General features: G+C 61.1%; 50 protein-coding genes (1 of these 50 running past the window's edge). 39 read left to right on the forward strand and 11 right to left on the reverse strand.

Annotated features, from left to right (window positions below):
• The 15 genes from VGB22_01180 to VGB22_01250 all read left to right on the forward strand — a co-directional run.
• Nucleotides 1-110: IS3 family transposase (locus VGB22_01180; protein ID HEX9749889.1), on the forward strand; the 110-nt coding region annotated here is incomplete at its 5' end.
• 797 nt (nucleotides 111-907) lie between these two features.
• Nucleotides 908-1,489, forward strand: a complete 582-nt coding sequence (locus tag VGB22_01185; protein HEX9749890.1) for a hypothetical protein — start codon at nucleotides 908-910, stop codon at nucleotides 1,487-1,489.
• A 325-nt stretch (nucleotides 1,490-1,814) separates the two neighbouring features.
• The gene (gene ndhC / locus VGB22_01190; protein ID HEX9749891.1) at nucleotides 1,815-2,168 is read left to right on the forward strand and encodes an NADH-quinone oxidoreductase subunit A; all 354 of its coding nucleotides are present in this window, start codon (nucleotides 1,815-1,817) and stop codon (nucleotides 2,166-2,168) included.
• 20 nt (nucleotides 2,169-2,188) lie between these two features.
• A complete protein-coding gene (gene nuoH, locus VGB22_01195) occupies nucleotides 2,189-3,226 on the forward strand; it encodes an NADH-quinone oxidoreductase subunit NuoH (protein ID HEX9749892.1) in 1,038 nt (345 codons plus the stop codon).
• 7 nt (nucleotides 3,227-3,233) lie between these two features.
• Nucleotides 3,234-3,776, forward strand: a complete 543-nt coding sequence (locus VGB22_01200) for an NADH-quinone oxidoreductase subunit J (GenBank protein ID HEX9749893.1) — start codon at nucleotides 3,234-3,236, stop codon at nucleotides 3,774-3,776.
• Between the two features lie 8 nt (nucleotides 3,777-3,784).
• Complete coding sequence (nuoK, locus tag VGB22_01205; protein HEX9749894.1) at nucleotides 3,785-4,102, forward strand: NADH-quinone oxidoreductase subunit NuoK; 318 nt, start codon at nucleotides 3,785-3,787, stop codon at nucleotides 4,100-4,102.
• A gap of 66 nt (nucleotides 4,103-4,168) precedes the next feature.
• Nucleotides 4,169-6,085: an NADH-quinone oxidoreductase subunit L gene (gene nuoL / locus VGB22_01210; protein HEX9749895.1), complete on the forward strand. Its 1,917-nt coding sequence runs from the start codon at nucleotides 4,169-4,171 to the stop codon at nucleotides 6,083-6,085.
• A 31-nt stretch (nucleotides 6,086-6,116) separates the two neighbouring features.
• The gene (locus tag VGB22_01215; protein HEX9749896.1) at nucleotides 6,117-7,586 is read left to right on the forward strand and encodes an NADH-quinone oxidoreductase subunit M; all 1,470 of its coding nucleotides are present in this window, start codon (nucleotides 6,117-6,119) and stop codon (nucleotides 7,584-7,586) included.
• A 222-nt stretch (nucleotides 7,587-7,808) separates the two neighbouring features.
• On the forward strand, nucleotides 7,809-9,281 hold the full coding sequence (locus tag VGB22_01220) for an NADH-quinone oxidoreductase subunit N (protein HEX9749897.1): 1,473 nt from the start codon (nucleotides 7,809-7,811) through the stop codon (nucleotides 9,279-9,281).
• A 1,365-nt stretch (nucleotides 9,282-10,646) separates the two neighbouring features.
• On the forward strand, nucleotides 10,647-10,988 hold the full coding sequence (locus tag VGB22_01225) for a hypothetical protein (protein ID HEX9749898.1): 342 nt from the start codon (nucleotides 10,647-10,649) through the stop codon (nucleotides 10,986-10,988).
• Nucleotides 10,989-11,132: 144 nt separating this feature from the next.
• Nucleotides 11,133-11,531 carry an iron-sulfur cluster assembly scaffold protein gene (locus VGB22_01230; GenBank protein HEX9749899.1) on the forward strand — a complete coding sequence of 133 codons (399 nt, stop codon included), beginning with the start codon at nucleotides 11,133-11,135 and terminating at the stop codon, nucleotides 11,529-11,531.
• A 462-nt stretch (nucleotides 11,532-11,993) separates the two neighbouring features.
• The gene (gene nadA / locus VGB22_01235; protein ID HEX9749900.1) at nucleotides 11,994-13,115 is read left to right on the forward strand and encodes a quinolinate synthase NadA; all 1,122 of its coding nucleotides are present in this window, start codon (nucleotides 11,994-11,996) and stop codon (nucleotides 13,113-13,115) included.
• 146 nt (nucleotides 13,116-13,261) lie between these two features.
• Nucleotides 13,262-15,520, forward strand: coding sequence for a protein kinase (locus VGB22_01240; protein HEX9749901.1), 2,259 nt, complete (start codon nucleotides 13,262-13,264; stop codon nucleotides 15,518-15,520).
• Nucleotides 15,517-18,279 (forward strand): protein kinase, encoded by a 2,763-nt coding sequence (locus VGB22_01245; GenBank protein ID HEX9749902.1) that lies wholly within the window; start codon nucleotides 15,517-15,519, stop codon nucleotides 18,277-18,279. Before VGB22_01240 ends, VGB22_01245 begins: the two co-directional genes overlap by 4 nt.
• A 24-nt stretch (nucleotides 18,280-18,303) precedes the next feature.
• Nucleotides 18,304-20,892, forward strand: a complete 2,589-nt coding sequence (locus VGB22_01250; protein ID HEX9749903.1) for a protein kinase — start codon at nucleotides 18,304-18,306, stop codon at nucleotides 20,890-20,892.
• Here VGB22_01250 and VGB22_01255 read toward each other — a convergent pair.
• Nucleotides 20,889-22,112: a YihY/virulence factor BrkB family protein gene (locus tag VGB22_01255; GenBank protein HEX9749904.1), complete on the reverse strand. Its 1,224-nt coding sequence runs from the start codon at nucleotides 22,110-22,112 to the stop codon at nucleotides 20,889-20,891. The genes VGB22_01250 and VGB22_01255 overlap by 4 nt on opposite strands.
• Before the next feature lie 669 nt (nucleotides 22,113-22,781).
• Between VGB22_01255 and dnaA the strand changes: the two genes are divergently transcribed.
• The 7 genes from dnaA (at nucleotide 22,782) to VGB22_01290 (ending at nucleotide 30,454) form a co-directional block, all read left to right on the forward strand.
• A complete protein-coding gene (gene dnaA / locus VGB22_01260) occupies nucleotides 22,782-24,212 on the forward strand; it encodes a chromosomal replication initiator protein DnaA (GenBank protein ID HEX9749905.1) in 1,431 nt (476 codons plus the stop codon).
• 279 nt (nucleotides 24,213-24,491) lie between these two features.
• Complete coding sequence (dnaN, locus tag VGB22_01265) at nucleotides 24,492-25,607, forward strand: DNA polymerase III subunit beta (protein HEX9749906.1); 1,116 nt, start codon at nucleotides 24,492-24,494, stop codon at nucleotides 25,605-25,607.
• 198 nt (nucleotides 25,608-25,805) lie between these two features.
• Complete coding sequence (locus tag VGB22_01270) at nucleotides 25,806-26,135, forward strand: DUF721 domain-containing protein (GenBank protein ID HEX9749907.1); 330 nt, start codon at nucleotides 25,806-25,808, stop codon at nucleotides 26,133-26,135.
• 68 nt (nucleotides 26,136-26,203) lie between these two features.
• On the forward strand, nucleotides 26,204-28,171 hold the full coding sequence (gene gyrB / locus VGB22_01275) for a DNA topoisomerase (ATP-hydrolyzing) subunit B (protein ID HEX9749908.1): 1,968 nt from the start codon (nucleotides 26,204-26,206) through the stop codon (nucleotides 28,169-28,171).
• A 149-nt stretch (nucleotides 28,172-28,320) separates the two neighbouring features.
• Nucleotides 28,321-28,497: a hypothetical protein gene (locus VGB22_01280; GenBank protein ID HEX9749909.1), complete on the forward strand. Its 177-nt coding sequence runs from the start codon at nucleotides 28,321-28,323 to the stop codon at nucleotides 28,495-28,497.
• Nucleotides 28,498-28,548: 51 nt separating this feature from the next.
• Nucleotides 28,549-29,325, forward strand: a complete 777-nt coding sequence (locus VGB22_01285) for a hypothetical protein (protein ID HEX9749910.1) — start codon at nucleotides 28,549-28,551, stop codon at nucleotides 29,323-29,325.
• Nucleotides 29,326-29,332: 7 nt separating this feature from the next.
• The gene (locus VGB22_01290; protein HEX9749911.1) at nucleotides 29,333-30,454 is read left to right on the forward strand and encodes a hypothetical protein; all 1,122 of its coding nucleotides are present in this window, start codon (nucleotides 29,333-29,335) and stop codon (nucleotides 30,452-30,454) included.
• Nucleotides 30,455-30,512: 58 nt separating this feature from the next.
• Here VGB22_01290 and VGB22_01295 read toward each other — a convergent pair whose 3' ends face one another.
• Nucleotides 30,513-30,977, reverse strand: coding sequence for a hypothetical protein (locus tag VGB22_01295; protein ID HEX9749912.1), 465 nt, complete (start codon nucleotides 30,975-30,977; stop codon nucleotides 30,513-30,515).
• A gap of 147 nt (nucleotides 30,978-31,124) precedes the next feature.
• On the opposite strand from VGB22_01295, the gene htpX reads away from it, so the two are divergent.
• The 5 genes from htpX (at nucleotide 31,125) to VGB22_01320 (ending at nucleotide 35,734) form a co-directional block, all read left to right on the forward strand.
• Nucleotides 31,125-31,976 (forward strand): zinc metalloprotease HtpX, encoded by an 852-nt coding sequence (gene htpX / locus VGB22_01300; GenBank protein ID HEX9749913.1) that lies wholly within the window; start codon nucleotides 31,125-31,127, stop codon nucleotides 31,974-31,976.
• 170 nt (nucleotides 31,977-32,146) lie between these two features.
• Nucleotides 32,147-33,448: a hemolysin family protein gene (locus VGB22_01305; GenBank protein ID HEX9749914.1), complete on the forward strand. Its 1,302-nt coding sequence runs from the start codon at nucleotides 32,147-32,149 to the stop codon at nucleotides 33,446-33,448.
• A gap of 126 nt (nucleotides 33,449-33,574) precedes the next feature.
• The gene (locus tag VGB22_01310) at nucleotides 33,575-34,591 is read left to right on the forward strand and encodes a SpoIIE family protein phosphatase (protein ID HEX9749915.1); all 1,017 of its coding nucleotides are present in this window, start codon (nucleotides 33,575-33,577) and stop codon (nucleotides 34,589-34,591) included.
• Nucleotides 34,592-35,035: 444 nt separating this feature from the next.
• Nucleotides 35,036-35,164 (forward strand): hypothetical protein, encoded by a 129-nt coding sequence (locus VGB22_01315; protein ID HEX9749916.1) that lies wholly within the window; start codon nucleotides 35,036-35,038, stop codon nucleotides 35,162-35,164.
• A 318-nt stretch (nucleotides 35,165-35,482) separates the two neighbouring features.
• A complete protein-coding gene (locus tag VGB22_01320) occupies nucleotides 35,483-35,734 on the forward strand; it encodes a zinc ribbon domain-containing protein (GenBank protein HEX9749917.1) in 252 nt (83 codons plus the stop codon).
• Between the two features lie 222 nt (nucleotides 35,735-35,956).
• Here the strand turns inward: VGB22_01320 and VGB22_01325 are convergent, their stop codons facing one another.
• Together VGB22_01325 and VGB22_01330 are read right to left on the reverse strand one after the other, a co-directional pair.
• The gene (locus VGB22_01325; protein ID HEX9749918.1) at nucleotides 35,957-36,625 is read right to left on the reverse strand and encodes a DNA alkylation repair protein; all 669 of its coding nucleotides are present in this window, start codon (nucleotides 36,623-36,625) and stop codon (nucleotides 35,957-35,959) included.
• A gap of 67 nt (nucleotides 36,626-36,692) precedes the next feature.
• Nucleotides 36,693-37,448, reverse strand: coding sequence for an SDR family NAD(P)-dependent oxidoreductase (locus tag VGB22_01330; protein ID HEX9749919.1), 756 nt, complete (start codon nucleotides 37,446-37,448; stop codon nucleotides 36,693-36,695).
• 289 nt (nucleotides 37,449-37,737) lie between these two features.
• Between VGB22_01330 and amrB the strand changes: the two genes are divergently transcribed.
• From amrB to VGB22_01345, 3 genes are read left to right on the forward strand one after another with little or no spacing between them, the layout of a single operon-like run.
• A complete protein-coding gene (amrB, locus tag VGB22_01335) occupies nucleotides 37,738-39,246 on the forward strand; it encodes an AmmeMemoRadiSam system protein B (GenBank protein ID HEX9749920.1) in 1,509 nt (502 codons plus the stop codon).
• Nucleotides 39,247-39,279: 33 nt separating this feature from the next.
• Nucleotides 39,280-39,969, forward strand: coding sequence for a hypothetical protein (locus VGB22_01340; protein HEX9749921.1), 690 nt, complete (start codon nucleotides 39,280-39,282; stop codon nucleotides 39,967-39,969).
• Nucleotides 39,969-40,853, forward strand: a complete 885-nt coding sequence (locus VGB22_01345) for a DNA-processing protein DprA (GenBank protein ID HEX9749922.1) — start codon at nucleotides 39,969-39,971, stop codon at nucleotides 40,851-40,853. Before VGB22_01340 ends, VGB22_01345 begins: the two co-directional genes overlap by 1 nt.
• A gap of 318 nt (nucleotides 40,854-41,171) precedes the next feature.
• Here the strand turns inward: VGB22_01345 and VGB22_01350 are convergent, their stop codons facing one another.
• A complete protein-coding gene (locus VGB22_01350) occupies nucleotides 41,172-41,963 on the reverse strand; it encodes an SDR family oxidoreductase (protein ID HEX9749923.1) in 792 nt (263 codons plus the stop codon).
• Nucleotides 41,964-42,428: 465 nt separating this feature from the next.
• On the opposite strand from VGB22_01350, the gene VGB22_01355 reads away from it, so the two are divergent.
• From VGB22_01355 to VGB22_01375, 5 genes are all read left to right on the forward strand, one after another.
• Complete coding sequence (locus tag VGB22_01355; protein HEX9749924.1) at nucleotides 42,429-43,022, forward strand: hypothetical protein; 594 nt, start codon at nucleotides 42,429-42,431, stop codon at nucleotides 43,020-43,022.
• A gap of 186 nt (nucleotides 43,023-43,208) precedes the next feature.
• The gene (locus tag VGB22_01360) at nucleotides 43,209-44,273 is read left to right on the forward strand and encodes a L,D-transpeptidase (GenBank protein HEX9749925.1); all 1,065 of its coding nucleotides are present in this window, start codon (nucleotides 43,209-43,211) and stop codon (nucleotides 44,271-44,273) included.
• A complete protein-coding gene (locus VGB22_01365) occupies nucleotides 44,270-44,908 on the forward strand; it encodes a L,D-transpeptidase (GenBank protein ID HEX9749926.1) in 639 nt (212 codons plus the stop codon). Before VGB22_01360 ends, VGB22_01365 begins: the two co-directional genes overlap by 4 nt.
• On the forward strand, nucleotides 44,908-45,510 hold the full coding sequence (locus tag VGB22_01370; GenBank protein HEX9749927.1) for a hypothetical protein: 603 nt from the start codon (nucleotides 44,908-44,910) through the stop codon (nucleotides 45,508-45,510). Before VGB22_01365 ends, VGB22_01370 begins: the two co-directional genes overlap by 1 nt.
• A gap of 124 nt (nucleotides 45,511-45,634) precedes the next feature.
• Nucleotides 45,635-47,536, forward strand: coding sequence for a hypothetical protein (locus VGB22_01375; GenBank protein ID HEX9749928.1), 1,902 nt, complete (start codon nucleotides 45,635-45,637; stop codon nucleotides 47,534-47,536).
• A gap of 97 nt (nucleotides 47,537-47,633) precedes the next feature.
• On the opposite strand, the gene lon is transcribed toward VGB22_01375, so the two are convergent.
• The 5 genes from lon to VGB22_01400 form a co-directional block, all read right to left on the reverse strand.
• On the reverse strand, nucleotides 47,634-50,045 hold the full coding sequence (gene lon / locus VGB22_01380; GenBank protein HEX9749929.1) for an endopeptidase La: 2,412 nt from the start codon (nucleotides 50,043-50,045) through the stop codon (nucleotides 47,634-47,636).
• Nucleotides 50,046-50,049: 4 nt separating this feature from the next.
• The gene (locus tag VGB22_01385) at nucleotides 50,050-50,502 is read right to left on the reverse strand and encodes an Hsp20/alpha crystallin family protein (protein HEX9749930.1); all 453 of its coding nucleotides are present in this window, start codon (nucleotides 50,500-50,502) and stop codon (nucleotides 50,050-50,052) included.
• A gap of 94 nt (nucleotides 50,503-50,596) precedes the next feature.
• Entirely contained in the window at nucleotides 50,597-52,672 is a 2,076-nt protein-coding gene (locus tag VGB22_01390; GenBank protein HEX9749931.1) for a tetratricopeptide repeat protein, read from the reverse strand.
• 27 nt (nucleotides 52,673-52,699) lie between these two features.
• Entirely contained in the window at nucleotides 52,700-53,749 is a 1,050-nt protein-coding gene (locus tag VGB22_01395) for a DUF933 domain-containing protein (protein ID HEX9749932.1), read from the reverse strand.
• 21 nt (nucleotides 53,750-53,770) lie between these two features.
• On the reverse strand, nucleotides 53,771-54,181 hold the full coding sequence (locus tag VGB22_01400) for a hypothetical protein (protein ID HEX9749933.1): 411 nt from the start codon (nucleotides 54,179-54,181) through the stop codon (nucleotides 53,771-53,773).
• Nucleotides 54,182-54,322: 141 nt separating this feature from the next.
• On the opposite strand from VGB22_01400, the gene VGB22_01405 reads away from it, so the two are divergent.
• From VGB22_01405 to VGB22_01420, 4 genes are read left to right on the forward strand one after another with little or no spacing between them, the layout of a single operon-like run.
• Nucleotides 54,323-55,231 (forward strand): TIGR01777 family oxidoreductase, encoded by a 909-nt coding sequence (locus VGB22_01405; GenBank protein ID HEX9749934.1) that lies wholly within the window; start codon nucleotides 54,323-54,325, stop codon nucleotides 55,229-55,231.
• An 11-nt stretch (nucleotides 55,232-55,242) separates the two neighbouring features.
• Nucleotides 55,243-55,629: a hypothetical protein gene (locus tag VGB22_01410; GenBank protein HEX9749935.1), complete on the forward strand. Its 387-nt coding sequence runs from the start codon at nucleotides 55,243-55,245 to the stop codon at nucleotides 55,627-55,629.
• Complete coding sequence (locus VGB22_01415) at nucleotides 55,622-56,485, forward strand: class I SAM-dependent methyltransferase (protein HEX9749936.1); 864 nt, start codon at nucleotides 55,622-55,624, stop codon at nucleotides 56,483-56,485. The genes VGB22_01410 and VGB22_01415 overlap by 8 nt, the downstream gene beginning before the upstream one ends.
• Nucleotides 56,473-57,531 (forward strand): 3-oxoacyl-[acyl-carrier-protein] synthase III C-terminal domain-containing protein, encoded by a 1,059-nt coding sequence (locus tag VGB22_01420; protein ID HEX9749937.1) that lies wholly within the window; start codon nucleotides 56,473-56,475, stop codon nucleotides 57,529-57,531. The genes VGB22_01415 and VGB22_01420 overlap by 13 nt, the downstream gene beginning before the upstream one ends.
• Nucleotides 57,532-57,539: 8 nt before the next feature.
• Here the strand turns inward: VGB22_01420 and VGB22_01425 are convergent, their stop codons facing one another.
• Nucleotides 57,540-57,671: the 3' portion of a CPXCG motif-containing cysteine-rich protein gene (locus tag VGB22_01425; protein ID HEX9749938.1), read on the reverse strand. The gene runs 72 nt beyond the window's last position; only the last 132 of its 204 coding nucleotides appear in the window; its start codon lies off the right edge, out of view — the gene reads right to left on this strand; the stop codon is at nucleotides 57,540-57,542.

Raw genomic sequence — 57,671 nt, forward strand, 5'->3', positions numbered from 1 at the left:
CCATCGTGCAGTGGATCGAGGGCTGGTACAACCGCGAACGCATGCACACCAGCCTGGACGATCTCAGTCCGGTTGAATTTGAGGAACGCTTGTTGCTGGAATCTATCTAAACGAGTGTCAACGAAAACGGGGGATCATCAGATGCTTTCTGTACAGCACAAAGTACACCCAAGATGAGGAGGTGGTGAAGGACAAGTTGCTAGGGCGGTTTCTGTGGGATGAGCAGTGCACAGTATACGAAATCGTCCCTGAGTACACGATAAACTTGCCAAATACCAATACTCCAGCGATTGCATACTTTTATCCTTGGACTTCCCACGGTACGTCCGGTTTGGAGACTGACTTTCTCGTTTGCGACTGCCCCAACTTGGGCGACCCGGCCATGAATGGCCCCATCGTGAACGTCTTCGACATAGTACAGGCGGTCAACGTGGCTTTTAGAGCTGGCTCGCCGACGCACGATCTTCAATGTTTTGCCCGAACGGATGTTGACTGCAGTGGCATAACGAACGTGTTCGACGTCTATCGTTTTGTGGAAGTCGCTTTTAGAGGTGGGAACAAGGATCTTCTGTTTTGTAGCCCCTGCGAGTGACCCAAGACAGGTCAGCATCACAGGGAGGGAGGGAGCATGAGACAATCTATGCTACTGGTCCTGCTAAGTGTTTGGTTAGCCAAGGCGGGCACGACTGCGGCAGGAGACGCGATTATCTGCGACTCAAGGCAAATTCCACTTGGAGCCAGTACCGCGGAGATTGGAGTCTGGGTAGAGAACGACATTGCACTTAATGCAATCATCATTCCTCTGGAATTCCGCAGTCTTGGAACGGAAGCTTACGTTGCGGATACGCTCTTTGTCGCAGTCCAAGGCAGGCTGACGAATTGGGGTGAAGAGGGCTCCGGGATAGTCGTGATCCAATACTTTCAAGATCGTGGGTATTTTGATTTCATGCACACCTGCGGCGAAGATGACGGCGTTTGGGAACCGGTTGCCGTCATCACCGAATTCGAGAGTCCCGATGCGGTAACCATCGTTGCACTTGGGATCGAACCCGCCACGCTCAGTCCCGGAGCGGACACAATGCCTTCGATCAGTATCAAGTTTGGAATCTTGAATGAAGTTGGAGCATTCCAGATTGACACAACCTGCACGCCGCCGGACAATCACTTGCTGTTTTATCAGTTCGCAGGAGGAGATGATAACGCCGTCACTCCTGCATTCAGCAAAGGAGAGATCGAAATCTGCTGCTCCTGCGACTGCCATGCCGATCCGTATTGCGACACGGTGTACAACGTCTTCGACGTCGTCAAGATCAGTCAGGTCGTCAACCAGGGCTACCCTGAGCCGGACGATCCGAATCCGTGCTGTCCGTATCACACGACAGATGTTGACTGCGACGATGACACCGACCAGACGGATTTGGACAAGATGGCGGCCGTCTGCTTTTACGCCGCCGACCCGGACACGACATTCTGCCATCCGTGTCAGTAATGGGCTGCGCGTTATTTGTCAGTTGACTCTTGGGCTCCCGAAATTTCTTGTCTTGTAGAGGTAGGTGCCGCGATCGGTGATGAGCCGGAATGCCCCTTGACGCCGCGTTGGGCTTGGGCGGAAGGCGGCGATGACCCATCACTCCACCATTCGATTATCTGCCAAGTGTCATGGGAGCTGCCGCGCATTCCAACAACTCGCGCTCAGACAAGCCCTTACCGGCGAAATCGCTTGACAGGGCGCTTTCAAAGTCGATAATGTCCGCCGCGCCCGGTCGCCTCTTCCCGACGACCGGGCGGATTGTCATTTCGGGACATTCTGCGACATGTCCGAATTTGCCGCCATCGCCGTTTTCCTGGTCCTCGGGGTCGGGTTTGTCCTGTTTAACTTCCTGCTGTCGAAGCTGATCCGTCCCAAAAACCCCAATCCGATCAAGCAGTCGACCTACGAATGCGGTGAGACGCCGGTCGGGCCGGCGTGGATTCAGTTCAATGTGCGGTTCTACATCTTCTGCCTGATCTTCGTGATTTTCGATGTCGAGATCGTCTTTCTGTTCCCGTGGGCACTCGTCTTCCAGTCGCTAGGGCTCTTTGCATTTGTCGAAATGGTGATCTTTGTCGGCATCCTGATGTTCGGCCTGCTCTACGCGTGGAAAAAGGGCCTGCTGCGCTGGTACTAAACGCGGACTGATCGGGACCCATGCTGGAACTCGACAAGTTGATCGGATTCGTCGGCGCGCAGATCGCTGCACTGGTGACAGCGCTCGGACTGGGACCGGATTGGGTGACGCTCGTGCAGTTGGTGGTCGCGGCGCTGACCCTGATCGGCTTCGCCTCAGTGATGGTGTTGGGGCTGGTGTACGCGGAACGCAAAGTCTCCGCGCACATCCAGATGCGCGTGGGGCCGATGCGCGTTGGCTGGCACGGGATCCTGCAGACATTGGCCGATGCCGTCAAGTTGCTCCAGAAAGAAGACATCACACCGTCGAATGTCGACCGCGCCATTTATTTTTGGGCGCCGATTGTGACGTTTGTAGCCGCCTTTGCGGTCTACGCGGTCATCCCCTTCGGCCGGGGACTGGTCGTCACCGATTTGAACATCGGCATACTCTATATCCTGGCGATCACAACATTCGGCGTCATCGGATTGCTGATGGCGGGATGGTCGTCGAACAACAAGTATTCACTGTTGGGCGGGTTCCGCTCGGCCGCGCAGGTGGTCTCCTACGAAGTGCCGATGGCGCTGGCGGTGATCGGCGTAGTGATGCTGACCCAGACGCTCTCGATGGTGCAGATCGTCGGGCAACAGGAGAAATTCTATCAGTGGTATGTGTGGCGTCAGCCGATCGGCTTTCTCATTTACTTTGTCGCCGCCACCGCCGAAGTCAATCGGACGCCGTTCGATCTGCCCGAGGCCGATTCGGAGTTGGTCGCCGGATTTGTCACCGAGTATTCCGGGATGAAGTTCGCGATGTTCTTCCTCGCGGAGTTTCTCAACATGTTCACGGTCGCGGCGATCGGCACGACGCTGTTCTTCGGCGGCTGGAACGGCCCCGTGTTGCCGTCGTGGATGTGGTTTCTGATCAAAACCCTCGCCGGGGTGTTCGTTTTGATGTGGATGCGCTGGACTTATCCGCGTCTGCGGGTCGACCAACTCATGGGATTCGCCTGGAAGTTTTTGCTGCCGCTGGCGATCCTCAACATTCTGATCACCGGGCTGTTCGTCGTGCTCTTTTAATCGGCCGATGGATACGATCACACTGGTCTTCTTCGCGCTGGCGCTGTTGATCATCACGAGCGCGCTGTTTGTGGTGACGTCGAAGAACATCTTCCACTCGGCGATCTTTCTGATTATGGCGCTCTTCGGCGCGGCGGGTATGTTCGTCATGCTGGAAGCGCCGTTTTTGGCGGCCGCGCAGGTGCTGATCTATGTCGGCGCCATTGCGATCCTGATGATCTTCGCGGTGATGCTGACTGCGCGCATCGCCGACGAATCGATCATTCACACCAATGAACAGGTGCCCGCCGGACTGGCGATTGCGCTGGGACTGCTGGCGGTCATCCTCTATGGACTGTGGAACACGCCGTTGACGATCCACGGCGGCACACCGCCGTCCGGCGGCGGTCACAAGTTGGGCGAGTTGTTCCTGACAACCTTCGTGCTGCCCTTTGAAGTCGTATCGGTGTTGCTGCTGGCGGCGCTGGTCGGCGCGTTGATCATCGCGCGGCGCGATCCCGGCGCGACACCGCGTCCGAACGATCAATCAGCGGAGCAGACCGGCGCATAGGACCGATCATGCATGTCGAAATCGGACTGAGTCACTACCTCGCGCTCTCGGCGATCGTCTTTTGCATCGGCGTGTTTGGAATGCTGACGCGCCGCAACGGAATCGGTGTGCTCATGTCGATTGAATTGATGTTCAATGCGGTCAATATCACGCTGGTCGCGTTCGCGCGGTATGTCACACCGGTGGAAATCACCGGGCAGGTGATCGCGGCGTTTACCATCGCGGTCGCCGCCGCCGAAGCGACCGTCGCGCTGGCGATCGTGCTGCTGATCTACCAGCACCATCGCGGAATCGATGTGGACCGGATCAACATCATGAAGTGGTAGGGATCGCCCCCCCTCTCCCTGTGGAAGAGGGCCGGGGTGAGGGAAACATAAAACAGACATAACATCATGCTCTCCCACGCCTGGATCATACCGCTTCTGCCGCTTTTGGCGATGGTGCTGATCATGTTCGTGACGCACCGAAACCGCACGATCTCCTCGGCGCTGTCGATCGCCGCGGTCGGCATCGGCTTTGTCTATTCGTGGATCATCGCCGTCGACATCTGGACATTCCCGGCGGTCCACCGCTTCAGTATCGAATGGCTCAATCTCGGGCCGTCGATGAACATCCCCCTGGGGATTCAGATCGATGGGCTGACGGCGATGATGCTGATCGTGGTGACGACCGTCTCGCTGATGGTCCAGATTTATTCGCTGGGTTACATGCACGGCGATCCGCGTTTCTCGCGATTCTACGCGTTCCTGTCGCTGTTTACGATGGCGATGACCACACTGGTACTGGCCGACAATTTTTTTCTGATGTTCGTCAGTTGGGAACTGGTCGGTCTGGCCTCATATCTGCTCATCGGCTATTACTTCGAAAAACAGTCCGCCGCCGACGCCGGAAAGAAGGCGTTCATCACGACCCGTCTGGGCGATCTGGGATTCATAGTCGGCCTGTTGATGCTGTACACCGCGTGCGGCACGCTGGCGTTCGACGGCGTCTTCGGAGCGGTGGAATCGGGCACACTCGGCGGTGGGTACCTGGCCGCGGCCGCGGTGTTTCTGTTCATGGGCGCAATCGGCAAGTCGGCCCAGGTGCCGTTGCATGTTTGGCTTCCGGATGCGATGGAGGGCCCGACCCCGGTCTCGGCGCTGATCCATGCCGCGACGATGGTGGTCGCCGGTGTTTATCTGGTCGCGCGTTCGATGACCATTTTCATGGCGGCCGAATCGGCGGCGATGCTGGTCGCCTGGATCGGCATCATCACCTCGGTCATGGCCGCCGGCATCGGTCTGGTGCAAAACGACATCAAGCGCGTGCTCGCCTATTCGACCGTGTCGCAACTCGGTTACATGATCATGGCGCTGGGATTGGGCGGCTTTACGGCGGGGACATTCCACCTGATGACGCACGCCTTCTTCAAGGCGCTGCTGTTTCTCGCCGCCGGTTCGGTCATCCACGCGGTGCACACCAATGACATTCGCGAGATGGGCGGACTCTTCCCCAAAATGAAAACGACGGCGACTACGTTTTTTATCGCCGCGTTTGCGATCGCGGGCATCTTCCCGCTCTCGGGTTTCTGGTCAAAGGATGAAATCGTCGCCGCAACGCTGGGCCATCCGATCTTCACCGCCCTGACGCTGTTGGTGGCATTCATGACCGCCTTTTACATGTTCCGTCTCTGCTTCCTTGTGTTTACCGGCAAGCCGCGCGACCAGCACAAGTTCGATCACGCGCACGAATCTCCCCGGTCGATGACGATGCCGCTGGTCTTCCTCGCGGTGCTATCGGTCATCTCGGGATGGATCGGACTGCCGTGGCTCACGCACGGTTTCTCATCGGTCGTCTATCACGGGCATCCGCACCACGCCGAGTTTCATCTGAACCTGGCGCTGATCGCCACCACGGCGGGGTTGGCCGGAATCGGACTGGCGTACCTGATGTATTACAGGCGTTCGCTCTCGCCGGAACGCATCGGCGCGGCGCTGCCGGGCGTGTATCGGACTCTGTTGAACAAATACTACGTCGATGAGGCATACGACGTCCTGTTCATCCGCCCCTACTACGCGATGTGCCGCGGATGGTTTTGGTTCGATCAGAACATCGTCGATGGTCTGGTCAATGGCACGGGAGCGTTCGCGCTGGGCTGGGGCCGTTTCCAACGGTGGTTCGACGAGACGTTTGTCGACGGCGCGGTTAACGGCATCGGACGCGTCACGCGCGGCTTCGGACTGGTGGTGCGTCATGTGCAGACCGGTCAGATGCAAAACTATGCCTTCATCATTTTTGCGGCGCTCGTGGTGATGTGGCTGCTGCGGTGAGTGAGCGACTGTTACGACGGGAGACCAAGCAATGTCCGGCATTCTATCGTGGATGATCTTCCTTCCCATCGCGGGCAGCGTCGCTGTCCTGCTGCTGCCGAAGGACAACCACAAGGCAATCCGGTGGACATCGGTCCTGTTCACTGCGATTCCGCTGCTGCTGTCGCTGATGCTGCTGTCGGCCTACGACAGCACGACCGCCGCCTTTCAGTTTCAGGAACAGGCGGCGTGGATCCCGGCGCTGAATGTCAACTATCACCTCGGAGTCGACGGGCTGGCGGTGCCGATGCTGTTTCTGACGGCGCTGCTGTCGTTTCTGTCGATCTTCATCTCGTTTAACATCGACAAACGCGTCAAAGAGTACTTCGCCTTCTTCATGCTGTTGGAGGCCGGTATGATGGGCGTCTTCTGCGCGCTCGATTTCTTCCTGTTCTATGTGTTCTGGGAAGTGATGCTGGTGCCGATGTATTTCCTGATCGGCATCTGGGGCGGACCGCGCAAAGAATACGCCGCCATCAAGTTTTTCCTCTACACGCTCTTCGGTTCGGTCTTCATGCTGGTGGCGATCCTGGCTTTGTATTTCACCTCGATGCCGCATTCGCTGTCGATCCTCGAACACATTCAGCGCGCGCCGCAGTTGGGACATGGATTCCAATTGTTTGCCTTCGTCTTTTTCTTCATCGCCTTTGCGATCAAGATCCCGACGCTGCCGTTTCATACCTGGCTCCCCGATGCGCATGTCGAGGCGCCGACCGCGGTCTCAGTCATTCTGGCCGGTGTGCTGCTGAAGATGGGAACGTACGCGCTGTTGCGCATCTCGTTTCCGATGTTCCCCCATGCGACCAGGTACTTCGCCTTCCCCATGGCCGTGCTCGGTGTCGCCGGCATCATCTATGGCGCCTTCGTCTGCATGGCGCAGAAGGATCTGAAGAAACTGGTCGCGTACTCATCGGTCTCGCACATGGGATACTGCCTGCTGGGCATGGCCGCGGTCGGCTCGGTCGCCGGGATTTCCGGGTGCATGTTCCAGATGGTCTCGCACGGACTGATCACCGGGGCGCTGTTTATGCTGGTCGGCGTGATCTACGACCGCACACACAACCGTGAGATCGACGCTTACGGCGGCATGTGGCTGAAGGTGCCCGTGTACACCGGCGTGATGATTCTCTTCGTGCTCGGATCGCTCGGACTGCCGGGACTGTCGGGGTTTGTCAGTGAGTTCATGGTATTCCTGGGCGCGTTCCCGTATTTCAGGACAACGGTCGCCATCGGCGTGATCGGCGTGCTGTTGACGGCGGTGTACTTCCTGCGCATGATCCAGAAGATGTTTTTGGGACCGATCGCCGGGCACAGCGAACAGTTGACCGAAATCAACGGACGCGAGCTCTTTGCGGTGATTCCGTTAGGCGTGTTGATGATCGCCATCGGCGTTTACCCGTCGCTGCTGAGCGATTACATCAAGGCCACGATCGAAAACCTGGTGCGGCTGATCGGGGCCTGAGAACAGTTTGTTCGAAACGCACATGAACAACGACGAAAGAGTCAGTGCTGTCCTTCTGAGGAGTTCCGTTCCGCCGAACGCGGGACGGGACGACGAAGAATCTGCTGTTGTCCCCCCATGCGGAAAGAAACAGATGCTGCGCTTCCCTCGGCTGCGCTCGGCACAAGTCGCCCGGGATGGCACAGTGGCCATGTGTGATTTCAGAGGGTAACGCGACCAGCCATGAGCTTCGACATCGCCGCCTTCTACGCCGACTGGGACATCATCCTCCCGGAGTCGTTCCTGTTGCTATGGGGCATGGCGATCATTTTTGCCGCCGTCTTGAAGAAGGGCGGCGACAACAATTCCGGCGCGTTCGCGGTCTGGACGATCATCGGCGTGCTGATCACCGCCGCCTGGGTGGCGTACACCGGCGACGGCGCCGCGTTCGGCGGCTCGCTGGTCTTCGACCGGCTCGCTGTGGTGTTCAAGGAAGTCGTGCTGCTGGCGTTGGTGTTGACCGTGGTGTCGTCGATCGACACGGTCGGACGCTTCCCCGCGCACCGCGGCGAATACTACGGCATGCTGCTGTTCTCGGCGGTCGGGATGATGTTGATGGTCTCGGCGACCGAACTCCTGCTGTTGTATCTCGCCATCGAGCTGTCGAGCATTTCGCTGATGGTCCTGGCGGCGTATCGCAAGACCAGCAGGCGCTCGGCCGAGGCGGGCCTGAAATATGTCATCTTAGGCGGCATTTCATCGGCGATTCTCTTATACGGTGTTGCTCTCCTCTATGGACTGACCGGCACGACCGAACTGGCCGCGATCAAGACATCGCTGGAGGACATCTACACACAGAATGCCGGCTTCCCCCCCGGCGTCTTTCTGGCGCTGATCTTTCTGTTGGCCGGATTCGGATTCAAACTGGCGCTGGCGCCGTTTCACATGTGGGCGCCCGATGTGTACGAGGGCGCGCCGACTCCGATCACGGCGTTTATCTCGGTGGCATCCAAAGCCGCGGCGGTGGCCGCGTTCATTCGCGTGTTCTTCGTTGGATTGGAGTACTCGCAGTCGCTCTGGCTGCATGCGATTGCGGTGATGGCGGCGCTGGCAATGATCATCGGCAATGTCACCGCCATCGTGCAAAGCAACATCAAACGCATGCTGGCGTACTCGTCGGTCGCGCAGATCGGATACATCCTGGTCGGAGCGGTCGCGCTCGACAGTTGGGGGACCGCGTCGATGGCGTTTTACTCGCTGGCGTATCTGTTCGCCAACATGGGCGCGTTCATGTGCGTGATCGCCTTCTCCGACCAAACCGGCTCCGATGACATCAACGATTACACGTCGCTGGCGCGGCGTTCGCCGGTGCTGGCGGCGCTCTTCGCCTTGTTCCTGCTGTCGTTGACCGGGATTCCGCCGACCGCAGGATTCATGGCAAAGTATTATGTCTTTTTGGCCGCGATCCGCGCCGGATACATGTGGCTGGTGATCATCGGGCTTCTGACTTCGGTGATCGCGCTGTACTACTACGCCGGCATCATCCGCAAAATGTATTTCCCGCTTGAGCAGCCCGAAGGCGGACTGAATATGTCCGGGTCGCTGCGTCTCGCCTTAACAATCGCCGCCGTCGGCACAGTACTTTTCGGCGTCTACCCCGGCCCCTTTGTCGACTGGGTCAAGAACGCCGCCGATCTGCTGATGGCCGCGCGGTAATTACTCGAATCCATATCAGGTTCTCGTAGGGGCACGGCGTGCCGTGCCCTGACCGCGCTGACCCGGCGCCCCTGCAGAATGAACGCGCTCACACAGCACCTGCGCCGCTCTGTCAAAACCCCATCCTCCCGCTTGACACTCCATAGGGATCGAGTATGATGATATCAGACACCCCGCTTTCAGAGGCGCATTCGAGGCCAAGCCATGCGCGCACGATCCTTCAAATCCCGGCTCTCCGTCAGTGCTCTTGCAATACTGGCACTCGCGTTAGCAGACACGCAACTCGCACACTCCGCTGACGACCCTCAATCCTCGCCGTTGTTTGACCAGAGCTTGCGGCAGTCGATCGACCGGCTAGACCCCACGGCTGCACCGCTTCCAGACAGCCAATTGCCCGAAGCGACGGACGTCGCTGACACGACAATTTCGTGTATATATGAATTGGTCTGTGTCGAAGGCGATCCGGATTCCGTGGCTGAATTGGGATTGGTCATTGGCATGCACCGCAAACGGAATTCCTGCTCCAGCAGATTCAATTGTGCGCAATTCACTCAGTCGATGATCGGCTCGCTCTGCTTGTCGTGGCGCTTTATACGGTGTGAATCGACGGATCTTCCTCCGATTCCCGGCGTGTGGATGCGCGATTACTACGACGCCTGTGCCTGTGGCGGAGGCACAACACGCGACGCATCACCGACGTGCCTTGTGCCGACATGCATTATGTCGACGTGCATCGGAGGAATGACGTGTACCGGAAGTTACGTATCCTGTGCGGGAGCGCCAACCTGCGACGGACCGACTTGCGATCCGCCGACCACGTGTGATCCACTTCCTACATGCGGTCAGCATACGACTTGTTCAGCCAACACAACTTGTAGCGCAACATGCCCGGTCTACAGCAGCTGCGCCGGGCACACCGCTTGCGACGCGACCTGCACTGGCGAAACCTGCGGGGAGAATACCTGTGCTCCGGCTGCAAGCTGCCCTGTGGGTCCGACTTGTTACGGGTCGTATACGTGCGGTCACGTCACGTGTGAACGCAGCACCACATGCACGACGTGCCATCTCATTCCGACATGTGAACCCACATGCTTTTCCCCCACTTGTCCAGACTATACCACATGCGGAACCACCTGCGATGGACAGACGTGCGAGGGCAGTACCTGCTCTCCACAATTCACTTGCGACGTCTGGATATCGACCTGCGTCGGAGTCTCCTGTGACGGCGCTACCTGTGACCCCTCCTTTGTCACCTGCATAGGGCCAACATGCCTGGCGACCTGCGGCGGAGGTCTCACCTGCAACGGCGAGACTTGTATACTGTATTCCACCTGTCCGGACCATTCCACCTGTGGCACAACGTGCGTGACGTCGACTTGCTCCGGATTCGTGACGTGTGGCAATACATGTGTCACTCCAACATGCGAACAGTACTCCACCTGCGGTTACCTCCCCAATTGCCTGTTGTGCAACTGCCCTTCGCAGGGCGATCTCAACCGCGATGGACGGCTCAATCTCATTGATCTTTTGGGGTTCCTGAACATCCTGATGGATCGACCGGTGACATACCGTGCCGATGCGACCTGCCCCGCCATCGACCGCGCTGATTTGAATTGCGATGACGAACACACGATGATCGATGTCATTATCATGGTCGATTACGTGTTCCGACGGGTCGACGATCGGTGTAATCCGTGCATCCAGTAAAGTCCTGTCTCCGACCCGCCCTTGGCTGACAGTGTGGACTCTGTTTGTAGAGGCACGACGCGTCGTGCCCCTACGACCGCAGATCATCGACATGTTTCGAGTCGCCCACCGTGGTGCGACTTTGCGTATCTTCCCCGCATGTCGATGGATCATGAAAACTTCGGCTACAACGCCACGGTCATCGACCATTTCCAGAACCCTCGCAACGCCGGGGACATGGACAACCCGTCGTGCATCGGTGTGGCGCGCAATTCCGACTGCGGCGACATGCTCAAGCTGACGTTGCGCATCGACGGCGACCGCATCACCGAGGTGAAGTTCAAGACCTTCGGCTGCGGCGCCGCGATCGCCTCGTCCTCGATGCTGACACTGTTGTTGAAGGACAAGTCAGTTGCCGACGCGGCACGGATTACCGACAGCGACGTCGCCGCGGCATTGGGCGGTCTGCCGGAGCACAAGATTCATTGCTCGGTGCTCGCGCAGGAGGCGACGGCGGCCGCATTGGCCGACTGGAAGAGACGCCATCAAATCCAACACTCGTAACTCTTCGTGTGCCGGTCAGCCCTTGGGCTGACGGTCGTCGCGCAGCGGCATCGCTCACGTTTCGTGTGCCGGTCAGCCCTTGGGCTGACGGTCGTCGCGCAGCGGCATCGCTCACGTTTCGTGTGCCGGTCAGCCCTTGGGCTGACGGTCGTCGCACAGCGGCAAAGCTCACGTTTCGTGTGCCGGTCAGCCCTTGGGCTGACGGTCGTCGCGCAGCGGCAAAGGTCACGTTGATCGGAGTCCTATAGGCCCATGGCCCGCGGTCAGCCCGAGGGCTGACCCGCACCGAACGCCCGTAACTCTTTCTGGAACATCACAATCAGTGCGAACTGTCGGCGGCGCCGATTGTTATGATACATTATGGGGGGAGTGCCGATCCGGTCAGTGAATGGTGGCCACGGCCGACATCTTGAGACGGGAGCCGGATTGGGGTATTATAGGGGGAGGGACGGAATAGAGCTGATGGGCACGTTGGTCAAACACGCAGAGGAGCAGCACCCATCGGTGTCGGCGTGTGCCGTCACCGCGCGTCCGGAGGATGACGTCCTGAGGGCGCGCATCCGCGGCCAGATCGACCGTTGGGACAAACGGCTGGTGATCCTGGCGCATCATTACCAACGCAAGGAAGTGGTGCCGTTCGGCAACTTTGTCGGAGACTCCTACTATCTCTCCAAAGTCGCGTCGCAACAGCAGCGGGCCGAACACATCGTCTTCTGCGGCGTGCACTTTATGGCCGAATCGGCGCGCATCCTCTGCCGTCCCGAGCAACGCGTCTACCTGCCGAACCTGCGCGCCGGCTGTCCCATGGCCGACATGGCCGATGAGATTCAGGTCGATGATTCCTGGGATTGGCTCGGCGAGCACTTCGACCAGAAGACGATCATCCCGATTTCCTACATGAACTCGGCGGCATCATTGAAGGCGTTCTGCGGCGCCAATGGCGGATTGATCTGCACCTCGTCGAATGCCGAGGCGGCGTTTCGCTGGGCATTCGCCCGCGGCGAGAAAGTCTTCTTCTTCCCCGATGAACATCTCGGCACCAACACGGCGAATCGTTTGTGTATCCCGCGCGAACAGCGCGTGATGTTCGATCCGCTGCACCCACCGACCGATCCGGAGCCGTTTCGTCGCGCAAAAGTCATCCTGTGGAAGGGATTCTGCCACGTGCATGTCAACTTCACGCCCGATCATGTGCGGCAGGTCCGACAGCACTACCCCGGCGTCAAAGTGGTCGTACACCCCGAATGCACCGAAGCTGTCGTCGATCTGGCCGATGCCGTGGGATCGACCGCGTTCATCACAAAGTACGTTGAAGCTCAGCCCGCCGGATCGATCATCGCCATCGGCACCGAGATCAACTTGACCTCGCGTCTGGCCGACGAGCATCCCGACAAGACGATCTTTGAGTTATCGGGACAGAACTGCCCATTGTGCGTCAACATGTTCCGTACTTCACTCGAAGACCTTGCGAACTGCCTCGATGAACTCGGCAGCGATTCCCACTCCAAAGAAATCACGGTCAAGCCCGAGATTGCCCGCGACGCGCGGTTGGCGCTGGATCGGATGCTGGAGTTGAAGCAGTAGCATCCGGCCGCGAGCCGCGCACGATTCCCCGGCATCACTCAACCGACCCCACGAGGCACGGAGTCATCCGCCCGTGTCCGGCACGGGCCGGATTCGTCTCCGATTGGTCGTACTTTTGCCTCTCAGAATCCCTATTTTGTCGGTCGATGCGCGGCGAGACCATCGGACAATACCGCATCATTGACAAACTCGGCGCCGGCGGCATGGGAGAGGTCTTTCTGGCGGAAGACACCAAACTCAAGCGCAAGGTCGCGCTGAAGTTTCTGCCGGAGAGTCTGAGTGCAGTCGCTGAAGCGCGCGCCCGTTTCGAACGGGAGGCGCGCGCGCAGGCGGCGCTGTCGCATCCCAATGTTGTCGTTGTCCACGATGTGGCTGTGCACAACGGACGGCCCTTCATCGTCATGGAACATATCGACGGGATGCCGCTCGGTGAGTATTGCCTCACAGAGAGTCCGTCGGTCAGTGCGAGAATTCGTCTGGCGATAGGAATTGCCGAAGGATTGGCGGCCGCTCACCGTGCGAGTATCATCCACCGCGACTTAAAGCCCGCGAACATCTTAGTCGCATCCGACGGACGCGCGAAGATTTGCGATTTCGGACTGGCGCACGCGCGCGCCGAGGCGCAGATCACGCGCGACGGTTCGACGCTCGGCACGGCGGCCTACATGTCGCCGGAGCAGGCGCAGGGACAGCCGGTCGACCAACGCTCCGATCTGTTCTCTTTCGGATCGGTTCTTTACGAAATGCTGACGGGCCAGCGCGCGTTTGCCGGCGAGCATGAAGCGGCTGTTGTTTACTCCATCATCCACGACGACCCCGAACCACTGTCACGGTGGGGCAGCGATGTGCCGCGCGGGCTCGAGGAAGTCATCGAGCGGTCGCTGAAGAAGAAACCGGATGAGCGTTACGGATCTGCCGATGAACTGCTGGCAGCATTGCGCGAGGTGAAACGCTCACTCGATGGCGGCGTGGCGGCGGCGGGCCAGACGGACCGCGACGCTCCTTCGATTGCGGTGCTGCCGTTTACCAACATGAGCGCCGATCCGGAAAACGAATACTTCTCCGACGGTTTGGCCGAGGAATTGATCAACGCCCTGACCAAGATTCCGCAACTGCATGTCGCCGCGCGGACCTCGTCGTTTGCGTTCAAAGGACGGGAATTGGACATTCGCGAGATCGGACGCAAGCTCGGAGTCGGTACGGTGCTGGAAGGCAGCGTGCGACGGGCCGGAAAACGCCTGCGTGTCACCGCCCAATTGATCAACGTGACCGACGGATACCATCTCTGGGCGGAACGCTACGACCGCGAGATGGAGGATGTCTTCGCCATCCAGGACGAAATCTCCGGAGCGATTGTCTCGACGCTCAAAGTCAGATTGGTGGGCGAAGACAATCGCCCTCAGGTACGACGCCCCACCGCGAATGTGGAAGCATACAGTCTGTATCTGCGGGGCCGTCACTTTTGGAGCGGGCGCACCGAAGACGGATTGCAACGCGCGATCGACTGTTACCAGCAAGCCATTGCGCTGGATCCGCGCTTCACTCTGGCGCATGTCGGCATCGCCGATTGCCGGCTGCTGTCATGCTCCTATCAGTTTCTGTCCCCGGCCGATTCGATCCCGTATGCCCGGGAGGCAGCGGCCCGCGCGATGACATTGGACTCGGAATCGGCCGAAGCGTACGAGTCTCGCGCGCACGTGCACATCCTGGATGACTGGGATTGGTCGGCGGCCGAGCGTGATTTCCGCCGGGCCATTGCGCTGGACCCCGGCTATGCCACCGCGCGCAACCGGCTCGGTTTGCTGCTGTCGCTGCTGGGACGCATCGATGCGGCGCTTGAGGAAAGTGAGACCGCGCGCGCGCTGGAACCGATGTCGCTGATCATCAACAACGCGTATGCTCTGCGGGCGTTCGAGCGACGTGAGTTCGATCGGGCGCTGAATCTGGTGAGCGATGTGCTGGAGATGAAGACCGACTTCGGTCCGGCCCGCATGCTCCTGGGTCAGATCTACGAACAGTTGGGTGACTACCAGCGGGCCGTGGCCGAGCTGCACCGGGCCAAATCCGCACTGGGCTCAAGCAGCGTGGCCTCCGGCCAATTGGGGCATGCGTACGCCAAATGGGGCAATGATGAAGAGGCGCGCCTGATCCTCGAGGAACTGCACGAGCTGTCGGCACGGCGATTTGTCTCGCCTCTGAGCTTCTCCATGATCCATCTGGGCCTGGGCGAGACCGAACAGGCGCTGGAGTGGCTGGCCCGGGCGGTCGACCAGCGTTCGGTCTGGATGATCCACCTCCATGTGGCGAGTGATCCAAGACTTGACGCAGTGCGTGACAATCCGTCTTTTACCGCTCTGCTGGGCCGCATGAACCTGTCGGCGGCTCAGACGGGACCACGACGATGATCGGCAGCACGATTTCTCATTACAAAGTGATCCGCAAGATCGGCGAAGGCGGCATGGGCGTGGTCTATGAAGCCGAGGACGTCACTCTCAAGCGCACGGTCGCCCTGAAGTTTTTGCCCATCCACGCCCTCGATGATCCCGACCAGCGCGCGCGGCTGATCCGCGAGGCACAGGCCGCGGCGGCGCTCGACCACATCAACCTGAACACCGTCTACGAAATCGGCGAAGCCGACGGCCAGACCTTCATGGCGATGGCGTATGTCGAGGGCGACACCTTGCGCCAGAAGATCAAGCGCGGCCCGCTGCCGGTCGGCGAAGCACTCAGCTACGCGATCCAGGTCGCCGCGGGTTTACGCAAAGCGCACAGCCAGGGGATCGTCCACCGCGACATCAAGCCCGGCAACGTGCTGATCACTCCCGAAGGGATCGTCAAACTCGTCGACTTCGGACTGGCCAAGTTAGCCGGCGCCACCGGCCTGACCCGGACCGACTCGACTCTGGGCACAGCGGCCTACATGTCGCCCGAGCAGGCCAAGGGCGACCGCGTCGATCATCGCTGCGACATCTGGTCGCTGGGTGTCATCCTCTATGAAATGCTCGCCGGGAAGCTGCCGTTTCGCGGCGAACACGAAGCGGTGGTCATCTACTCGATCTTAAACGAGGACTACCAGCCGCTCCGCCAAGTCCGCCCCGAGGTTTCCGAAGAGATCGATGCAATTCTGGCCAGGGCGCTGGCGAAGAAACGCGACGACCGCTACGCCCAGGTCGAGGAGATGCTCAATGACCTGCGGGGGCTGCATCACGAGACCCCCGCCGATGTCACCGGCCCGGTCGGGACTGTGCGCACGACCAAGACGATTGAACCACTGAAACCGCGTCGCCCGTTGGTAATGGTCGCAATTGTGGCCGCGCTGGTCGTCGTATTCCTCGGTGGGCTGTGGTACGCGACTCTGCGTCCGCGCTCGGAAGGAGAATCGGCCACGAGTGGATTGTGGGATCCCGATGATCCGTATCATCCGCCGCTGTTGGTGCCGCCGGGCTATGTCGACCGCACCGACGAGGACGCACCGATGACTCTGGAGGGTGACTCGGCGCTGTTGGCGGCGTTCGACTCGTTGGCCGCCGACTCGATGGCCGCCGATACGGCGGGCGGCCCGCCGTTGATCGCCGTCCTGTATCTGGAGAATCTCGGCGGCAATGCGAGCGAGGCCTACTTTGCCGCCGGTGTGACTGAGGATATCATCGGCGATCTCTCGAATCTGAAAGGGTTGCGCGTCCTCTCTCGCCATCATGTTCTGCCTTACCGGGGTAAAAACTTCGACATCCGAAACATCGGCACGACCCTCGGTGTCGACTACGTGCTGGAAGGATCGATTCAGCGCGAGCGCGACCAGTTGCGCGTCAACACGCGCTTGGTGCGCGCCGACGACGGCACGCTGGAGTGGAACCAGCGGTTCGACCGCGCAGTGTCCGACATCTTCGCCGTGCAAAGTGAGATCGCCTCGGCGGTCACCGAGGCCATGAAAGTCCAGCTCGCCGATGACGAACGCGAGCGTCTCGAGCGTCCGCCGACCACCGACATTCGCGCCTACGAATACTATCTGAAGGCCCGTGAGTATCTGGCCAAGCGATCGGTCGAAGACAACAAGAACGCCGAAAGGGAATTCACTCGCGCCCTCGAACGCGACAAGCGATTTGCCGAGGCCATGGTCGGACTGGCCGAAACAAATCTGCAGAAAATCGACTGGGGCTTCGATATCGATCCGAAGTACATCGCCGAGGCTGAACGCCTGCTGAATGAGGCACGTCAAATCGACCCGCGTTCGCCCGATCTGTACCACGCGCAAAGCACGCTCTACCGCCTGACCGGTCGATCAGCCAGAGCCATCGAATCGGCCGGTGAGTTGGTGAGGATCAAACCCAACGATGCCGGTACCCGGTACACGCTGGGCATTTGCTACAGCGTCGACCGACAAAATGAACGGGCGCGCGCCGCTTTTGCCGAATGCCTCAAACTTGATCCTGATCACGCCGACGCCTACCGCTGGCTTGGTCACATCGCCTTTTGGTCCGGGCAACGTAAGCAAGCGGAGAAAGACTACACGCGCGCGTTGCAGGCCAATCCCGATGCCCCTCACCTGCGCTTCACTCTCGGCTGGTTCTATATGCAGGTCGCCTGGTTCGGACAGGCCGAAACCGAAATCGAAATGGCGCGCAAGCTGAAACCCGAGACACCGCTCTACGACGCAGCATTGGGGCATTTGCGCCTTCTGCAGGGAAAAACCGACGAGGCGATCGATCTGCTCAAACGCGCCTCCGACAGAGCGCAGATTCCCGGTGCCTTTTGGAATCTGGGTTGGGCGTATCGCGCCAACGGCAAGGACCGCGACGCGCAACGTGCCTTTGAGCGCGCGCTCAAGATCGATATGGCCGCCACGGCCATCGACCCGACCTCGGCGGAACCCGCCTATCGAGCACTGTGGGCGCGCTGTCTGCTGGGCCAGGAAAGCGATCCGTTGACCGCCATCGCCGGTCTCGATGCACGCGATCTGAAATCTCCCAACCAGGTCACACGCCCCTACTACGCCGCCGGCATTTATGCGACCATCGGCGATCAGGCGCGCGCCAACGATCAGATCCAGGCGCTGCTGAAGAAGAATGTCATCGCCAAAGAGTATCTGGCCGCCGATCCGGCCTTCACGCGCATGCAGAACAACACAGATTTCCGCAACTTGGTCGGACTCGGCCCACCCAACTGATCGATCGCCCGGCACACAGACGCCATGATCGGCCAGACGGTCGCGCAATACCGCATCCTCGAAACACTCGGGGCAGGGGGGATGGGAGAGGTCTATCTGGCGCTCGATACCAAGCTCGACCGCCAGGTCGCGCTGAAATTTCTGCCGCGCCACTTCAGCATCGAGCCGGAGGCGCGGGCGCGTTTCGAACGCGAGGCGCGCGCCCTGGCGGCGCTCAATCATCCCAATATCGTGACCGTCTTCGATGTCAGTGCGCACGACGGCCAGCCGTACATCGCGATGGAATATGTAAACGGCCGTTCCGCGCAGGAACACGCGGCGAAAGCCGGAGCCGATCAGATTCTCGATGTCGCCATCCAGCTCGCCGAGGGACTGGCGGCCGCGCACAAAGCGGGGATCGTCCACCGCGATATCAAGTCCGACAACGTCGTGGTCACCGCCGACGGACGCGTTAAGATCATGGACTTCGGCCTGGCGCTGTGGCGCGGCGGCGAACAAATCACCCGGGCCGGATCGACGGTCGGCACGGCCGCGTACATGTCGCCGGAGCAAGTGCAGGGCGGCGCGGTCGACCAACGCACCGATTTGTGGTCGTTCGGCGTCGTGCTCTATGAAATGCTCTGCGGGCGGCGCCCTTTCACCGGTGAACACACCGCGGCGCTCACCTACGCGATCACGAGCACCACGCCCGAGCCGCTGGCGCGGTATAAGTCGGACCTCCCCGACGTCTGGCAGCGCATCGTCACCAAATGCCTCGCGAAACACCCCGACGAGCGCTACCAATCCGCCGCTGACATCGCCGCCGATCTGCGCGCGCTGAAGACCGCTTCGACGATTCACGCAGCGACACGACCGCCATCCCGGACAAGGGCCCGCGTCGTCGCCGGAGCAACGATCGTCGTCTTGCTGGCGGCCGCCGCCGTGCTGATGTCGCGATTGGTCCGGACAACGGACGACGCGGCCACCGCGCCGGAACGCATCATGCTCGCGGTCCTGCCGTTTGAAAATCTCGGGTCCGACGAACAGGAATACTTCGCCGACGGCATCACTGAGGAAATCACCGCGCGGCTGGCGCGGTTGCACGGTTTGGGCGTCATCTCGCGCACCAGCGCCATTCAATACAAAAAGTCAACCAAGCCGATGCAAACCATCGGTGAGGAACTGGGTGTCGATTACATCCTCGAAGGTACGATCCGCTGGGACCGATCCGGTGAAACCGACCAGGTGCGCATCACGCCGCAGCTCATCCATGTCAAAGACGACACACACCTCTGGGCCGACAGCTACGAGCGACCGCTGACACAGGTCTTCGCGCTGCAGTCGGAGATCGCCGGCCAGGTCGCCGCGGCATTGAACGTCACATTGCTGGAGCCGGAACGGCGCGCGCTGGAATCGGTCCCGACACAGAATCTCGAGGCGTACGATCTGTACCTGCAGGCGACAGACTATTTGAACCAGCCGTACGAGGATCAATCGAACCGACTGGCCCGGGAGCTGTTGCGGCGCGCTATAGCGCTCGACTCTGGATTTGCGCTGGCGTACGCGCAGTTGTCACACGCGTACGCGATTCGCTACTGGTGGGGCGGGGATCTCTCTCATGAAATGCGCGACAGCATCAGAGCATACAGCGATCGTGCGCTGCAGCTCGATCCCGATCTGGCAGAAGGACACATTGCGCGGGGTCTTTACTATTACTGGGGATTCCGCGACTACGCACAGGCCCTGGCGGAGCTGCGGCTCGGTGAGGACGCACACCCCGCCGGGACCAGTATGCTCATCGGCGCCATTAGCCGCCGCCAGGGGCGGTGGACCGAATCGGAGAAGTACCTCCGCCGCGCCGCCGAACTCAGCCCGCGCGACGGCCGCTGGGCGATGGAGTACGGATACACGCTGTTGCTCATGCGCCGATACGCGGATGCCGCCAGGTGGTTTGACCGCACCGTAGTGCTGCTGCCCCGATTCGCCATGGGGTATGACGACCGCGGCTGGGCGCGCCTGGGCGGCGATGGCGATCTGACGCAAGCCGAAGTGGAATTGCGGAGCGCCGCATCGGCGGTGCCGGGACGGTTGGATTATTCCCTGGCGCAGATCCGCGAATGGAAGCGCGACTACGATTCGGCGCGCGCACTGGCAACGATGGATGCCGTGATGCGGGCCTACGGCGCCGACTCTGTCACGTATTACATGTTCCAGGCGCGCCTCGGCATGCACCAGCAGCGCGATTCGCTCAAGCTGGCCTATGCCGATTCCGCGATCACGCTGTTGCAGCGCCGTGTCGCCCAATACCGGGATAATGCCGAACAACATGCACGGCTGGCGTACACCCTGGGCATGAGGGGACGCCATGACGAGGCATTGGCCGCCGCGCAAAGGGCGGCCGAACTGGTGCCCCTCTCACGGGACGCGGTGGACGGCTCCGGCTATGTGCGGACCCTGGCGGAAGTATACACTATGATGGATGACCACGACCGGGCCATCGAGCTGCTGGATCAGCTGCTTTCGATTCCGTCGCTGTTGTCATATCACGATCTGCGCCTGAATCCTTTCTGGGACCCGCTGCGCGAGGATCCCCGCTTCCAGGCGCTGATCGACCGCGGCCATGTGGTGTTTTAGGGCACGTGCCCGCCGTGATCACGCCACTGTCGCAGCAGATCGTCTTCCGACGGCTGCTCGAGTTTTTCTGTTGGGGCATACCGTGATGGAACATGCCGGTTATCGCGCGAGACCACGCCGACGACGTAAAGAAACTCCGTGATCCGCTCGACTAATTGCCACGGCAGTCCGAGATCCCATGACAGTTGGGCGGTCGTCACACCGTCGTCGGCTTTGCGCGTGACGAACGCCTGTCGCACCGCGATCGCTGAGCGTTCGATTGACGCCGGCGACAGCCCGGCAATGGAATGCTTCGGCATGTAGGCGCCGCGACGCTGCCAGGCAAAGGCGATCTGCGCGCCGATGAAAAAGATCGTCCAGCTCAGGTAGAGCCAGAACAGCAACAGGGGAATCTGTGCCAAAAAACCCCACGCCGCGCGAAAGGTGTCGGCTGCGAATTGGAAGTTGAGGTACAGTTCGAGCGTCAGCCGCCACATCAGCGCCGCCGCCGCACCGCCGATGAGCGCCGCCGATTTTTGCACCGGCCCGGTCGGCATGGCATAGTAAAACACGGCGAACAGCCCCCAAGTCACCAACGAGGGGATCAGCCCGAAGAGCGATGGCAGCTCTCCCAGGATGGGTTGGAGCCATCGTCCCCATTCGCCCCACAACGGCAACGTCGAAATCAGCGCCCGCGAATTCGCCTCGGCCAGTGCTCCCGACAGCAGCGCAACGGCGATGACGCTCGGGGCAATCAGCAGGATGAGCGGATAGGCCAGCGCCGGGCGCAGCCACTGCCCAGCCCCCAAAGGGAACTTTCGGCGGCGCCGGACTACCCAGATTGCATCGAAATCGAGTTCCAGCCGCACCATAATCAACACCCCGGCGAGGATGCTGCCGGCGATGCCGATGTATCCCAGCGCGGTCAAGTCGACTTCGGCGATGGCGCGAATAAGACGCCCCGCCAGACGCGGCGCCGTCGGACTCAGATGCCGACTCAACCAATCGACAAGATACTGCTGCCATCCCAGCCGTGACGTGAGCGCCAGCGCGACCGCGCCGAGCGGCAGCATGTCAAGCAGTGTCAAATAGGCATAGTACCCGCACTTGACCCAGATCGCATCGACGAACACTCCCCGTACGACGGTGCTGACGCCGCACAGAACCCGTGGGCCCATTCCACCGCTTGTGCGCGCACGGTCCCACAACCCAATATCCAGTCGTGCGAATCTTTTCAGCATGCGATCACGACTCAAGTCAGAAATATCGCCGTATCATCGTCGATGAACCGGCGATGGCGACAAGATGATACGCCCCGAACCGGGGGTGATTCGCCAGGATCGGGATAAATAGAAGGGAGTTCATCGGCACGCGTTCGCACGACCACGAAAGGCACACGGCAGTGACACGCTGAATGTCTCGCGCAAGACGCTGTCGTCAAAGCAACAATGCATCGTGCAAAAATGATCGCGCGCCGTGCGCCCTGCGCCGATTTCATCGAAGATTGCTTAAAGTAAAATATCATGCCTGCAAGATGTTGGAGTCAAAGCGCTACAGCGCACATGGGTTCTGCACAAGCAAATCTCCTTGACTTGCCGGGCGTCCGCGTGCCACTATCGGTTGTAAACTTGTTGTGCCTTAATGCTTTAACTTTTGGTGTGGGTAAGGTGTCTGCTGCGGAAAATAGGGTTGCTCGCGCTCTGAATTTGACGACGGGACCTGTTTTGAGAAGTACTTCATGATGTGTTAATAACCCGTCCGGAATAGTCGTTACCGCCGCCTTATCCGCTTTTCAGTCAACGTCATCGTTGCTCCGCTGGCGCGTGGACAACGTGTGGGCAGATGAAGAACCCGGCCGATACCCGGCGCTTGTCGCCGGCGGAAACCGAGTATTGGGGGAATCCGAATCAATGAACGATCCACAGCAGCAGACGGACATCTGGAATGGGTGTTTGACCTACATCGAAGAGAGACTTCCGCGACAGATCTTCTACACGTGGTTGAAGCCGGTACGACTGACACAAGTCGACGACCACGCCGCTACCGTTTGTGTGCCGAACCGCTTTGTCGCCGGCTGGATTAAGGACCGCTATCTCGCCCTAATCGACGAGGCGCTCCAGGCGGTCACCGGACGAACCATCAAGACCACATTGACGGTCGCCGCAAACGGCAACGGCCTTGAGTTTCTCCCGCCGCCGTTGCCGGAGCGAGAATCCTCGACTTCGGACGATGATGATCCCGGCCGGCCGGACATGCCGGCCCCGTCGTGGCGGGCGGTCCTCGTGCGCGATCCCAGCGAAGGACGCGCCCGGGCGCAATTGAATCCCGACTTCACTTTCGATAATTTCGTGGTCGGCGAATCGAACCGCCTGGCGCACGCCGCATCCCGGGCGGTGGCTGACAACCCCGGGCGCACCAAGTACAACCCGCTGTTCATCTATGGGCCGGTCGGGATGGGCAAGACGCACCTGGCGCACGCCATCGGCAACGCGCTCAACGAGAAAGGACGGCGCTCGCGCGTGCTCTATGCCGCCTCCGAGACCTTCGTCAACGATTTCATCAACTCGTTGGCGCAGAAGCGCGCCGCGGAGTTTGCGACCTATTACCGTTCGGTCGACGTGCTCCTGATCGACGACATCCAGTTTCTGGCCGGGAAAGAGTCGACGCAGGAGCAGTTTTTCCACACGTTCAACACGCTCCACCAAAACGGCAAGCAGCTCGTGCTCACCGCCGACCGTCCGCCGCATGCCATTGCGGGGCTGGAAGAACGCCTCCTGTCGCGTTTTCAATGGGGCCTGACCGCAGATATCGGGATGCCCGACTACGAGACGCGCCTGGCGATCCTGCGCAAGAAGATCGACGCCGATACACCCGCACCCAGTCATGATGTTCTGGAGTACATCGCCCAGAACGCCTCCGCGAGCATCCGTCAGCTCGAGGGTGCGCTTGTCCGTGTCGTGGCATATGGATCTTTACAGAAACAGCCGGTCACACTCGATGTCGCGCGGCGGCTGCTAAAGGACTCCATGCCGCCGGCCCGGAAGCTGCTGACCATCGAACGGATCCGGGCAGCGGTAGCACGCCGTTTCAATGTCCCCGAATCGCTTCTGGTGTCCAAGCGCCGTACGCAGGAGGTCGCCATCGCCCGGCAGGTGGTCATGTATCTGGCCCGCACCCTGACCGGTATGTCGCTGAAAGCCATCGGACGGGCATTGGGCGGCCGGGATCACTCGACGGTCATCCATGCGGTCAAACTGGTGCGGGACACGATGGATATTAATGGCGACTTTCGCTGCCAGGTCGATGAGACCATTACTGATTTGCACCGCGAAGCGGCCTGATGTGGACGGTATGGGTAGAATCGTGTTGACTGTTTTGCCAGTCGACGTTTACAATCGCAGTGCCAACACCTGATGTGCACAGCGCGGGACAGTATCCGGAAAGCGTCCACATCGCGAGTATTCCATAACCGATGTCTAATCTCTTGTTTACACGAGCAAAGCGCCTTAATCCACCATCATCAACACGATTATGAGTATTGTGTCTTTAAGATTTTACTTCTGTAATAAAAGCAACGCTGTTGACAATCCGGCACCGACCGGCTCAAGGAGAAACACACGATGAAGCTCTCTGTCCAATGCCACGAGCTGTCCTCCCGTCTGCAGACCATACTCACTGTCGTGTCCGCGCGGACAACTCTGCCGGTGCTGGGAAACATTCTTCTGAAAGCGGATAACGATGCGCTGGCCTTGTCGGCAACCGATCTGGATTTGTCGATTGCCTGTTCGATTCCGGCACAGGTCGCCAAGCCGGGAAGCACGACAGTCCCCGCGCGCATGCTCGCCGAGATCGTACGTGAGTTGACAGACGAGAGTGTCAACATCTCCGTGACCAATCACCGCATGGAGATCAAGGCGGGACGGGGTGTCTACAAGCTCAGCGGCATGTCGCCCGAAGAGTTTCCGCGTTTGCCGGCGCTGCCCGACACAACGCCGATTACGATACCCGCCGACCAGTTGCGCATGGTTGTGCAGAAGACCGCCTATGCCGCCTCGACCGATGATACGCGTCCGGCGCTCAACGGCATCCTCTGGCACTCCAACGGCGAGGGAGTCTATGTCGTGGCCACCGACGGGCACCGTTTGGCGCGTGTCATGCTCCCGGCCAACTATTTGTCGGGGATCAATCGCGAGCTCATCATCCCCCCCAAGGCGCTGGGTCTGGTGCTGAAGGTGGTCGGTGAGTCGGAGAGCGATGTCAGAATTCAACTCGGAGAAAAGACGGTCGTCTTCTCCATCGACAACACGGTGATCACATCGCGACTGATCGAGGGACCGTATCCGAAATACCAGCAGGTCATCCCCAAGGACAACGACAAGTTCCTGACGGTCGACAGCGAGACATTGGCGCAGGCGGTCAAACGCGTCGCCGTGCTCTCCAATTCCCTGACGCACCAGGTGAAGTTTTCGGTGTCGCAGGGCGCGATCGAGCTGTCGGCGACCAATCAGGATGTCGGCGGCGAAGCGCGCGAGACGGTGCCGTGCCAGTACGACAAGGACGATCTGGAAATCGGTTACAACGCCGTTTACATCCTCGATATCCTCAAATCGGTCGGGCCCGGTGACGTTGTCTTTGAACTCGCCACCTCGGTGTCTGCCGGTCTGATTCACGCCGCCGATGACCAGCGCAAGAAAGAACACCTCTGTCTGGTGATGCCGCTGCGATTGGCCGATTGAGGTCACGCGCGTTGGCCTGCCCTCGTAACGCATTGTTGCACTATGCGTTGCGACCGCATCCGTAGCAAGATTGTCCTTGCCGCCCTTCTAACTCCTTTGTAGACTATACACTTAGACAGCGCGGCCGGGGGTCACCGCGGGGCCAAGCGCACCGTCAGGCAACTTCGACCCGCCATCACTCGACCATGCTCGGGACAAGTGAGCAAACCGACCGCGATCGGAGACATTCTCAAGCGCCAACTCGCCGTGCGCGGTGTAGCGCGGCGGGTCAGGGAAGCGACGGCCGAGCAGATTTGGCCGGAGGTTGTCGGCGCGGAAATCGCCGCGCACACGCAGGTGACCAGGACCGACGCGGGACGTGTTTTTGTGTCGGTCGACTCGGGCACATGGCGGCACGAGTTGTTGTATCACAAGGAAGCGCTCATTGCCAAACTCAATGAGGCGCTGAGTTCCGATGGGGGCAGTACCACGGATCGACCGGCAGGGGAAGCGATCATCAGGGATATCATGTTCCTCGGGCCCTCGTAAGGGGACTGGAGAACCGTCAACACGCTTCGCTCCGCTTGTCTGAAAACTCGCATCGCGAGGAGACATTCATGACGGAAGTGTTGGAAGAAGTGCCCGCCCAATCGTCGTCCAAGGGCGGCTACGGCGCCAAAGACATTCAGGTGCTCAAGGGTCTGGAAGCGGTGCGCCGTCGTCCGGCGATGTACATCGGCGACATCGGCCCGCGCGGGTTGCACCACCTGGTCCACGAGGTCGTCGACAACTCGATCGACGAGGCGATGGCGGGATTCTGCGATCAGATCACCGTCATACTCAAGCCCGATGAATTCGTCGAGGTCACCGACAACGGACGCGGCATTCCCGTCGACATCCACCCGACACAAAACAAGCCGGCCCTGGAAGTCGTGATGACGGTCCTGCACGCCGGCGGAAAGTTCGACCGTCACACCTACAAGGTCTCCGGCGGCCTGCACGGAGTCGGGGTCTCTGTGGTCAACGCGCTCTCGGAGACCTGCACGGTCGAGGTCAAGCGCGATGGCTTGCTGTACCGCCAATCCTACCGACGCGGCGAGCCGAGCGGTCCGATGGAGAAAGTCGGCGACGCCGCTGCGGTCAAGTGGCCGATCAAGACGGAGACCGGCACGCGCACCTTATTCAGACCCGACGCGGAAGTCTTCACCAAAGTCGCCTTCTCCACCGATGTCCTCGCGGCGCGTCTGCGCGAACTGGCGTTCCTCAACAAAGGGATCGCCATTGATCTGATCGATGAGCCGCACGGGCAGCGCGAGCAGTTCCGTTACACCGGCGGACTCTCCGCCTTTGTCGAATATCTCAACGAGGGCAAGTCGGCCATTCACAAAAAGCCCGTGGCCATCGAGAAAGCGCGCGAGGGAATCGAACTGGATTTGGCGCTGCAGTACAACGACAGCTATCAGGAAAACGTGTTCACCTTCGTCAACAACATCCATACGATCGAAGGCGGCACGCACCTGGTCGGGCTGAAGGCCGCGCTGACCCGTTCGATCAACAACTACGCCGCCAAGAACGGATATCTCAAGAGCGTCGGCTTTACGCTGCAGGGCGAAGATACGCGCGAGGGGCTGACCGCGGTCCTGGCGATCCGCGTCGCCGACCCGCAATTCGAGGGCCAGACCAAGACGAAGCTCGGCAATTCCGACGTCAAGGGCGCGGTCGAATCGATCGTCGGCGAGTTTTTTGGCGAATACCTCGAGGAGAATCCGCCGGTCGCCCGCAAGATCATCGAGAAGGTGATCTCGGCGGGACGCAGCCGCGAGGCCGCGCGCAAGGCGCGCGAACTGACACGGCGCAAATCGGCGCTCGATTCCGGCGGTCTGCCGGGCAAGTTGGCCGACTGCGCGCTCTCCGACCCGGAATCGTGCGAAATCTTCATCGTCGAGGGAGATTCGGCGGGCGGCAACGCCAAGCAGGGACGCGACCGCCGTTTCCAGGCGATCCTGCCGTTGAAAGGCAAGATTCTCAATGTCGAAAAGGCCCGCGTCGACAAGGTCCTCTCCAACGAGGAAATCCGTACCATGATCACCGCGCTGGGCACCGGCTTCGGCCCCGATTTTGATGAATCCAAGTCGCGCTACGGCAAGATCATCATCATGACCGATGCCGACATCGACGGCTCTCACATCCGCACGCTCATCCTGACTTTCTTCTTCCGTCACATGAAGCCGCTGGTCGAGCAGGGACGCGTCTACATCGCGCAACCGCCGTTGTACCGCGTCAAGAAGGGCAACCGTGAGGCGTATGCGTATTCCGACGACGAACGCGACCGCCTCGTCAACGAAATCGGCGGCGGCAAACGAACCGGCGTCGCGCTCCAGCGCTACAAGGGATTGGGCGAAATGAACCCCGTGCAGCTCTGGAAGACGACGATGGATCCGGAGACGCGCACGCTGCTGCAAGTCTCCGTCGAGGATGCCGCCGAAGCGAGCCGCGTGTTTGCCATGCTGATGGGCGATGAAGTCGCACCGCGCCGCGAGTTTATCGAGAAAAATGCCAAATACGTGCGCAATCTGGACGTGTGAGCGCTTCCTCTTCAGAGTGTCGACCGGCGTCACGCCATCGTGGGTGACGCCGTTTTAATGTTTGCACCCGACTTCGAACGTACCGTGTATTCGGCGTGTACGATGATCGTTATGGCGAATCTGTCGACCGGGACTCACGGAGGTGACCGTTGGCATCGGGAAAGAACTGGTATGGATTGGCGATTGGACTTCTGATCATCTCAATGCTGCACTTGGCCTTCGTCGATTACGACAAGTCGGTGTATTACGCCTTGCTGGAAGGAATCTGGGCGCTGGGGTGTCTGATCATGGGGGTGCGCGCGGAGTTGCTGCAGAAAAACAAATGATCGATTGCCGCTGATGTTTCCCTCACCCCGACCCTCTCCCTCCGGGAGAGGGTGAAAAACGCTGCTGAGACCATCGCCGTGGCTCGTCCGCAACGTCGCATCTTCAATCGTTCCGACCGCTGGGAATCGGACTTCGTTCCCGAACGGCGCGCGCTGCTGGATGAGCCGCCGCCGCAATCGCGCCGGCTGGTGCGCTGGTTGATTGCGGCCACCGTGGCGCTGGTGGCGATGGCGGGATTGGGGCTGTATTTGCAATACCGCCCGCTCCCGTTTTCTCCCGACCGATGGAAAAGCGCGGGCGCAGCCGAGCGCGGGCGCATGCTCTCCTCACTGCGCAAACAGACCGACTTTGTCGGATTCACGCGTCCGGAGGTCGAGTATTATCTGGGAGCGCCCGACTTTGACGAACGGCAGTTCTGGTACGATCTGGGGCGCGACACCTCGGGCGCGGCGCGGGATGCGCGCGCCCGCATCGGCGATCCGCAAAAACTCTACGGCGTGTTCAATTTCAGCGAAACCGGCGCAATCACCGAAGTGCTCTACTCACGGCGCCGTCCGGTGCTGGGATCGGCGCCGTTTGATTCTGCCGGCTGGTCCGATGGCAGTCCGACCGAGCGGCGTTTGATGTTCACCAACTCCCTGTCACGTCTGCGGTCGATCGGGCTGTCGTACGCCAACGCGCATCGGTTGTTGGGTCCGCATGACGGCATCCGGGTGCGCGGGCAATACGCCGCCGGCTCCGGCGGCGGCATGCTCGGGACTGCCAAAGCGTTGATCGTGGAGTACGACGACCTGGATGTCGTGGTGTCGTCGCACGTGACGGAGTGAGGGAGATATGAAAGTATTCCAGGCGGTTTGCTTCACGCTGCTGCTGGCGATGCCCATTCATGCAGGCGTTTACGCGCGTACGTATGAACTGGTGGGTTTCAAGGAGAAGTTCCCGCACGGCAACTGGTGGACGGGGTGCAATCGCGAGTGGATCACTCGTTGGGAAACCGCCGGTGCACGGTGGTCGATCGAAGTGGGTTGCGACAGCACCTTTGACGAGAAGAACGAATCCAGCATTCGTGTCATGTTGCTGGACTCGACAGGAAAAACGTACTGGAACGAGATAGAGAATATCGGGGTCAGGCCATTTAAGGCTGCCCCTGCGTTTGCGACCGGCGGAGTGTTCGGGGAGACGGCCTACCTCTATGTTGCAATCAACAATCACGACTCGATCATCAGGGGACCGTGGGGCCCCGACGTCATCGAAGCGCGAGATGGATCAGCATTTTGCACGCCCGAGAAGTTGGAGATATTCTCACTCGATGGCATTCGGATTGGAGGAGTCACGCTACCGGATTCGCTCGCGCATTTTACGAAAGTCAGCACGGCACTCTCCGACGGCGGACAGTTCATCGCGGTCGGGCTGATGGAGGTGTATGAGGATCGTCGATTTGACACACTTGGCTACAAGCGCCTGTTTCCCGGACCGCGTAAGACAATGCTGGACCCGGGGATTGTTGCCGTATATCGCAGCACGGGAGAATTGGTCGGTGAGATCACGCTGACGAGAAAAACTGGCGGATGGCCCAGGCACGTCGCGCTGTCGGGTCATAATCCCCCCTTGATTGCGGTCATCAGCGATTATGGTCCTTCCATGTGGGGAGTCGCCGGCACACAAATCTGGTCGGATACTAACATCTTTAGGCCGGCCAGCAGGATCTACCCAATGGATTACTTTGTGGCTGACGACGGGTCGCTCTTGGTGGCAACGCGCAATCCACACACGACACAGGATGGAAGTGACTGGCTGATTCGTGTGTGGGACCCGGATGGCAGTGTTGCAGCCGAACTCCCCCTGCCGAGCAAGATTCGTGAAGACGGTGATTACGGGTACTTCTTCGACTACGGCAACAACAGCATAAAATTTCAAACTCGCCGGTTCATCACCACAATCCGCTGGCGAGATTGAGCGCGTCGACAAAACACGCCGGGCGAGGACGCCCGGCGGACACGATGTGAACTGTCGCTCACAGCCGGATCGATTCCACTTCCTTCTCGAAATGCCGGCGGTCATCGTCCTCGGCGATGCGTTTGCCCGCTTCGGTGGCGAGTTTGTGAAAGCGGCGGGCGTCATCCAAATCTCCCGCGACTGAGTGCGCGCGCGCCAGCGCTTCGTACGCGAACGCCAGGTCAAAGTCGCCGATGTCGTGGGCGAGGCAAATCTCCAGGCAACGTTTGGCATGATACAACGCTGCCTCCGGGCGTCTGAGCACTGAGTTGACGCGCGAGATGATCCAGTGGCCGCGCTCGAAGTTGAGCGGATGGCCGACCTTCTCCCAATGAAACGTCGAAGCGTGTGCGGCGTGGAGCATGGTGTCGTCGTCTTCGACTGTCCTTGATGGTTTGTCCAACAACGTCCAGGTGAAGTTGAAAAATCCCTTGGCGCATCGGGTGTGCCATTCGGTTTCTGTGTAGCGTTCGGTATCGGACATGAGGGGAATATAGCACTCCCGGCGCCGCAGGGGCTCCTCCGGTTGATCCAACTTCCGATGCCGGTTTTCGTATAATGGTACCGGACGCCAACGTATCAGAAGCGGCATGGACGATGCCATACAGGCGTCCACGGAGGAAGAGAACGCATGAACCGATTGAAGACACTGTTTCTGCTCACCACTCTGACCGTGTTGTTTCTCATCGTTGGCGCCGCGATCGGCGGGCAGCAGGGGATGTTCGTCGCGTTTCTGTTTGCGGTGGTGATGAACTTTTTCTCGTACTGGTTTTCCGACAAGATCGTCTTGTCGATGTACCATGCGCGCGCAGTCAGCGAGGCCGAGGCGCCTGAGCTGGTGGCGTTGGTCCGGTTGAATGCGCAGCGCGCCGGGCTGCCGATGCCGCGCGTCTACGTGATCCCCAACGGATCGCCGAATGCGTTTGCGACCGGACGCAATCCCGCGCACGCGGCGGTGGCCTTTACCGAGGGCATCATGAAGCTGTTGTCACGCGATGAACTCGAGGGCGTCATCGCGCACGAGCTGGCGCACATCAAGAATCGCGACATCCTGACACAGACCGTCGCCGCGACCATCGCCGGCGCGATCTCGATGCTGGCGTATATGGCGCAATGGGGGGCGATGTTCGGCGCCTACGGCGGACGCGACCGCAACAGCGGCGGCAATATCATCGGCCTGTTGGCGATGGCGATCATCGCGCCGTTGGCGGCGATGTTCGTGCAGATGGCGATTTCCCGGTCGCGAGAGTTCGCCGCCGATGCCTCCGGCGCCCGCATCTGCGGCAATCCCCGGGGGCTGGCGTCGGCGTTGCGCAAACTGCACGAGGGCACACACCGTCGTCCGCTGGCCGCCAACCAGGCGACCGCACACATGTTCATCGTGAGCCCGCTGACCGGACGCTCGTTCTCGCGCCTCTTCTCGACCCATCCGCCCGTCGAGGAGCGTATTGCGCGTCTGGAGCAGATGGTTTATTCTCGTTAAAGCAAACCCCGTACAAATCGGTAAGACCGGTCGGCGCGCGGCGTCGGATCGATCTGCCGGTGCGGGACGTGCGGCGGCACCATGAGCCACGACGACCCTCCGGGCCAACCTCCGAGTCGAACGCCCCATAGCGGTTTCCGGCGCGCGCGCCGTCGAAGTGAGTTTTTCCGATGACGATCGGCGGTGAACTGGCGCTGATCGCGCTGCTGATTCTCTGCAACGGTTTCTTCGCCGGGGCCGAGGCGGCCCTGATCGCGGTGCGTCAGACGCGCGTCAACGAGCTGGCCGCCAAAAGCGGCATCGCCGGGCGCGCGCTGCAAAAGCTCAAGCAGCAGCCGGAACGTTTTCTGGCGACGGTGCAGGTCGGGATCACGCTGGTCGGAACCCTGGCCTCAGTCGTCTCGGGCGCGACCGTGGTCGTGGCGCTGGAACCGCGCATCGCCGCGTGGCCATTGAAGTTGGCGCAACGTTGGCCCGAACAGATCGCCATCGGCATCGTCGTCGCGGCGATTTCGCTGGCCTCGCTGATCTTCGGCGAACTGGTTCCCAAATACATCGCGCTGGCACACCCCGGGCGCGTCGCCTTGTTCGCCGCGCGGCCGATTGCGATCCTCTCGCGGCTGGGTCATCCGCTCGTCGTCGTGCTGTCGGCGACCGCGCGGCTGGTGGCGAGGCTGTTCGGGCTGAACCCGACGACGCGGGCGACCGGCGTCTCCGATCAGGAGATTCGTTTGCTGGTCATGGAGGGCAGTCTCCACGGTTCCATCGACGACGTCGAGCACGAGATGATCCACCAGACGCTCGACTTCTCCGAAACCAAGGCGCGTCAGGTGATGACGCCGCGCACCGATATCGCCGCCATCGACACGGCGATGACCGTCGAGGGAATGCTGCAGTTTATTCGCGAGGAGGCCTACTCGCGCTATCCGGTCTACACCGAGACCATCGACAAGATCAGGGGCGTTCTCTTTACCAAGGATGTCATCCACTTGCTCACGCAGGGTTCCCCGATCATCCTCCACGATCTGATCCGGTCCGTGCAGTTTGTGCCCGATTCGATGTCGATCTCGAAAGTGCTGGCGATCTTTCAGGCGGAACGGCGGCACATTGCGATCGTGCTCGACGAATTCGGCGGCACCGCGGGATTGATCACGCTCGAAGACGTCGTCGAGGAGATCGTCGGCGACATTCAGGATGAGTACGACGCCGAGCCGGAGAGTTATCGGCGGCTCGACGACGGCACCGCGCTGGTCGCCGCCGAAACGGCGGTGATCGATTTCAACGAGCATTTCGGCTGCGCGTTGCCGACCGACCGCGGCGACACGCTCGGCGGGTTGTTTGTCACGACACTCGACCGGGTTCCGCACCGGGGCGACCGGATCGAACTGGCGGGCGTGCAACTGGATCTGGTGACCCTGCACGGGCACCGGATCAAGCGGCTGCGGGCGCGACACGTCAACCGTCCGTGCTGAAGTGGGTTCGGCTCAGCCCACCGTGTCCGTTGCCCAGATCGTGAGCGCATGACCCACCGCCAACCTTGCAACTCTCTCGCAGCGGCTCCGTAGCAGAAGGCAGGGAAACACGACCGGGCAGGTGAGATGATGAACGTTGCCGACTTTGAACATTTTCGGTCGCTGCTGTTGGAACGCGAGGAGTCGCTGTCGGAATGGCTCGAAGACGGCGCGCGTCCGGGGGCAGTCGAGACGCAGAAGGTCCGCGAGTTGATGACGGAGATCAAAGACGCCCTGGCCCGTATGGAGAGGGGCAGCTTCGGCAACTGCGCGGCCTGCGACGGCACCGTCGAGATGCACCGCCTCGAAGTGCAGCCGATCCGTCAGATCTGCCTGGATTGTCTCAGTCCCGACGAGCGCAACCGGCTGGAGGAGGAACTCTACCTGGCCAGCCGCATTCACCGCGCGCTGCTGCCGCAGGAAGTCGAGCAGATCGACGGGTACGAGCTGGCGGTCAAGTCGCTGGCGGCGCATGTGGTCGGCGGCGATTATTACGACATTCTCGCTCCGGCCAACGGCGGACCGGCACGTGTGGTGATCGCCGACACGATGGGCAAGGGACTGCCCGCCGGGTTGGTGATGTCGAATCTGCAGGGCGCCTTGCGCATTCTCGCCGCCGATATCGAGTCGCCGGCGAAATTGTTATCGCGACTCAACCACTGGCTGTGCCGCAATATCCCGGTCTCGCACTTCGTGTCGATGGCGATCGTCGCCCTGCAGCCGGGCGAACGATCGGCGCATACGCTGGTGCATGCCAGCGCCGGGCATTGCCCATCGATTCTGGCGCGCACCGATGGTTCCGTCGAGTTGCTCGATTCGACGGGGACTGTCATCGGTGTGCACGAAGACTTCACACACATCGAGGAGCACTACCCGATGTCCCCCGGCGATCTGCTGGTGCTCTACACCGACGGCGTCACCGAGGCGGTCAATCCGCACGGCGGCATGTTCGGCGATGACCGTCTGGCCGACTTCGTCCGTGCCCATCGCGATCGTCCCACGGTCGAGTTGATCGAGACACTCGCCGATGAGGTCCTGTCGTTCTCCGATCGCCCCGATTTCGAAGATGATTTCACGGTCATCGCACTCCGCAAGACCCTCTGATCTTCCTGCAATATCATGGTGCCCCGGTCAGCCCAAGGCCTGACCGGCACACGCTGTATCATTCTGTTGAGGTCAGCTCATTCCGCGCGGGTCAGCCAGGCACTGTCCGCTTCGCTGAGGACACATCGACGGTCAGCCCCTTCCGTGCGGGTCAGCCCTTGGGCCGACCCGTTTCATCGTGCGTGTTCATCGCGCACCCCCAAATCCATCCAGTCTGCCCTTCTGAAAAAAGTCGCCCCGAACATCACTTTTTCTCTTGCGGGTCGGTGCGAGCACCATTAAATCTACTGCTGGGGCGATTGGTAAGTCTCCGAAAGTCAAAACGCCCATAAAGTTGCGCGAGAGTATGAATGCGACCGATCATGTCGCGCAGCCAAGCAGTTGTCGATAAGCGGCTTGTGCTCGTCAGACAGCAGGGAAAGAGTAACACGGGGGGGTGTCGTAATGCAGTTTTGGACCGCGTTTTGGGCTGTGGTCCCGCCGATCACATTGCTGGCGCTGACATTCGGCCAGTTCTTCCGGCGTGACATGCAGCGTCGTCTGTCAAACAAGGGAGCGGAAAGCTCGGTTTGAGGGCGGGGAGTCCGGCATCGCCAGAGGCGATCAAGCATGACAGAGGGGGCGGCCTTCGGAAAACGATCCGGGGGCCGCTTTTCGCTATGGCGTAGTATGTTGGTAATCAATCAGATAAGTTCGCTGGAGGTGGGGGTAGGTCCCGGAATTGCGATTTGATTCAAACTGGGTGTTGGCCGAAAAAGTACAATAGATGTAAATTATCCACAACGAATGGTGATGACACAGCTTCTGACCAACTCTCTTCAACCGCCCCTCGCTGGTGAGTGGAACCCGGCGTGGGGTTTAACCATAGATGCGTCCCTCAAGGAGGCCGTAATGAACGCCAGCCAACGGTGCGAGGCGTGCGGGATGCCGATGTCGCAGGTGTCACAACATGCCAACGGCGACGCCGCCAGCCGCTATTGCCTCTACTGCACCACACCGGCCGGTGACCTCAAACCCCGGGATGAAATCCGGGAGGGGATGATTCAGTACATGATGAGCCTGGAGAACTGGGCGCGCACACAGGCGGAGACCGCGGTCGATCAGCAGATGCGGTCGCTGCCCGCGTGGCAGGGCGCCGCATGACCCAGGCATCGTACTGACTCTGTCACTCAAGACCCCCCGTCGTGAGACGGGGGGTTTTTTTATGCGCGGAGTGTACGGTGAGTATTTGCAGACAGGAACACGGCATCGAGGACTACCACGGCGGACCACAAGTGATGCAATGCGGGGGCTCCTGACCTATAAAGTCTTACATCGCTTCGTGATGCCGTCAGCCCAAGGGCTGACCGGCACAGGAGTGCGCCCTCACTTTTTGCGCGCCAGCGCCTTCTGGATGTACGGGATCGCGTCGGGGGTTTTGCAGCCGGTTTCGCCGTGGTCGACTTCGACTTTGCCGATGCGTCCGGCGGCGGCGAGTGCCTTCTGTGTGAGCTGGGAGCGGTAGATGCCGATTCCCATCAGCGCGCCGTTCATGCTGTGACGGGCGCGGTTGGGCGATGAGTGAATTTCCTTCTCGATAGTCTTGAGGTACTTCTCGCAGTCGGCATCGGAGATGTCGACGCCGTCTCGAAGCAGCCCGCCCAAGATGTTGTAGCCGCAGGCGCGCACGAACTCCTTCTTCGACTGCATCCATTTGTCCATTGTGGCGCGGGCGAATGGCGCGCGGGCAATGACAGCGGAGAGCAGATCGGAGAGCAGGTAGTAGCTGATGCCGGCGATCCATTTGTCGGCCTGCGCCGGTTTGAGCTGCGACGGGTCGATGATCATGGTCGCCAACGATTGGGCGTCGGAGTTGCCGGTCTCCCAGAGCTGTACGCCGAGTGCGTGGTCGATTTTGATCTTCCTTTTGAGCTCGCCCAAATGCGCGAAGCTGACGCCGAAGAGGTTGTCGCCGGCGCCGTGACGTTTGTAAATCTTCACGTTTTGCGCGGTGCCGCGCTTTTTCAGTTCGGACATGACTTGGTCGAGGGTCATGGGGTTGTGCTCCTGTATCTCAGTGAGGGCACGGCACGCCGTGCCCCTACGCAGAATCTGTCGTCTATCATCCGCACAATACCGCGCCGCCGTTGACATTCAATATCTCGCCGGTGATGAAGCTGGCCCAGTCGGATGCGAGAAAGACAATGGCGCCCGCCAATTCCTCGGCTTGCGCCGGACGGTCCATTGGGATCAATGACACATGCTTGTCCGCGTCGGGTTCGGTGAGGGCGTTATGTGACATGTCGGTATCGACCCAGCCGGGGGCGACACAATTGACACGGATGCCGTCGGGGGCGAGTTCGGTTGCCCATGATTTGGTCGCCGAGATCACCGCGCCCTTAGTGGCGGCGTAGTGCGAATGCAACGCCTCGCCGCGTTGCCCGGCGGTCGACGAGATATTGACGACTGCGCCCTTCGTTTGTTGCAAATGCGGCAGTGCCGCGCGCGTGCAATAGAAGATGCTCTTAAGGTTGACCGCCAGCATCTGCTCAAGCTGCGCGTCGGTCATGGAGGCGAGCGGCGCTTCGGTCCAGATGCCGGCGTTGTTGACCAGGACATCGAGCCGACCGAAATCTTCGACCGCCTGCGCGATCAGGTGATCGACCGCCCGGGGGTCGGCGACATCGGCGCGGTAGGTGCGCGCGGTCACGCCGAATTGCGACAGGTCATCCAACAGTGAATCGGCGGCTTGCTCGTTCTGATGGTAATTGGCGGCGATGTGGGCGCCGTGTTCGGCGAAGAGGATCGCCGCGGCACAGCCGATGCCGCGTGATGCGCCCGTGATCAGGACGGTTTTGCCGGTGAAGTCGATGGTCACGACCTGACAATATACAGGTATCGAGATCGTACGGCCATGGGGCCCGCCCCACACATCCCATTGGGACCAAGGCCGGGCACGGCCCGCCGCTGGTCCTGCGGGTCCCGCTTGTCCCGAGCGTAGCCGAGGGAAGCGGATGCGCGGGGAGCGAAGCGAACGGGCGCCCCCGCGGAGCTCATTCCCGGCTGGATCAAGCCCGTGGCCATCCTCGGAGCGACAGGTTAGAGACGATACCCGATGGGCGGCCCAATCCCTTATATATGTACAGTTTGCCGGCTTGAGATCACCCATGGCCATCGTATCCGATCCGCAAAAGGTGCGACAATCGCACTTCGCCGCCGCCCACAACGGGTTCTATCCCGATGATCCGGTGGCGCTGACCAAGCAGTTGGCCGAGCTGTTTCGCAAGGCCGATCGCGCCGAGGTCGATGGCGCCATCGCGGCTATCATCGCCCCGCATGCCGGGTACACCTATTCCGGCGCGGTCGCGGCGGCCGCATACAAGCAGATTCAGGGATTGGCGTTCGACACGGTCGTGGTGATTGCCCCGTCGCACCGGGCGTTTTTCCGTGGGGCGGCGGTCTATTCCGGTGGCGCCTACCGCACGCCGTTGGGGGATGTCCGCGTCGATTTGGATTTCTGCCGACGGTTGACTGCGTTTGATCCGGTGATCGCGCTCTCCGATTTGGGTCACGACGCCACCGGCGGCGGCTGGGAGCATTCGCTGGAGGTGCATCTCCCCTTTCTGCAAATCGTGTTGGGACAATTCGCGTTGGTGCCCGTGGTGATGGGCGATCAGGAGTATCAGACCGCCAAGAAGCTCGGCGAACACCTCGCCCGACTGGCGACACTGGACCGCACGCTGATCGTTGCGTCCTCGGATCTGGCGCACGGGCATCCGTACGACGTCACACGCCGTCTCGATGACACCGCGGCGGCGGCGGTCGAAGAATTCTTTCCCCCCGACTTTTACGATCAGTATGCCTCGGGGGCTTTTGAGGCGTGCGGCGGCGGGCCGATGACCGCGGCAATGATCGCCGCGCGGGCGATGGGCGCCGACCGTGCGCGGGTGATCGACCGCTGCAATTCGGCCGATGTGACCGGCGAACGCACGGGGTACATCGTCGGGTATCTGTCGGCGGTGATGTACCAGTCCTCGTCAGTGGTGCGGTCCATGGAGAATCGAGAGCGCCTATACGTGCCGGATAATTCCGACGACACAACGCACGCCAGACCCGGCGCGCGCGCGCTGCTCTCCGAACACTTCCTCTCGCCGCCGGAACGGGACATCCTGCGCACGACCGCGCGCCGCTCGATCGAACGGGCGGTCAAAGGCGCGAAGTTTGAGTGTCCGACAGCGTCGAGTGAGACACTGCGCGCCAAGCGCGGCGCCTTTGTCACGCTGCGCCACCATGGCGCGTTGCGCGGCTGCATCGGGTATGTGCGGCCGTACAAGCCGCTCATCGATGCGGTCTGGGAGATGGCGGAGTCGGCGGCGACGCGCGATCCGCGTTTTGTGCCGGTCTCCCCGGCCGAGGTCGACGAGCTGGAGATCGAGATCACCGCGCTCTCGCCGTTGCTTCGAATCTCCAACCCCGATGATGTGCTGGTCGGACGGCATGGGGCGGTCGTCACGCAGGGGCATCGCACCGGCGTGCTGTTGCCGCAGGTTCCACTCGAAAACGATTGGGACCGGGAGACATTTCTGACGCACGTGTGCCGCAAGGCCGATCTGCCCGATCTGGCCTGGCGCGATCCGAAGACGACGATCGAGGTGTTTACGGCGGAGGTGTTTTGAAGCGCGTACCCGGCAGGTCGTTCTGAAATGTCGATGTCTGCGCACCGTGTCATCGGCCGGCTCAGTGATGACGTGCGGCTGTTTTTGGACCGGCACGTATTGGGATTGCAGCCCGATCCGGAGACCGTCGCGCCGCCACGTGATGTCTCGGCGTTAGTCTTGCCGAACGGAATCGACCGGTCGGATGTCAACGGACCGGCGTGGATTCTGGAGCGCGAGCATCTCGCCGCGTGGCCGAAGCGTCGCACGGCGATCGGCGCACAGGCATACCGTTTCGAGCGCAATGCCGAGTATGATTGCGGGTGGCGGTTGGTCGATGTCGCGTCGCGGTTTGTCAGGGCACGGCACGCCGTGCCCCTGCGGACAGATGAACGACAGACAGTGTCGCATTTTGATTTGGTGACAATCGTGCCGCCGCCGCTGGTGTGCATGCGCGTTTCGGCGCTGCCCTGGCTGGCGCAGCGTCTCGCGGCGATGTTGCATGCCGAGTACCGCGACGATGTGATCCGCGTGAATGCGCCGTATGCGCAGCATCCCGACATGGTGGCGCGGCTGCCGGTGACGCCGACGGAATTGTTTGCGATCGATGAGGCCAGGGCCGTTTCGGGTCGCGGCGTGCTGCTGTGTGACCGGCGATGGCATAAAGGACGGACGATGACAATTCTGACGAAACTGCTGGCGCGTCACGGCGCCGGCGTCACGCGGTTGACCTGGTTGGACTGATGAGCGACGATACGCAGACACTCGACCGCACGATTCTCTATGCGCTGACAGTGCATCTGCACCTGTCGCCGAGGATGATCTTCGCGTTGGTCGCCGAGCACGGCTCGACGCAGGATGTCTGGGATGCCGAGTTCGATGATGTCGCCGCCGCGCTCGGTCTGGAAGAAGACGCGCGCGAACGCTGGGCGCTGGCGCACAACAGTCTCGACTTGATCGCCGAGGAGTTCGATCACATCACGTCCGACTCGGTCAGCGCACTGGTCATCGGCGACACGGCATATCCCCGGCGCCTCGAACGTTTGGGCGATCCGCCGCCGCTGTTGTATGTGCACGGGGAATCGCCCGACGGGGAGACGCCGTGTGTCGGCGTGGTCGGCACCCACGAGGCCGACGCCGAGGGGATCGCCGATGCGGTGGCGTGGGGACGCGGACTGGCCGAGCGCGGTGTCACAGTGATCTCCGGTCTGGCGCGCGGGATCGACGGCGGCGCGCACACCGGCGCGCTGGCGGGATCGGGCAAGACAGTCGCCGTGCTCGGGAGCGGCTTCGCCAACATTTATCCCCCCGAGCATCGCGGCCTGGCCGAGCAGATCACGACCCAGGGCGCGCTGGTCTCCGAGTACCCGCCGAATGCCTCGATCACCAAAGCGCGGCTGATCCGCCGCAACCGGCTGATCGCCGCCCTCTCGGATGCGCTCGTGGTGGTGCGGATTCACGAGGGCACGCGCGGCACGATGGAAGCGATCGACCGGGCGGGCGATGTCGCGACACCGGTTTTCATCGTCGCCAGCGACACGTCGGAGGCCGCCCAACGCGCGATCGTCAGCGGCGCGATTCCCCTCGGACGCATTCCGGATTTCAATTTGGTGCTGGGGAGTTTTTGAACGGATCAGTCGATTGGGGTCCGAAATCCGACAATTACGCGTTTGGAGATTTCTCACCGCTCCCTCGCACTGCGTGCGAGGTCGGGATTCGGAACGACCGCTCCGTATCCGTTGATCAGGTAAAAGTCAGAGCGATTCAATGTCATTCCGAACCCCCGAGCCCCGCCGAGGGCGGGATGGAGGGGTGAGGAATCTCTGGCGCGACAATACCGCCCATGCAAGTGCCGCGTCCGGACGGCGGGTATTCGACCGGGATCCGGGAACAGGTGACAGGGCTGGGAAACCCGGCGCCGACGGAACAATCTCGAAATCCTGTGCTTACGTCAGCGTGTAGCCGCCGTCGACGATGATCGTCTGACCGGTAATCCAGCGAGCGGCGTCGGTGCAGAGGAAGACCACGACACCGGCGACTTCATCGGGCGTGCCGATCCGCCCGAACGGTGTCCGTCGCACCACCTCGCGCACCATGTCATCGTAATTGGGAAACGACTTGAGCGCGTCGGTGTCAATGAAGCCGCCGGAGACGGTGTTGACATTGATGCGACGCGGCGCCAGTTCGTAGGCGAGATAGCGTGTCAGAGTTTCAATCGCGGCCTTGGAGATTCCGATCGCCGCATAGCCGGGGATGTAACGGATCGAGCCGAGCGAGGAGAGCGCGACGATCTTGCCGCCGTCGGGCATCATCGGCACCGCCTTCTGCGCGCAGAAGAGCATCGCCTCGGCGTTGGTGTGCAGCGACAAGTCCCAGGCGCGTTCGTCGACCTCCATGATGTTGGCAAACAGACCGAGCGCGGCATTGGAGACCAGAATATCGACCTTGCCGAAACGGTCGCCGACTTCGTCGAAGAGCTTGGCGTGGAAATCCTTGTTGCCGATGTTGCCGCGCACCGACATCGCCTGCACGCCGTGTCCTTCAAGCTCGGCGACGGTCTCGGCGGCGGCGCTGCGGGAACGGAAGTAGTTGACCACCACATGGCAGCCGCGTGAGGCCAACCGGACCGCGACCGCGCGGCCGATCCCTTTGGTGCCGCCGGTGATGACCGCGACTTTGTCTGTAAGGTCGCGCGCCATAACGGTTTGCGGATTCTCGGCGATGGCGGAGTCGGGCATGGACTTTTCCGGACGTTTGCTGATCCATCCTACCAAACTGCCCAGGCAAAGGCAATACCATAACCGCCATCGACATGCGCGGCCGCACTGACAAAAGCCGAAATGGTTCGGAACCGATTGGATTTGGCGGGTATTATTTTCTTGTGGGGTTCACGCTCGCCGCATATACTGGCGCCCGACCGTTAGACTGAAAACGTCGGTCAGACGCCGAAGGGGGCAGCGACGGTCGCTCTGCAAAACGATGACCAGGCATCTTCGCCGTCAGGTCCACTTCACATTCAATCCATAAAGGCCCCACACGTGGGCCGGCGCGAGCGGGCGTCAGTTCGATTCGGCATGCGTCTATGAGTTCAGCATGGCACCGTTCGTTCATTGGGCGGACGGAGTATCCAATGGGGGATGGGACATAACAGTGCAGTAAACCGTATCACAACGCTTCGGAGAGACCCGAAGAGGGAGAGTCACATGCACAAGCACATCAAATGGACGCTGATCCCGCTGATGTTGATCGCCGTCGGGTGCAGCAAAGCCCCGGTCGAGGATTTCAGCATGGCCGATCAATCCATCGAAGGCGCGCGCATGTCGAAGGCGGAGCAGTTTGCCTCCGAGGAATGGCGCATGGCGATGGATACGCTGGAAGCGGCCAAGACCGAGAAGGCGAAGCAGGATGACCGTTTCACCATGTTCCGTTCGTACGGCCACTCCAAGGAGCTGGCGCAGAGCGCGGCCCGTCTGGCCGCCGAGGCGAAAACCGCCGCGGAGCAGGAGATCGCTTATCGTCGCCAGCAGGCCGAGGAACAGATCGCCTCGGCGCGCGGCCAGATCGAACAAGTGTCCGCGCTGTTGGCCACCGCACCAGTCGGCAAGGGCAATCGCGCCGACATCGAGCTGATGAAGCAGGATCTGGAAGCGATGAAGCTGGTGCTCGATGAGACCGCCGGCGACCTCCAGCGCCTCGATTTCGATGCGGCCGCGAGCAAGACGCAGACCGTGCTGGACAAGTGCGCGCAGATGACGACGGAACTGCAGGCGGCGATTCAGAAGAAGAGCCGGGCGTAATCGCCTATCCGGCGTCGTGACGCACACCGCGATCGCCCGATGCGATTCCCATCGACGATTGCCTGAATTGGTCCGACAGTCGCCCCGCCCGCGGCAGCGGACGGGGCGATTTCGTACGTACAATACAATCGGGGGGGGCAAGACCCAATGCGTGTACCTCGTTGTGGCACCGCGCTGATTACTGGAATGCGACGGCACATTGTAATCATGGGAGTCGCGGCACTGATGATGTCATCGTGCGGATCCGAGCCGGTCAAAAGCGCCGACCCGGCCTGGCGGGCGCTCGGTGAAGCCGAACGCGTCGGCGCGGCGGAATACGCCCCGGAGCTGTGGCTGTCCGCTCAGCAACTGTACGACTCGGGCTGGACTGTCTTCACTGCGCAGAAAGGGCGTGTCCCCGGATTTCGTCACTACGACGTTGCCGAATCGCTGTGGGCGAAGGCGGAACGCACCGCCGAAACCGCTGCCGACTCGGCCCTGGAAGCGCATGCGCGTCACCGCGCGCGGCAGGAGCGCCGCCTGAGTGAATTGACCAATGCGCTGGCGACCTACGAGACCATCGCCGAAGAGCATTTGAGCCGGATGCGCTTGCGCCGGCCCCTGGTGCAGGCGACGCTGAATTTGGAGAATGCCCAACGCCTCATCGAGCAAATGGCCGAAGCGCGGGCAATCGATGATGCGCTGGTGAGAGCGGATGCATCGATCAGCGCGCTGGCGGCGACGATCGACGGCCACGCGCCCGATCCGTCCGACCTGACCGCATCGCGCCATGCGATCGAACGCACCGTGGCGTGGTCGGCGCGAACCGACTCGGCCGCGATGATCGTCGTCAAGGAGAGCCGCACCGCCTATCTGCTCCATCGCGGACGGATGATCGCGCAGTATCCCGTCGAACTGGGTTATCGTCCCGAGCGGCAAAAAGCGCGCGCCGGCGACGGCGCGACGCCCGAGGGTGAATATCGCGTCACCATGTGGCGCAACAAGGGCAGCAAGTATTACAAGGCGCTGATGCTGGATTATCCGAACGAACGAGACCGCGTGCGCTTCGCTTCAAGCAAACGCAATGGCGATGTACCGCGGCACGTCGGCATCGGCGGAAATATCGAGATTCACGGCGAGGGGGGCCGCGGCAAGGATTGGACCGAAGGATGCGTGGCGCTGCGCAATGATGACATGGACGAAGTCATGAAGCGAATGAAGGTCGGCTGCTGGGTGACCATCGTCCGTCACGTGGGAGAGTGGCCGTTATGACCCGGCGTCACGGGTACATACTGGGCGTCGTCATCGCGGGGGCCGTCATCGCGTCGGTGCCGTTGCTGTCGCGCGGTCAGCCGGGCGCCGTCGTTCCCGACAACTCGCTGGCGCTGTTGTCGGCGCAGCGGCTGGCGATGGTCCCGGCCGACGAGCGTCCTCCGCGTAAGACTGCGAAGAACACGCGTCCGTCGCGCAAACCGTACGTCGTCATCGACACGCACACCAATCGCATCTATCTGCGCACCATCGACAGCGTGCTGTTTTCCGCACTGTGCTCAACCGGGACCGGCGCCGAATTGACCGACTCGACTTCGGGACGCTCGTGGCGATTCGACACGCCGCGCGGCATCTTCACGGTCAGCTCGAAGCTCTCCGATCCGCTGTGGCGCAAACCCGACTGGGCATTCATCGAGGAAGGCGAACCGCTTCCCAACGATCCCGAGGAACGCTTCGATCCCGAGGCGATGGGCGAGTATGCCATCGGTTTCGGCGATGGATACTTTATTCACGGGACAATCTACGAGCGTTTGATCGGCGTGGCAGTCACGCACGGGTGCGTGCGTGTCGGCTCCGACGATCTGCGGCAGATTTACAAGCGGGCCGACATCGGCACGCGGGTCGTGATTTTCTGATGCATGCATTCAGATCAATTGCGCTGCCTGTCTTGTTCGCGGCCGTTATGGGCGCGACCTGTCATGCGCAGAGCGATTCCCTGCGCGCGCGATTTGCGAGCGATACGATCTACTACGCATCCATCGACGGCGCGCATCGCCGGATCGCCTTTGCGTACGGCGCTTATCCTCTCGTTGCGGTCAGCGTCGCGCCCGACGATTCGGCCGACTGGAACGATTTCGTTGCGGCGTTTACCGAACGCACGAGGGCATGGCAGAGCGTGCGCGACCGCGTTCTCTGGGATGGGACTGCGCACGTGCCGGAGAATGTGGTCGACGTCGTCTCGAAAGTGACCCGGGCGACGCGCGAGCACATCCAGCGCATCCAGCCGTGGCGGTTTCAAATCGAGTTGAGCGGGAATCTGACGTTGCGCATCGCGGTCGCCGATTCGACCGGCGACGGGGCGGCGCTGAATGAGCGGATGCACAATGCGTGGCGATGGCTCGGCGCATTCGGCTCGCACCGCGCGGTCGACTGCACGGTCAGCGCCCAGGACGCACAGACACTGTACTACGCGCTGGAGCCGGGCACCCCGGTCGTGCTGCTGAATCGCCGGGAGTGATAGAAAAGAATCCGTTTTGCAAAACCCCACCCAGTAGCTATAGTGGATTGTAGCCTGAATTCCTTCGTCGCGCCCCTTCGCGTCGAAAGAGGCCGCTGTGACAGCGTGGCCATACACACACCGCATGTCCCGCCTGATTCTCTGCGGCGTACTGGTTTGCGCGATGCGTGTCATTTCGCTGCCGGCGGCGGAGAGCGGCGATCCGCGGTATGATCTGAAAATCCTGAAGGACCGAGTTCGGGGATCGGAGCCGAAATCGAAATCTGCTGCCACTCCGATCGGCAACGGCACAGAGCAGCCAGTACTGGCCGGTCCCATCCTGCCGCCGGTGTCTGTGCCATCGCCGGGGATGATGCTCGGCCAAACCCCGGTTGAGGAGCAACACCTGGCATCACAAGGCAGGCAGGTGGCGCGACAGCCGGGTTCGAATTTCGTTCATTTCACCTGGATCGATTCGTGTTGGATTTGTCTGGATCCGTGGCCCAACCTTTCTTCACAAAATGTCTATGCGTGCTATGACATCGCGCAGGACGTTCTCATTCCGGAATTTCCCAGCCCACATTTGTGGCCGGACTATGGATTCGCGGGCGGCCCGCGCCTGGACGTCGATTCCGACAACCTGGCGCACGTTGTTTTCCACATGTATCCCGATTTCGGAAGTGAGACATACAGTTTGTGGCACGTTTATTTCCCCATTGAGGGAACCGCCGACATACTACTACCAGAGGAACTTCCGTTACTCATTCCATTTCCACCGTCGACAGTCTTCCCCGATATAGCGGTCGCGGCGAATGCAGGGGTGCACAAGGACAACGCCAACGATGTCTTGCATGTCATTGCGACATCTCCTGCGGACGAGAGCGGAGCGCCACCGCACATTATCGCGTACTGGCGATACGATTACAGCAACCCGGACTGGCCTGCGCCTGTGATCATCGATTCCACCGACATCATCGGGTATGTCATCGATGCGGCCGATGGGACCGACAAAGTCGCGGTCGCGTTCCATACGAGCTACGATCCGTCGTTTAACGGCCTCAACAACATCGCTCTCCGACAGTCGCAGACAGGCGGGGCAGGATGGTTGAGCGGCAACGAGTTGGGCGACGACACACGCACGATCATCACTAACTATACCGATCCTGCGACACCGGGGCCGCAGGCATACGTGCACATCTCCATCGCCTACGACCATGATGCCAATCTGCATTTAGTCTGGGATGAGCAGCGCCGGGCCAACTTGAGCGAGCAGGTGGCGATCAAACACTGGAGCAGCGCGACACAATCGATCAGTACCGTGGCGAGGGGATATTATCCCAACAATGGGAACTGGGAGTTCAATCTTAATCTCGCCAAGATCACATTGGGTGTCGGTGATGGCTCGACCATGTGCACTTCATACGGACCGAACGAAGACTTTCTGTATGTTACCTACTCGAAGCACTGCGGCGAGACACCGGAAGAACGGGGCGACACTGCCGTCACAGGGCGCTGCAACAGCGAATTGTATTTGGTTATGTCACCTGACGGCGGGAGTCATTGGTCCAAACCCGCCAACCTGACGAATACCAAGACGCCGAATTGCAATGCATTGAATGCGGACAGCGTCTGCGTCTCGGAGGACTGGGCGACCATCGGACGGGATGTGTCGGATGTCGATATCTTCTATATCGCCGATCTGAATCCTGGTCCCTACGATGCCGCAACGGGCGAGAGGATCAATGTGGCCATGTACCTGAGATTATCCGGGGGCACGACCGATGATCCGCTGTTCTGTCCGGGGTGCCATTGCCCGTGCCATGGTGATCCGAACTGCGACGCCATCATCAATGTTTTTGATGTTGTCGCCGCAGTGGACGCCGCTTTCCGCAGTGTCCCCTGCGAGGAATACCTTCTTTGCGCCGTCTGCGACTCCGACATCAATTGTGACGGGATGGTCAATGTTTTCGACGTCGTGACGTTTGTCGATGTCGCGTTTCGCGCCGGTGATCCCGTCCTTCTCATCTGCGATCCGTGTTCAATGTAAGTCAGATTGGGGGGGGCACACGGGCCCGCCCTTATGTGCACACTGGCACTTTCCGGGACAGCCCAGATCGATCGGCCATCGATGGGCACGGAGGGCGCTACTTTGCGCGGTGTAACTTACTGCGTTTGCGCGTTGCCGTTTTCCGGCCGTTGAGGGGGACGAGCGCCGCTTCGATGACTTCGGTCATGTTCGCCACCGGGATAAACGAGACCTTCTCTTTGACTTCGGCGGGGACGCCTTCCAAATCCTTGGCGTTGTCCTTCGGGATCAGCACTGTTGTGATGCCCGCGTGATACGCCGCCAGCGACTTTTCTTTCAATCCGCCGATCGGCAACACATCGCCGCGCAGTGTGACTTCGCCGGTCATCCCCAGCCGTGGGCGCACCGGACGTCCGGAAAACGCGGATGCAATTGCGGTGGCCGCGGTGATCCCGGCGGAGGGACCGTCTTTGGGTGTCGCGCCGGCCGGGACATGCACGTGCACGTCGGAATCGGCGAAGACTTTGGGATCGACGCCGATGAGTTTGTGATGCGAGCGCACCCATGAGTAGGCCGCCTGCACCGACTCCTTCATGACATTGCCCAGCAGGCCGGTGTAGACCAGCGATTTGCGTCCGGGCATTTTGGTCGCTTCGACGAAGATGACCATGCCGCCGACTGCGCTCCACGCCAGCCCCGGCACGACACCGATCTGCGAGCCGCGCGAGACGATTTCGGGGATGAACTTGGTCGGTCCCAGGTACCTGGGCAGATCATTGCCGCGCACCGATGTGCGGCCGCGTTTGCCGGAGGCGACCTTGCGCGCCACCTTGCGGCAGACGGTTGCGATTTCGCGCGCCAGGTTGCGCACACCTGCTTCGCGCGTGTAATCGCGGATCAACCGGGCGATGGCATCCTGTGTGATCGACAATTGGGTTGTCTTCAAGCCGTGATTGTCCAATTCGCGCGGGACGTGGTAGCGCTTGGCGATCTGAATCTTCTCCAATGTCGTGTACCCCGGCATGGTGATGGTCTCCATGCGGTCGCGCAACACGCCGGGGATCGGATCCAACAGATTCGCCGTGGTGATGAACATGACCGACGAGAGATCGAAGCCGACATCGAGATAGTGATCGGAGAAGGCGTTGTTCTGCTCGGGATCGAGCACTTCCAACAACGCCGAGGCGGGATCGCCGCGGAAGTCGACGCCGATCTTGTCGATCTCATCGAGCATGAAGACGGGGTTTTTGACTCCGGCGCGTCGCAGCCCCTGAATGATCCGGCCCGGTAGCGCGCCAATGTAGGTACGACGGTGTCCGCGGATCTCGGCTTCATCGCGCATGCCGCCCAAGGACACGCGCGCAAACTCGCGTCCCATCGCGCGCGCGATCGAGCGTCCCAGCGAGGTCTTGCCGACACCGGGCGGGCCGACCAGACACAGGATCGGTCCTTTGACCGACGATTTGAGTTTGCGCACCGCAAGGAATTCGACGATGCGGTCTTTGACTTTCTCCAGTCCGTAATGATCCTCGTCGAGCGTCGTCTGCGCGTGCTTGATGTCGAGGTTGTCTTCGGTTGTTTTGGTCCACGGCAATGTCACCAGCCAGTCGAGATATGTGCGGCTGACAGTGTACTCGGCGGACGACGGATTCATCTTCTCCAGGCGGTCCAGTTCGCGCGTCGCGGCTGTTTGCGCGTCCTCGGGCATCTTCGCTTCGGTGATTTTGGCGCGAAACTCCTCGATGTCGCGCGTGTGATCGTCGGACTCGCCCAGCTCCTTCTGGATCGCCTTGATCTGCTCGCGCAGGATGTACTCCTTCTGCATGCGTCCCATTTCCGAGGCCGCCTGCGACTGGATTTTGCGCGAGAGCTCCAGGACTTCGACTTCTTTGTGCAGGAGCGCGATGACTTTGTCGAGCCGCTCGGGCACAGCAAACGTCTCCAGCACCGCCTGCTTTTCGCTGTGGTCGATATTGAGATTGGCGGCGATCAGATCGGCGAGCTTGCCGGGCTCTTCGGTGTTCATCGCCGTGACCTGCAATTCGTCGGAGAGATACGGTGAGAGCTCGACCGCGCGCTTGACCAGTTCCAATGCATTGCGCATCGACGCTTCGATCGGCACCGAACGATCCAACGGGTCCTCATGGCTGGTGATACGCGCGACGACGAACGGCGTTGAGCGCACGATTTCGCTGATGGAAAAGCGGACATTCCCCTGCACGAGACACCGCACCGAACCATCGGGAAAGCGCAACATTTTCAGAATTGTGCCGACCGTGCCCACGGTGAACAAATCGTCGGCCGATGGATCGCCTTTGTCGGGATCCTTCTGCGCGACCAGGCCGATCTGGCGACCGCGCATCAGGGTCTGATCGATCAGGCGGGCGTACTTCTGATCGGAGACCAATAGCGGCGCGACCATCGACGGAAACACGACCGTCCCCCGCGTCGGGAGAATCGGAAGCTGCTCGATCTCCGGTCCCGGTGGCGCGGACGCTTTGCGTTCGTCGACGGCAACGGCTATCGCCACGGTATCATCCTTCGGCTATCGGGATTTGACGCGCCTGCCCCGGTGTGACGGATCGTTTCGTCAGTGCAATTTCCAGAAACCCTTCACGAAACCGGGCGTTGATCTTTTCGGGATCGACCGAATCGGGCAGATAGATGTTTCGTTCGAATCGTCCGGTCGCGATTTCCATGTTGCGGTAGGCGCAGCCATCGGGCACGACCGTATGCGGACGCTCGCCGCGGATGGTCAGCACCGAGTTTTGCAGGGTGATCGAGACATCCGCGGGCTTGACGCCGGCTAATTCGACCAAAATGACCACGTTGTCGGCGCTTTCCCAGACATCGGTCAGGGGTCGCCAGAGACGATTGGCCGAGGGACCCTTGCGCCAGCCGGAGAGTTGATTGAACAGGAGGTCCATCTCCTCCTGCATCTGGCGCATGTCCTGAATGAGGTCCTTTTTGAATTCCGACATGCTCATTTGTTCTGCTCCGTGATGCTCATGCCGATGCATGCTTCCTGTCATTCTTGTCGGCGTCCGCCGACAGCCGGTTAACGTCTGCAGGGTGCGTGTCTTATTCGACCCATCGCGCGAGTGAGTCGGCCATGATGTCATAGAGCGGGTCGCGTTGGTCCGATTCCACCAGTTTGTTGTAACCCGCCAGGTAACGTTGGGTTTCGGCGGTGTCGCCGCGTCGCCAGTGCACCTCGGCAACAGCCAGCCACAATGGCGCCTGGTCGTCGTATGAGGCCAACGCGCCCTCGAGGATCACCAGCGCCGAATCGAGCTGCCCCAGTTCCATACGGCAGATCCCCAGTCCATGCAGCCAATGCGGGCGCCGCTCGCGGCGCACGGCATTCTCAAAATGAGACAGCGCCGACGCCGCGTCGCCGGTACGCAGCAACGCCATGCCGAGCGAGTATTCGCCGTCGGGATCGCCCGGCAAAAGCCGCAGCGCCCGACGCGCGAAGGGCACGGCTTCGTCCCACCGGCCTGCGAGATTGAGCAGGTGTCCCAGTCGAAAATACGCCTGCGCATTGATCGTATCGCGCGCCGCGACACTCCGATACCAATCGATGGCCGCCGCATGATTGCCCAGCAACTCGTGACACATTCCGAGATTGAGCCGGTACCGCGTGTGCTCGCTGACCAAGAGCGCCTCCTCGTAATGGCGGATGGCGCTGTGCCATTCGCCGCGCTTGCGGTAATACTGGCCGAGCAGTTCATGGCCGTAATCGGAACGTGAACGGTCAAGACGCAGCAACGATTCGACGCGCAGCAGTTCGGCGGCGCCGTCGACGGAAAATGCCAACCACAAACCCGCCGACAGAGTCGCCACCACAACGGCCGCGCGGCGCATCGCGCCGGATATACGGTCCAGCCAAAGGGCCGCAGCGACCAGAGCGGGTGCGGAGAGCAGGCAATACAAATCCCAATCGCGCGCCCAGCCGAGTTTGGGATCGAGCAGGCAGGCGAAGAGCAATGGCACCCCAGCCGCCAGAATCCAGAATGTCCGGCCACTTCTTGTGAATGATGTTCCGGCTGCGACACGGACACGCATCACGGCCGCGGCCGCCGCTGCGAGAACGAATGCCGGCGCCAGCAGCACCCAATGATTGATGCCGTCGAGCCAATGCGAAACGGAGAGCAGGCCGTAGTCATGTGGCGCCTGTCCCCATAACGGCAGCATCCAGTGACCGGCGCCCGCAACGCCCTTGATCTCCTGGTGCCAGAACGCGGTTCCGACGAATCCGCCGACCAGAGTTATCGCGATCAGCGGCGTTGTCAAATGCCGCCAACGCCGTGTCTGTCCGGTCGACGCGGCCGCGCCGGACCCGGTCCAGAGCAGATACAACATCGCCGGGGCCAGCAGGATTGCCGTGATGTGCGAGAGGATCGCGATGCACCACAGGATGATCATCCACGTGGCTGACAGCGTTCCCTTGCGGTACGCATTGGCCGCCAGTGTCCAAAGGCTGAACGCCGCAAAGGGAAGCGCGTACGATTCGACATATCCGGCCAGCAATCGCACCGATCCGAAGGTCGCAAGCCAGAAGATTGCTGAACGGCGGGGATCGGTCTGATCCGGCGCGGTCGTGCCCACCGCCAACGGCAGCAGATACCACAGACCTGCCATCCACAGCATGGCCGAACACACGGAGACGGCGGCCAGCGACTCGTACCCGTCGATTCCCCACTGTTGCGGCGCGAACGTCATGATCGCCGAAGCCGCGACGGTCGGAATGATCTCCGTGGCGAACCAGTTGAGTCCATCGGAGACCTCCGTGGCGCGCAGCACGCCGTCGCCGAGAAACGGCGCGCGCGCGCGCAACAGGTAGGCCAGGACGCCGGTCGCCGCGACACAGGCGATGCCGCCCAGCGCCTGCGACGGACGCAGTTTGCGAGCCAGGGTCGATGTCAACTCATGGCCGAAGGCAACGACGAGAAGTCCGGCAGCGAGGGCGGCCCCAAACGCCCAGTGGAATCCCATTGGGAGAAAGGCCAGATGATTGATCCCCCACAGGCGCACATCACCGAACCACTGCGCGATCAAAACGAAGCCGCCCCACAGCGCGACTGCAATCAGCGCGGGCCGGATTCCGGTTTTACGGGCGTGTACAACGGGATCGCTGTTCGAGAAGGCAGCCACAATCCGTATGCGAGCATGCACGGGTGTTTATACATTGAAACGGAATAGTATATAGTCGCCGTCGTTGACGGTGTACTCTTTGCCTTCCAGCCGCGCGAGACCCTCCTTGCGCGCCTGTGCGGTCGAGCCGCAGCGCAACAGATCATCCAGTGCAAAGACCTCGGCACGGATGAAGCCCTTCTCAAAATCGGAGTGGATGACCCCCGCCGCTTCCGGTGCGGCTGCGCCGCGACGGACTGTCCAGGCGCGCACATCTTTTTCCGAGGAGCCGGTGAAGTACGTGATCAGTCCCAGCAGATCATATGAGGCGGCGATCATGCTGTCTAAAGCCGAGACTTTCAGGTCGTAGTCGGCCATAAACGCGGCGCGGTCCGGCGCATCCAGCGTCGTCAGTTCGGCCTCGAGTTTGCCGCGCAGGATTTTGACCAGCGTGCGCGGGCCGGGATCGAGCCGCTGCGACCATGCCGCTTCGCTGTCGGGCAGGCCGTCATCGGGAGCGTTCACCAATGCCAGGAGCGGTCGTCGTGACAGAAAGCCGTAACCGCGCAGCAAATGCTCATCGGCGGGCGTCAACTCGATCGTGCGCAGCGGCTGTTCGGATTCGAGCGCGGCGCGGCAGCGTTGCAACGCCTCGAATTCCAGGCGATTGTCATCGCGTCCCGAGTCGATCTCTTTTTTCAATCGTTCGTAGCGTTTCTCCAGCACGGCCAGGTCGGCCAGGATCATCTCCTCGCCGAGGCGCTTGAGTTGGGCGGCGGGATCGGGATTTTCGCCGAATGCGCGCAGAACGGCGATCAAAGCGTCGGTTTCGCGCACGGCCGGGGGCAACTGCACCGCCTCACCGCCGTCTTCGCCCAGCGGCGGGAAGTCGAAATACTCGATTTCCGCATGCACTTTCTTCGGCGGCTTGAACAAGTCAAAGAGATGGTCCAGTCGTCGGTCAGGAACCTTGACCATGGCCCGGCGCACCTCATCGCGCGCCTGGTAGGCGTCGGGATCGGTGTGGGCGCCGGCAACGGCATTGAAGACCGTCGTCTTGCCGACCCGTGGCGCCCCGATGATACCGAGCTTCAGCATGATGGGTTGTTCATGAGTCCGTCAGGCGGCCGCCGTCGGATCCTCGAAGTACTTGCGGTCCGAAGCGCCGGGTGTCGGATCGACTTCGTATAGCTCGCACTGCCGCTGGACCAGCGCCAGATCGCCCAGCCCGACATCGACCGCGCGCCGCAGCGTGCGACGAATTTGTTCGGCGATATTGGTCAGCTTGAAGCGTTCCCTGACCGTGACCAATGCGACCACTTCGGGGTCTTCGTGCAGGCCCGTCGGTTTGTCTTTCGCCTGGAATCCCAATGAGCGCTGTGAGGCGGCGATTTGTTCGGTAAATTGTTCCAGGGCGCGCGAAACTTTCAGTTTCTTCACGGCCAATTCGCCGAGTTCCTGCAGGATGGTCAACTGTTCATCGGACAACGAAGCGAGCACCGCATCGGTCAGTTCCCGTCCCTTGGCCATACGCCTCCCCGGGCGGCATGAAATGTTGGGAATCGGCCGCCATCTAGTGAAGGTACGGCAATCGGTCGACGGATCAAAGCGGCGGCGGAAATCACACCTTGCCACAAACCGGCGTGACGCGTAGTTATCGATGATACCGATATGCGCATCCTGTTGACCGGTGGAACCGGGTTTGTCGGGCGGGCCCTGGTGGCGGCGTTGTGTGATGACGGCCATCAGTCCGTCGTGCTGTCACGTCGCGACAAACCGCCGGTGTCTTGGCCGTCGGGCGCGACGTTGCGTCGCTGGTCCGGTCCGCCGGCGGCGATACCACCGGACGCGATCGACGGTGTTGACGCGGTCATCAATCTGGCGGGCGAGTCGATCGGCGGCGGACGCTGGAGCAAGCGTCGCAAGGACATCCTCTGGATCAGCCGGGTGGAAACCACACGCCTCCTTCGCGAGGCGATCGACAACGCTGCGCAGAAACCGCGCATCATGATCTCCGGGTCGGCGGTCGGATACTACGGATTCCACGGTGATGAAGAAATCACCGAAGCCGAGTCGCCGGGGTCCGACTTTTTGGCGACGCTCTGCTCGCATTGGGAGGAAGCCGCCAAGCCGGTGGTACGGCACGGAGTGCGGTTGATGCTACTCCGAACCGGCGTCGTACTGGAAAACGGCAGCGCACTGGCGCGGATGATGCTCCCGTTTCGCCTGTTTGTGGGCGGGCCGGTCGGCAGCGGCGGGCAATATCTGTCCTGGATTCACCGCGCCGATCTGATCGGTGTGATCCGTTTTGCGCTGTCCAACGAACGGCTGTCCGGACCGGTCAATGCCGTGTCTCCCCAACCGCAGACAAATCGCGCGTTTTCCCGCAGTCTCGGGAGGATCATGCGGCGCCCCTCATTTGTTCCGACGCCGGCATTTGCCCTGCGGCTGGCGCTGGGTGAGATGGCGGACCTCATTTTGGAGGGACAGCGCGTTGTGCCACGACGGCTGGCGGAGTTCGGATTCCAATACAAATACCCCGACCTCGAGTCTGCCTTGCGCGCCATTCTCGTCTGTTAGACCTTCTGTCCATGGCGGTGATCGATTACAGCGGCGGCGCGGCCGACTCGACGGGAAAGTTCGTGCACATCATCGGACCCGATGACGAATATCTCGTGTTCGCGCCAGGCGCTTTCGCGAAGTATCATGCCAACATCGTCGAGCGCTTCTGCCGTGAACACCGCGACTTGTCCTGCACATTCAATGCGGCGCACGACGACGCTGCGTTGGACACCATCGGTTGGCGCGTCAACGGCGGCGGACGGTACCAATTGGATGGCCGCCGGCGGACATTGACGCTCTGGGATGCGTCGAGAGCATACGGCATCTTCGACGCTGCGCGCGTGCGCGCGTTGATCGCCGAAACACCGGGATGGTCCGGCTATACGATGCGTGTCGGACTGCCCGAAGATGTCTGATGCCATGAACTGCGGCGCGTGCGACGCGCAGCGTCAGCGGCCCGTCGGCGAACTGCCGATCTACATCCGCGACGGCGAGCTGCCCGACACGATCTGGCGCTGCGATGACTGCGGCACCTACATGCGCGGCATCGACTATGAGACAATTGCCGGACATGGGCATTTCGAGGTCTCCAGCTACACACCACCGGAAGCCGAGGAACGGATTCGACACGATCGGCGCGGTTTCTTCGAATACTTGCTGGCTCTCGCACAGGCCGAATACAAGCGTCCGCTGCACGGGATGCGCGTGCTCGATGTCGGTTGTTCGTATGGGATTTTGCTGGATCGCGCGCGTGAGCTGGGCGCCGCCACGGCCGGCGTTGAGGTGGTCGAACACCTGCGCGCGCGACTCCCCAGCCGCCGGCACCGGGCCTTCGCTTCACTGGACACAATCGGCGATGAGCGCTTTGATCTGATCTTCGCCATCGACAGTCTGTACTACATGAACGATCCGGCGAACTCGCTGCGGCGCATCAGCGGATTGCTCGTGCCGGGGGGCGTGCTCATTCTGCGTGTCTCCAATCGCACGCCGATCTTTCGGTTGCTGCGATTGCTGGGCAGACCGATCACCAACGATCATTTCGGCGATGCCAAGTACAACTTCACGTTTGCCGGTCTGCAACGGTTGTTGACGCGAGCGGGTTTTACGGTCCGCCGTGTCCGTATGCGCGAGCGCGGCAAGCGCGTGCATGGCGCGGCAACTTGGCTGTATTACTGGCTGTCGTTGTCGCTCAGCGCCATTTTGCGCATCAAACTAACGCCGGGGCTGATCGTGATCGCGGCGCCGGTGCGGGGGTCGTCGTGCCGTCCATAGCCGCCGTCACCACCGCCGTGCCTCCGCATGTGTTGACACAGGATCAGGCGCGCGCATTTGCGGAGAAGCACTTCCGCGCAAGGCGCGATGACATTGCCCGGCTGCTGCCCGCATTTGAGCATGCCGGGATCGCGACGCGTTATGTGGTCGTCGAGCCGGAATGGTTTGATACGGGGCATGATTTCGCCGAACAGAACGCGCAATACATCGACTGGAGCATTCGACTCGGAACCGATGTTGTCGCTTCGTGTCTGCGTCAGGCCGGTTTGGAGCCCTCGGAGATCACCCACATCGTCTTTGTCTCCACGACCGGACTGGCGACGCCCTCCATCGACGCGCGACTGGTCAACCGTTGCGCCTTGTCGTCCCACGTCGCGCGGACGCCGGTGTGGGGGTTGGGCTGCGCCGGCGGGGCGGCGGGACTGTCGCTGGCGTATCGTCTGGCGTTGTCGGATCCCGGCGCCAAAGTGCTGCTGGTCGTCGTGGAGTTGTGCAGTCTGACATTCCATCCTCACGATTTCTCCAGGTCCAATGTCATTGCGACCGCGCTCTTCGGAGACGGGGCGGCCGGGGCGGTTGTCGTCGGCGATCGCGTCACATCGCCCCATGGATCACCGCGCATTCTCGATGCGCAGAGCACGACCTGGCCCGATTCGCTCGATGTCATGGGCTGGAACTTCGATGCCTTCGGCATGCAGGTGGTCTTCTCGCGGGCGATCCCGCAGATCGTGCGGAGCAGAGTGCGGGAGAATGTCACCGCATTCCTGAAGCGCAGCACTCTGTCGCTGGCTGAATTGAGCGCACTGATTGCGCATCCCGGCGGCGCGAAGGTGATTGCCGCCTATCAGGAGGCGCTGGCGCTGCCGGATGCGATGTTCGAGCACCCCCGCGCGGTCCTGCGCGACTATGGCAATATGTCGGCGGCCAGTGCGCTGTTCGTGCTCAAACGCGTGATTGATGGCGGTGCGATTCCCGCCGGCGGACATGCTCTGCTGACCGCGTTGGGGCCGGGGTTTTCGTCGGAAAACGTGCTGCTGCGATTCTGATCCGGCGGCTATTGGTTTTCCGGCGCCGCTTCGACGGCAAAAGTTCTCGAGCTCTCGAGAAACCGCACGGTCACCACAATCGGACGGCAGCAGACGCGACAATCCTCGACAAACTGCTGTTGCGGCCCTTCGCTGGGGTC

The sequence above is a fragment of the Candidatus Zixiibacteriota bacterium genome (genome assembly GCA_036397555.1).
In the GTDB taxonomy this organism is placed as follows: Bacteria; Zixibacteria; MSB-5A5; order WJJR01; family WJJR01; genus DATKYL01.

Coding starts and splice junctions, on each gene's coding strand:
- VGB22_01240 (HEX9749901.1), top strand. CDS start 13,262: ATGCGCGGCGAGACCATCGGACAATACCGCATCATTGACAAACTCGGC.
- VGB22_01250 (HEX9749903.1), top strand. CDS start 18,304: ATGATCGGCCAGACGGTCGCGCAATACCGCATCCTCGAAACACTCGGG.
- VGB22_01255 (HEX9749904.1), bottom strand. CDS start 22,112: ATGCTGAAAAGATTCGCACGACTGGATATTGGGTTGTGGGACCGTGCG.
- htpX (HEX9749913.1), top strand. CDS start 31,125: ATGAACCGATTGAAGACACTGTTTCTGCTCACCACTCTGACCGTGTTG.
- VGB22_01355 (HEX9749924.1), top strand. CDS start 42,429: ATGCACAAGCACATCAAATGGACGCTGATCCCGCTGATGTTGATCGCC.
- VGB22_01395 (HEX9749932.1), bottom strand. CDS start 53,749: ATGCTGAAGCTCGGTATCATCGGGGCGCCACGGGTCGGCAAGACGACG.
- gyrB (HEX9749908.1), top strand. CDS start 26,204: ATGACGGAAGTGTTGGAAGAAGTGCCCGCCCAATCGTCGTCCAAGGGC.
- VGB22_01200 (HEX9749893.1), top strand. CDS start 3,234: ATGGATACGATCACACTGGTCTTCTTCGCGCTGGCGCTGTTGATCATC.
- amrB (HEX9749920.1), top strand. CDS start 37,738: ATGGCCATCGTATCCGATCCGCAAAAGGTGCGACAATCGCACTTCGCC.
- VGB22_01350 (HEX9749923.1), bottom strand. CDS start 41,963: ATGCCCGACTCCGCCATCGCCGAGAATCCGCAAACCGTTATGGCGCGC.
- VGB22_01370 (HEX9749927.1), top strand. CDS start 44,908: ATGCATGCATTCAGATCAATTGCGCTGCCTGTCTTGTTCGCGGCCGTT.
- VGB22_01220 (HEX9749897.1), top strand. CDS start 7,809: ATGAGCTTCGACATCGCCGCCTTCTACGCCGACTGGGACATCATCCTC.
- VGB22_01360 (HEX9749925.1), top strand. CDS start 43,209: ATGCGACGGCACATTGTAATCATGGGAGTCGCGGCACTGATGATGTCA.
- VGB22_01415 (HEX9749936.1), top strand. CDS start 55,622: ATGTCTGATGCCATGAACTGCGGCGCGTGCGACGCGCAGCGTCAGCGG.
- VGB22_01290 (HEX9749911.1), top strand. CDS start 29,333: ATGAAAGTATTCCAGGCGGTTTGCTTCACGCTGCTGCTGGCGATGCCC.
- VGB22_01245 (HEX9749902.1), top strand. CDS start 15,517: ATGATCGGCAGCACGATTTCTCATTACAAAGTGATCCGCAAGATCGGC.
- VGB22_01320 (HEX9749917.1), top strand. CDS start 35,483: ATGAACGCCAGCCAACGGTGCGAGGCGTGCGGGATGCCGATGTCGCAG.
- VGB22_01215 (HEX9749896.1), top strand. CDS start 6,117: ATGTCCGGCATTCTATCGTGGATGATCTTCCTTCCCATCGCGGGCAGC.
- VGB22_01375 (HEX9749928.1), top strand. CDS start 45,635: ATGTCCCGCCTGATTCTCTGCGGCGTACTGGTTTGCGCGATGCGTGTC.
- VGB22_01340 (HEX9749921.1), top strand. CDS start 39,280: ATGTCTGCGCACCGTGTCATCGGCCGGCTCAGTGATGACGTGCGGCTG.
- VGB22_01295 (HEX9749912.1), bottom strand. CDS start 30,977: ATGTCCGATACCGAACGCTACACAGAAACCGAATGGCACACCCGATGC.
- VGB22_01365 (HEX9749926.1), top strand. CDS start 44,270: ATGACCCGGCGTCACGGGTACATACTGGGCGTCGTCATCGCGGGGGCC.
- VGB22_01310 (HEX9749915.1), top strand. CDS start 33,575: ATGATGAACGTTGCCGACTTTGAACATTTTCGGTCGCTGCTGTTGGAA.
- nuoK (HEX9749894.1), top strand. CDS start 3,785: ATGCATGTCGAAATCGGACTGAGTCACTACCTCGCGCTCTCGGCGATC.
- VGB22_01400 (HEX9749933.1), bottom strand. CDS start 54,181: ATGGCCAAGGGACGGGAACTGACCGATGCGGTGCTCGCTTCGTTGTCC.
- dnaN (HEX9749906.1), top strand. CDS start 24,492: ATGAAGCTCTCTGTCCAATGCCACGAGCTGTCCTCCCGTCTGCAGACC.
- nadA (HEX9749900.1), top strand. CDS start 11,994: ATGGGCACGTTGGTCAAACACGCAGAGGAGCAGCACCCATCGGTGTCG.
- VGB22_01345 (HEX9749922.1), top strand. CDS start 39,969: ATGAGCGACGATACGCAGACACTCGACCGCACGATTCTCTATGCGCTG.
- VGB22_01305 (HEX9749914.1), top strand. CDS start 32,147: ATGACGATCGGCGGTGAACTGGCGCTGATCGCGCTGCTGATTCTCTGC.
- VGB22_01405 (HEX9749934.1), top strand. CDS start 54,323: ATGCGCATCCTGTTGACCGGTGGAACCGGGTTTGTCGGGCGGGCCCTG.
- nuoL (HEX9749895.1), top strand. CDS start 4,169: ATGCTCTCCCACGCCTGGATCATACCGCTTCTGCCGCTTTTGGCGATG.
- VGB22_01230 (HEX9749899.1), top strand. CDS start 11,133: ATGGATCATGAAAACTTCGGCTACAACGCCACGGTCATCGACCATTTC.
- VGB22_01315 (HEX9749916.1), top strand. CDS start 35,036: ATGCAGTTTTGGACCGCGTTTTGGGCTGTGGTCCCGCCGATCACATTG.
- VGB22_01385 (HEX9749930.1), bottom strand. CDS start 50,502: ATGAGCATGTCGGAATTCAAAAAGGACCTCATTCAGGACATGCGCCAG.
- VGB22_01325 (HEX9749918.1), bottom strand. CDS start 36,625: ATGACCCTCGACCAAGTCATGTCCGAACTGAAAAAGCGCGGCACCGCG.
- nuoH (HEX9749892.1), top strand. CDS start 2,189: ATGCTGGAACTCGACAAGTTGATCGGATTCGTCGGCGCGCAGATCGCT.
- VGB22_01410 (HEX9749935.1), top strand. CDS start 55,243: ATGGCGGTGATCGATTACAGCGGCGGCGCGGCCGACTCGACGGGAAAG.
- ndhC (HEX9749891.1), top strand. CDS start 1,815: ATGTCCGAATTTGCCGCCATCGCCGTTTTCCTGGTCCTCGGGGTCGGG.
- dnaA (HEX9749905.1), top strand. CDS start 22,782: ATGAACGATCCACAGCAGCAGACGGACATCTGGAATGGGTGTTTGACC.